Genomic DNA, 55,874 nt, shown 5'->3' on the forward strand with positions numbered 1-55,874 from the left:
TCGCGCCGCAGCTGGTGCGCGGCGCCCGGCGCAGCCCCGCCGCCGGGCGGGGCTCGCACGTGCTCGCCTGGGGGCGGCTGCCGGCCGACGGTAGGGCACCCTCGGTGGTGTTCACCGGCGGACGGCGGCTGTTCCGCACCGTCCGGGCGGCGGCCGTCGCCGAGGTGGTCACGGTCGCCGGGTCGTTCTGGCTCGCCCTCGCCCAGGGGCCGTACGACACCGTGCTGGTCGAGCACCCGGCGGGCGGGCCGGCCGAGCGGCTGACCCTGCAGCGGGTGCGGGAGGGGGTCGGCGCATGAGCATCGCCGTCGTCGCGGGCGCTCCCGGGTACGCCCTGCCGGAGCGGTTCCGGAAGCTGCCCCGGCTGGCCGCCCTCGGGCTGCTGCCCTGGCTGATGGTGCTGGCCGTCAACCACGAGACCCCGTGGGTGGTGCTGGACCTCGTGGAGTTCGCCACCCTGCTCTCGCTGGACACCCTGCTGCGCCGGCACAGTGCCGCCGCCCCCTGGCTGGGCGGGGCGGCGGCCCTGCTGCTGGCCGGCGACGCGCTGGCCGACATCGCCTGCGCCGGACCGGGGCACGCGGTGACGGCGGCGCTGATGATGGCGTGCTGCGTCGAACTGCCGCTGGCGGGCGTGTGCCTGCTGCTCGGGCGGGAGTCGATACGCGGCTGAGGCCGAGCGGGTCACTGCCGAGCCGCCACTGCCGGGCAGTCACCGCTGGGCGGTCACTGCCGGGCCGGCACTGAGTGGTCACTGCCGAGCCGTCACTGCCGGGCGGGTCACTGCCGGGCGGGCAGTTTGCCCATCAGGACGCGGGTCTCCTCGTCCAGCGGGGTGTAGCTGATCATCCGCGTCCCGAGCCTGGGGCTCAGCCAGAAGTTGGTGTACTCGCAGCGCAGCAGGCCCACGCCCGGCACCTGGAAGCGCTTGATCCCGTTGCCCGGCCGCATCACCTCGTGCCGCTGCCACTCCTCCTCGAAGTCCGGCGAGGCCTTGAGCAGCCGCGCCAGCAGCGCCTTCCAGGCCGGCTCGGCGGAGTGCTCGGCCATCGCGGCGCGGAACCGGGCCACCATGCCGAGGCGTTCCGTCCGGTAGTCGATCAGCACCTCGCGGAAGCGCGAGGGGGTGAACGCCAGCCACATCAGGTTCCGCTCCTCCAGCGGCAGTTCACCCAGGTCGCCGACGATGGCGGTGTACGGCACGTTGTGCGCCAGGATGTCGTAGCGGGAGTTGACCAGCGCAGCCGGGTACGGCGCCATCTGCTCCAGCACCAGGCGCACGCTCGGGGTCACCGAGGGGCACTCCGTCACCGGCGCCGGATCGTCCGCGCCGGCCAGGGTGAACAGGTGCGCCCGCTCGCTCGGGTCCAGCAGCAGCGCCCGGGCCACCGCGTCCAGCACCTGCACGGACACCTGGATGTCCCGCCCCTGCTCCAGCCACGTGTACCAGGTCACCCCGACGGCGGCCAGCTGCGCCACCTCCTCCCGGCGCAGCCCCGGGGTGCGGCGGCGCCCGGTCATCGGCAGGCCCATCTGCTCGGGCGCGATGCGCTCGCGACGGCTGCGCAGGAACGCCGCCAGGTCGTGCCGGCGGGCCTCGTCAGGAGTGCCGCGGTGCGGCCCGGCGGAACCGGGACGGGCTTGCGCGGCCGGGGTCATCAGGCTCATGCTCCCCAGCATGCGGCACGCCGGAGCCTGTTGCCAGGTACTTCTTATACCTGGATAACCACACTCTGGTACCAGGGTACGAGGCGGCGGATCGTATGACCCGTGACTCAACGACTCGCCGTCGCCCCGGCCCCGGTACGGACCGCCCCCGCTCCGCACTCCCCCTCCGCCTCCCCGCCCTCCTCCCCCTCGCTCGGCACCGCCGGGCTGGTCACCGTCCTGCTCGGGGCCTTCCTGCCGATGCTGGACTTCTTCATCGTCAACGTCGCCCTGCCCAGCATCGACGAGGACCTGGCCGCCGGACCGGCCGTCCTGGAACTCGTCGCGGCCGGCTACGGCATCGCCTTCGCCGTCCTGCTCGTCCTCGGCGGACGGCTCGGCGACATCTTCGGCCGCCGCCGGCTCTTCGTCGCCGGCGCCGCCGCCTTCGCCCTCACCTCGCTGGCCTGCGGACTCGCGCCCGACGCGTGGTCCCTGGTCGCCGCCCGGGCCGCCCAGGGCGCCTCATCCGCCCTGCTCATCCCCCAGGTGCTCGGCACCATCACCGCCGCCACCGACGGCGCCCGGCGCGGCCGCGCCCTCAGCGTCTACGGCGCGGTCGGCGGCATCTCCGTGGTGATCGGTCAGGTACTCGGCGGAATGCTGGTCGCCGCCGACCTGTTCGGCACCGGCTGGCGCTCGGTCTTCCTGCTGAACGTCCCGTTCGCGCTGCTCGCCGTGGTCCTCGCCGTCCGGTACGTGCCGGAGAGCCGGGCCACCCGGGCCGCCGCGGTCGACGTGCCCGGCACCGCCCTGCTCACCGCCACCCTGCTCTCGCTGCTCATCCCGCTGATGGAGGGCCGCGCGGCCGGCTGGCCGCTCTGGTCCTGGGTGCTGCTCGCCCTCTTCCCGGTGTTCGCCGTCACCTTCGCCCTGGTCGAGCGGCGCGCCGAGCAGCGCGGAGCCACCCCACTGGTGCCGCCGTCCCTGCTGCGGATCCCCGAGATGCGGCGCGGCCTCGGCATCGCACTGCCCTACTTCGCCGGCTTCGGCGGGTTCATGTTCGTCATCGCCGTCGCCCTCCAGCAGGGCCTGCGGCTCGGCGTGGTCGCGGCCGGCTGGGCACTCGTCCCGATGGCCGTCGGCTTCTTCACCGCCTCGCTCTCCGGCCCGCGACTGATCGGCCGCTGGGGCAGCCGGGTGCTCAGCGCCGGCGCCGTCATCCAGGCCCTCGGCCTCGCCACCATCGCGCTCACCGTCCTCGCCGACGCCGACCACTTCTCCCCGCTGCGGATGGCCCCCGGCGTCGCCCTCGCGGGCATCGGACAGGGCCTGATCGGCACCCCGCTGTTCCGGGTCGTCCTCGCCAAGGTGCCCGCCGACCGGGCCGGCGTCGGCAGCGGCGTCCTCGCCACCGGCCAGCAGTCCAGCCTCGCCCTCGGCGTCGCCACCCTCGGCACCCTCTACCTGTCCCTCTCCCCCAGCCTCGGCATGGGCCGCGCGCTCGCCATCTGCCTCGGCATCCAGCTGCTGGGCTCCTTCACCGTGCTGTACCTGACCACCCGCCTGCCCCGCTCCATCGGCTGAGCCACCCGGGCCTGTGGGCCCAGGGCGACGACGCGACGGCCCCGCGACCGGTCCCTCCGGTCGCGGGGCCGTCGTCGTCCCCTCTTTTCGACTCTTCTCGACCCGACCGGCGAGTCAGGTCTTCTCGGCCCGACCGGTGCGTCAGGTCTTTCGGCCCGACCGCCGCGTCAGGCGAGCTGCTTGACCACGGCCAGGTACTCGACGATGGCGTCCCGGTTGCGGGTCAGGCACTGGATCCGGCGGGTCATCCGCTCCGTCTCGCCCTCCAGGGTGTCGAGCATCTCCGGGGTGGCGTCGGCGAAGTGGATCGTCCGCGGGGCGTCCAGGCAGGGCAGGATCTGCTTGATGATCCGGGTCGGCAGCCCCGCGTCCAGCAGCCCGCGGATCTGGAGCACCCGGTCCACCAGACGGTCGTCGTAGTCGCGGTAGCCGTTCGCCTCGCGGCGCGGGAAGATCAGGCCCTGCTGCTCGTAGTAGCGCAGCAGTCGCGGAGCCGTCTCCGTCCGCCGGGCCAGTTCGCCGATCCGCATGTGACCACCCTCACGTCCGGACCGGGCCGCCCCGGCTGGACCTTGACATGGATGTCAACGATAGACGATCGGCCCATGCCGACGAATCAACTCCCGTCCCCCGCGTCCCCGATGACGGCCCCGACCGCCGCCCGGGGCGCGCCCCCGGCCCGGCTGCCCTGGTCCGCGCTGCTGGCCCTGAGCACCGGCGGGTTCGTCACCCTGATGACCGAGGCCCTGCCCGCCGGCGTCCTGCCCGCCATGAGCGCCGACCTCGGCGTCAGCCAGTCCGGCGCCGGGCAGTCCGTCACCCTCTACGCGGTCGGCTCCATCGTGGCCGCCATCCCGCTGACCGCCGCCACCGCCCGCCGGCCGCGCAAACAGCTGCTGCTCCTCGCCGTCGGCGGCTTCACCCTCGCCAACGCGGTGACCGCCGTCTCCGGGAACTACCCGCTCACCATGGCCGCGCGGTTCGCGGCCGGACTGGTCGCCGGAATGCTCTGGGCGCTGCTGGCCGGGTACGCCCGCGGCATCGTCGCACCCGAACAGCGCGGACGGGCCATGGCGGTGGCGATGAGCGGCGCCACGGTCGCCCTGTCGGTGGGGGTGCCGGCCGGCACCCTGCTCGCCGGGGCCGCCGGGTGGCGGGTCGCCTTCGGGCTGATGAGCGTCATCGCGCTCGCCCTGGTCGGATGGATCGCTGCGGCCGTCCCGCCGGCCCCCGGCCAGGCCGGACAGGACCGGCTACCGCTCCGGCAGGTGCTGCGGATCCCGGGCGTCGGCGCCGTCCTGGCCGTCACCGCGGCCGTCGTCCTCGCCCACAACATCCTCTACACCTACGTCGCGGCGCTGCTCGAACCACTGCACCTGGGCGGACGGGCCGACACCGTCCTGCTCGTCCTCGGCCTGGCCTCACTGGTGAGCATCGCCGCCACCGGGGCCCTGATCGACCGGCACCTGCGCACCCTCACGCTCACCGCCTGCGTCCTCGTCGCCGCCGCGGCGCTGACCCTCGCCGCCGCCCTGCTCGGCACGGCGTCCTGGCCGGTCTACGCCGCGGCCACGATCTGGGGCCTCGGCTTCGGCGGCGTCGCCACCCTGCTGCAGACCGCCGTCGCCGACGCCGCCGACACCGCGGCCGACCTCGCCCAGTCCCTGCTGGTCACCTGCTGGAACCTCGGCATCGCCGCCGCCGCATCCGCCGGCGGGCTCCTCCTCGCCCACGCCGGGCCGCAGTCCCTGCCCTGGTCGGCACTGGCTCTGCTGGGCATCGCCCTGGCGGTCACGGTGGCGGCCCGCCGGCACGGCTTCCCGGGGCGGCGGTGACGCTCGTCAGAGTGAAGTCGACGCACGCTGCTCACCACCGCCGCACGACCGGCCCTACCGTGAGTCGTATGACAGCCGGAGTTCCCATCCGGCAGCTCCAGCAGCACGCCAGCGAACTGATCGACCGGGTCGCGGCCGGCGAGCGCGTCGAGATCACCCGCAATGGGCGCCTGATCGCCGTACTGCCGCCACCCGACCCCGAGCAGCGGGTACTGGAGGACCTCGTACGCGACGGCACCATCGCCCCGGAGAACGCCGCCACCGCGCGCGGGCTGGCCGACTGGGTCCCGCCCGTGGTCGATGTCCAGCTCCCGTCGGCCAGCGAGGCCCTGCACAGGATGCGCGAGGAAGAAGACCGTTGATCTACCTCGACTCCTGCGCGATCCTCAAGCTCCTGCTCCCGGAGACCGAATCCGCCGCGCTCCGCACGTATCTCTCCTCGCACGGCTCCGAGGGCCATGCGACAAGCGCGCTGGTGACATGCCGATCACCTCGCCGGGCTCGGCCCTGGAGGCCGAGCCCGGCACCACCTCCGGGTAGCCACCGGTGGTGGCCGGGCCGGCGGCGTTCGACGCTCAGTCGTCCAGCGCGCCGAGGAAGGTGTCCAGGCGGGCGATGACCGCCCGCAGGAGGTCGACCGATCCGAGGGTGTCGTCCGGCAGTTCGAGGCTGTGGTCGGCGGCGGGCAGCTCCAGGACGTGGTGGCCGGTGGAGTCGGCGACGGCGCGGTCCCAGAGCTTGTCGGCGCCGCCGCCGACCAGGAGGGTCGGCGCCGAGGCCCGGTGGAGGGCGTGGGCCACGTGGTCGAGGGTCAGTACGGGGGTGAGCCAGGCGGCCGCGAGTCCGCGGTCGGCGGCGAGGCCCGCGGCGAAGGAGGCCAGTGACTTGCCGACCAGCAGTCGGCAGGCGCCGCCCTCGGCGTCGACGGCTTCGCCGACCTGCCGCTCCACCCAGGCGACCTGCCGCTCCTTTGTGAACTCAAGGAAGCAGTCCGGGAGTTGCCACCACAGCTCACGAACCGTCCAGCCGTGCCGCAGCAGCACCGAGCAGGCGAAGTGCAGCAGCGGCCGGGCGGGCGAGTAGCCGCCGCCGGGGACGATCAGTGCGACCCGGTCCGGGTCGCCGTCGAAGCGGGTGGGGAGGGTCAGCGCGGAGGGAGTGGGCACGACCCGCAGGCTACCTCCCGAACCGCTCTACCCGGCGGGGCTGCTGTCGCGTCACGCCGGGCTCTCCCCGGACAGCGCCGGTCGGGGCCGGGCGGTGACCACGGCCAGGGTGCCCGCCAGGGCGATCGCAGCGAACACGGCCAGCGCCCCGGTGGTGCCGATCGCGCCGGCCAGCGTGCCGCCCAACAACGCGCCGACCGGCATGACGAGTTGGCCGATCGAGCGGGACAGGCCGAGCACCCGGCCCAACTGCTCGGGCGGGGAGAGCTGTTGCTGCAAAGTCACCCAACTGACGCTCCAGACCGTCGCACAGAAGCCGAACACCGCCTGGTAGGCGATCAGCACCGGGAGCGCGGCCCCCAGTGAGGCCAGCGGGATCAGGAACAGCGCGGTGGCGGCGAGCGGGCCGAAGACCGGGATCACCCTGGTCAGGCCGATCCGCCGGATCACCCGCCGGGCGGTGAGCACGGCGGTCACCGCGGCGATGCTGTAGACGGCCTGGGTCAGACCGAGTTCGCCGGGGCCCAAGTCCACGACCTGGTAGGCGAAGTAGGCGAACAGGCCGGCCAGCCCGGCCCCGCCCAGGTTGAGCGCGGCCGCGGCGACGGCGAGCCGGGCCAGCAGCGGCTGGTCGCGCAGCACGCCGATGCCCTCCCGCAGCGACTCGGCGATGCCGGGGCGTGCGGCGGGCCGCTCCGGCCCCTCGCCGCGCCGGAGCCGGAGCCGGCCCCGGGGCCGGAGCAGGCTCATGGCCAGTGCGGACAGTCCGTAGCTGATCGCGTCCGCGACCATCGCGGTCGCCGCCCCCACCGCCTGCACCAGGGCGGACGCCAGCCCGGGGCCGGCGATCTGGCCGACCGAACGGGCCCCGGCCAGCTTCGCGTTGACCCCCACCAGGCCGTCCTTGGACACGAAGTCCGCCACCACGGTCGGCACCGCGATGGCGGACACCCCGCCCAACGCCCCGGAGACCGCCGCGACCGCGTAGAGGTGGACCAGGGTCAGCGCGTCGGCGGCGTGCGCCAGCGGGACGGTGGCGATGAGCAGCAGTTGCAGGACGTCCACCGCGACCAGCAGCCGCCGGCGAGAGGCGACCCGGTCCACCAGCACCCCCGCGAACGGCCCGGTCAGCCCCTGCGCCCCGTACTCCAGCGCGAAGAGCAGCGAGGCCGCCAACGGTCCGGCGCCCAGGAGCAGGATCGCCAGCGCGGGCAGGGCCAGCGCCGTGACCTGGGTGCCCGCCACGCTGACGCCCTGCGCGAACATCAGCGCGGGGACCGCGCTCCGCGCGGGTGGCGTAGCGGCCACCGCGGTGCGCCCTGCACCATCATCTGCCATGCGCTCCAAGCTACTTCACGTCACCGCCGGAGCGACCGGGCGGCCCGCCCCTGGGAGCCGTCACGGCTGCGCCGGGAGTTCCAGGAGCAGTGGACCGCGATCCGCGAACAGGCGCCGGACCTCTCCCTCATCCGCACCTTCGACTCCCCCGAAGCACTCCCGGCCTGAGCCCCGGACGGCCTGGGGAGAAAACCGGTTGGCCCCGCGCCCTCGCCGCTCGACAATCGCCGGATGACCAATGACCAGCTCGACTGGGGACGTCTGCGCGCGGCCCGCCGGGCCTGCACCCGCTTCCTCTCCGGCAGCCGCCCCCTCACCATGCACGCGCGACTGACCGCCCTCGCCGAGGCGGTCGAGCCGGATGCCTACCCCGATCTCTACGGCAACGGCGGCCCGGTCGGGGAGCTGGAGGAGCGCACGGCCGCACTCCTCGGCACCGAGGACGCGGTCTTCTTCCCCAGCGGGACGATGGCCCAGCAGGTCGCCCTGCGCCACCACGCCGAGCGAACCGGCAACCGGGCCGTCGCCCTCCACCCGCAGAGCCATCTGGAACGGCACGAGCGCCACGCCTACACCCAGCTCACCGGCCTGCGCGGCCTCTGGCCCACCACCGAACTGCGCCACCCCACCGCCGACGAACTCCGCTCCCTCGGCGAGCCCTTCGGCACACTGGCGGTCGAACTCCCCCTGCGGGACCCGGGGTTCCTGCTCCCCAGCTGGGACGAACTCACCGAGCTCACCGCCGCCGCCCGCGAGGCCGGCGCCCGGGTGCACTTCGACGGCGCCCGGCTCTGGAACACCACGACCCACTTCGGCAGGCCGCTCGACGAGATCGCCGCCCTCGCCGACAGCGTCTACGTCTCCTTCTACAAGGACCTCGGCGGCATCAGCGGCGCCGCCCTCGCCGGCGACAAGGCGCTCACCGCCTACGCCCGCACCTGGCGCCACCGCTACGGCGGGCAGCTGTACCAGCAGTGGCCGGCCGCCCTCGCCGCGCTCACCGGCCTGGACACCGCGCTCCCCCGGATCCCCGACTACACCCGCCACGCCGCGACCCTGGCCCCCGCGCTGGCCGCCCTGCCCGGCGCCCGGCTCTTCCCGGCCGTCCCGCCGACCCACGAGTTCCAGCTCTGGCTCCCCCACTCGGCGAGCGCCCTGAACGCCGCCGTGCTCGCCCTCGCCGAGCGGGAGAAGATCTGGTTCGTCCCGGAGTGGACCGACGCGGCCCCCGGCCTCGCCATGGCCGAGGTGGGCCTCGACGGCCCGGCGCAGCACTGGACGGCCCAGGAGGTGACCGAACTCGGGCTGCACTTCCTGGAGCTGGTCGCGGACGCCGAGCAGCGAACCGGCGCGGGCGACCGCAGCTGACCAGGCGGCGCCCGGCTCTTCGACCGGAGGTCGGGAACCGGGCGCCGCCGCACCCGTCAGGCGAGCGCCTCGGCCGGCCGAAGTGCCGGGCGAAGAAGCGCACCGCGCTGTCCGCCTCGAACCTCGGCAGTTCCTTGTGCCGGCCCGCGTTGGCGTGCAGCGTCTTCTCCGTCGAGGCGAAGACGTCGGACAGCGCGAGGCCGTCCTGGCGGGAGATGTGCTCGTCGTCCCACTGCAGGTCGTACTCGATCGGGACGGTGATCCGCTTCGCCGGCTCGGCCAGGACGTGGGGCCAGTGCCGGCCGAAGACCGCGGCCTTGATCCTGGGTTCGACCGCGACCAGCGGGATGCCGATCGCGGTGCCCATAGCCGGTCTCCAGGCGCTGGGCCCATGAGCACGCCGTCGGCAAACAGTTGGCCGGCACCGAACCCTTCGTGTCAGAATGACGATTATGAGCGAGCAGCACGTACGGACCTTCGCCGACGTCCGCGACCGCGAGGAGCTGGCGGCCCTGATGGCCGCCGGGGGGCGGCCGAAGTGGGTGATGTTCTGGGGGCACACCGCGCGCAAGGGCGGTGGGACGCGACAGGAGTGCCTGAGCCAGTGGTGGCCCGGGCGGTTCACCGTCGACGGGGTGGCGTACGCCTCCGCCGAGCACTGGATGATGGCCGGGAAGGCCCGGATGTTCGGGGACGAGGCGATCGAGCGGCGGGTGCTGGAGGCCCGGACGCCCGCCGAGGCGAAGAAGCTGGGCCGGCTGGTCGAGGGCTTCGACCAGGAGGTCTGGGCGGCGGGCCGGTTCGAGCTGGTGGTCGAGGGGAACGTCGCCAAGTTCGGCCAGGACGAGGCGCTGCGGGAGTACCTGCTGGGCACCGGCGGCCGCGTCCTGGTGGAGGCCAGCCCGGTGGACCGGATCTGGGGCATCGGGCTCGCCGCCGACGACATCCGGGCCGAACGCCCGCTGGAGTGGCGGGGGTTGAACCTGCTCGGGTTCGCACTGATGGAGGCGCGGGCCCGGCTGAGCGGATGAGGCCGGCCGCTCCACCTCCGGCGCCCCCGCGGCGGCGCGCGACCGGCGCACTCCTCGCAACGGCCGCCCTCTGTGCGCTCCTTGACACCACTCGGGCACGACTGGTCGCGCTCTCGTAACTCCATCGCCACATTCCGACGCCAGGATGTCCCGCAGTCAGGGTGCAGATGGACAGGTTGGGGCGATCATGCGCATGCGGTCGACGGAAGAATCCGCAGGCCAGCAGCCGGAGGGCGAGCAACGGGCCGCCGAACTCCGGGCAGAACTGGACGAGTTGCTCCGCGCGAGCCGCTACGCGGGCCAACGCGAACGACGACTGAACGAGGCGATACGGGCGAGCCCGGGCCGTCAGCGCCCGGACGGCGACCTGCTGCGGCAGCTCGCCCAGGCCCGCACCCTGCGCGCGGGCCTGGGCGCACGCTGCCTCCAACTGAGCGATCAGTTACAGGAGTTGGAGCTCAACCTCAGACAGCGGCCGCACCCCCAGCCGCACCCCCCGGAGCCACCACACCCCGAGCCGCCACACCTGCGGCCACACTCCCAGCCACACCCCGAGCCACACCCCCACGGGCCACACCCCCACCAGGCTCCACCGCCACCACCGCCGCCGCCCACCCGGCCCGACCTCGGCGCCCTCACCGAGCGGATCACCGGACTCCACCGAAGCGGCGCCCTCCCCGAGTCCCAGGAGCTGCTGGACCAGGCCGCCGCCCGCCTCGCCCCCGCCGACGCCGCCCTGCTGGTCGGGATGCTCTCCCAGCGCGGCCCGACCGGCGCCTCGCTGCACCTCGCCCGGACCGCCGCCCGGGGCACCCCGGACCACGCCGTCTCCGTACTGGCGGAGCTGCGCGAACTGGGCCTGGCCGAGGAGGCCGCCGAACTGTTCCACGCCTTCTGGGCCTACCCGGCGCCCGCCGTCCCCGCCCTGCTCGGCGCCCTGGAGCGGGCCGGGCAGCACGCCGACGGCGCCACCCTGCTCTGGGAGTGGGGCTCGGCCCCGACGACCGAGCTGACCTCCCTGGCCGCCTGCCTCCAGCAGCACGGCCGCCCCGCCGACGTACGGACCCTGCTGCGCCAGGCGGCCGGCCGCCCGACCGCCGACCTCGCCGACCTCGCGACCGAACTGCCGCCCGCACTCGCCACCCTGCTGCTGCACGAGCTGGTCGCACTGCGCCCGCCCGTCGAACTGGTGCGCCTGGCCGCCGTGCTGGACGGCCACCCCGGCCTCTACGCGCAGTTGCTGGGCGCACTGCTCGCCGACGCCACCCGCCACCGCACCACCCTCGCCGCCCTCCGCACGGCGGGCCTGCCGACCACCCCGCCGGCCGCCCCGCGCCCCCGCTGGGGCAGGCGGTAGCGGGCCGGCGAAAACGGGAAGCCCCCGCCCGCCCCCACCAAGGAGGACGGCCGGGGGCTTCCCGAAGGACCGGACTCAGCAGCCGATCAGACGCGCCGCCAGGTAGCCCTTCACCTGGTCCAGCGAGACGCGCTCCTGCGACATGGTGTCGCGGTCGCGCACGGTCACGGCGTTGTCCTCGAGGGTGTCGAAGTCGACCGTCACGCAGAACGGCGTGCCGATCTCGTCCTGACGGCGGTAGCGCTTGCCGATCGCGCCGGCGTCGTCGAACTCGACGTTCCACGCGGTGCGCAGGTCGGCGGCCAGGCCGCGGGCCTTCGGCGAGAGGTCGGCGTTGCGCGACAGCGGCAGCACGGCGACCTTGACCGGGGCCAGGCGCGGGTCGAGCCGCATGCCGACGCGCTTCTCCATGACGCCCTTGGCGTTGGGCGCCTCGTCCTCGAAGTAGGCGTCGATCAGGAAGGCCAGCATGGCGCGGTTGAGGCCGGCCGCCGGCTCGATGACGTACGGGAAGTACCGCTCGCCGCTCTCCTGGTCGAAGTACCGCAGGTCCTTGCCGGAGGCCTCGCTGTGCACCCGCAGGTCGTAGTCGGTGCGGTTGGCCACGCCCTCCAGCTCGGAGAACTCGGAGCCGCCGAAGTTGAAGCGGTACTCGATGTCCACGGTGCGCTTGGCGTAGTGGGAGAGCTTCTCCTTCGGGTGCTCGAAGAAGCGCATGTTCTCGGTGCGCATGCCGAGGTCGACGTACCAGTCCCAGCGCTGCTGGAGCCAGTACTCGTGCCACTGCTCGTCCTCGCCCGGCTTGACGAAGAACTCCATCTCCATCTGCTCGAACTCGCGGGTGCGGAAGATGAAGTTGCCGGGGGTGATCTCGTTGCGGAAGCTCTTGCCGGTCTGGGCGATGCCGAACGGCGGCTTCTTGCGCGAAGTGGTCTGGACGGCGCTGAAGTTGGTGAAGATGCCCTGGGCGGTCTCGGGGCGCAGGAAGGCCAGGCCACTGGCCTCCTCGGTGACGCCGAGGTGGGTCTTCAGCATGCCCGAGAAGTCCTTGGGCTCGGTGAACTGGCCCTTGGTGCCGCAGTCGGGGCAGTTGACGTCCTTGAGGCCGTTCGGCGGCGGGAAGCCGTGCTTGGCCTCGTACTTCTCCTCCAGGTGGTCGGCCCGGTGGCGCTTGTGGCAGGAGAGGCACTCGGTCAGCGGGTCGTTGAAGGTGGCGACGTGGCCGGAGGCCTCCCAGACCTCACGGGCCAGGATGACCGACGAGTCGAGGCCGACGACGTCCTCGCGGGCCTGGACCATCGTGCGCCACCACTGGCGCTTGATGTTCTCCTTGAGTTCGACGCCCAGCGGCCCGTAGTCCCAGGCGGCACGCGTGCCGCCGTAGATCTCGCTGCAGGGGTAGACGAAGCCACGGCGCTTGCTCAGGCTGACGATCGTGTCGATCTTGTCGGCGGCCACAGTGCTCTCTTCAGTACGTACGGCACGGTCAGGGCACGGCTGGTTGCTCGTACCCGAATACCCAAGGTTACCGGCCAGACGGGTACGGGGTTCAAATCGATATGGTCCGGCTCCCCCCACCCATCGCCACCTGTCGTTCACCCGTCCGAGTGAGTTGACAATCATTTCCAGTTCAGATGAGAATGATTGTCATGATGATCGGACTGTTCAGCCGCCGGACCCGCAAGACCGCCGCCCTGGCCGTCACCGCCCTCGCCGCCTCCCTGGCCCTCACGGCCTGCGGCGGCAGCAGCAGCGCCAAGGGCTCGGACGGCAGGCTGAACGTCGTCGCCTCCTTCTACCCGATGGAGTTCCTGGCCCAGCAGATCGGCAAGGACCACGTCTCGGTCACCGACCTCACCGCGCCCGGCGTCGAACCGCACGACCTGGAGCTCACCGCCAAGCAGGTCGCCGGCGTCCAGAAGGCCGACGCGATCCTCTACCTCAAGGGCCTGCAGCCCACCGTCGACCAGGCCGTCGACCAGTCGTCCAGCAAGCACAAGATCGACGCCACCGCCGCCAGCCCGCTGGTCGACCACCACCTCGACGAGGGCACCTCCGAGACCGGCGGCCACCAGCACGAGGGCCCGGCCGGCGACCCGCACATCTGGCTCGACCCGGCCCGCTACGCGGCGATCGCCAAGAGCGTCGGCGCCGAGTTCGCCAAGGCCGACCCGACGCACGCCGACGACTACCGGAAGAACACCGACGAACTGGTCACCAGGCTCACCGCCCTGGACCAGGAGTTCCAGGCCGGGCTGAAGGACGTCAAGACCAAGACCTTCGTCACCAGCCACGCCGCCTTCGGCTACCTCGCCGACCACTACGGCCTCACCCAGGTCGCCATCAACGGCGTCGACCCGGAGTCCGAGCCCACCCCGGCCCGCCTCGCCGAGGTGCAGAAGGCCGCCAAGGACAACGGCGTCACCACGATCTTCTTCGAGACCCTGGTCAGCCCCAAGCTCGCCGACACCGTCGCCAAGGACCTCGGCCTCAAGACCGCCGTCCTGGACCCGCTGGAGGGCGTCAAGGACCCGTCGAAGGACGACTACCTGAGCGTCATGAAGCAGAACCTGGCCAACCTCCAGGCCGCCCTCGGCGCCCCCACGGCGTCGGCCACCCCCGCGAGCTGACGGGACGCACCGCCATGACCCACCCGATACCCCCGGCCGTCCGCCTCCGTGACGCCGTCGCCGCGCGCGGCGGCCGGCCGGTGCTGCGCGGCGTCGACCTCACCGTCCGGCCGGGCGAGGTCGTCGCCCTGCTCGGCGCCAACGGCTCCGGCAAGTCGACCACCGTCAAGGCCGTGATCGGCTCCGTGCCGCTGGAGCGGGGCGACCTGGAGCTGTTCGGCACCCCGTACGGCTCCTTCCGCGCCTGGCACCGGATCGGGTACGTCCCGCAGCGCACCACCGCCGCCTCCGGCGTCCCGGCCACCGTGCGCGAGGTGGTCTCCACCGGACGGCTGGCGCAGCACCGGCTGCTGCCCTTCCGCCGCAAGGACCGCGCCGCGGTGGACCGCGCGCTGGCCGCCGTCGGCATGCTGGACCGGGCCGGGGACGGCGTCGCCGACCTGTCCGGCGGCCAGCAGCAGCGGGTGCTGATCGCCCGCGCCCTGGTCGGCACCCCCGACCTGCTGATCATGGACGAGCCGATGGCCGGCGTGGACGCCGCCAGCCAGCAGGTGCTCGCCGACACCCTGCGCGCCGAGGTCGGCCGCGGCGCCTCCGTCCTCCTCGTGCTGCACGAACTCGGTCCGCTGGAGCCGCTGATCGACCGCGCCGTGGTGCTGCGGGACGGCTGCGTCGCGCACGACGGCCCGCCCGTGCCCAACACCGGCCTGCACGCGCTGCCCGGCCACGACCACGTCCACCCGCACGCCGACCTCACCCCGCCGAGGCTGCTCGCATGACCGAGATGCTCTCCTACGACTTCATGCAGCGCGCCCTGCTGGCCGCCGTGCTGGTCGGGATCACCGCCCCCGCCGTCGGCATCTACCTGGTGCAGCGCCGCCAGGCCCTGATGGGCGACGGCATGGGCCACGTCGCGATGACCGGCGTCGGCCTCGGCTTCATCTTCCAGACCAGCCCGGTCTGGATGGCCGTGCTGGTCTGCGTGCTCGGCGCGGTCACCATGGAGCTGGTCCGCTCGCGCGGCAACCAGCGCGGTGACATCGCCCTCGCGATGCTCTTCTACGGCGGCATGGCCTGCGGCAAGCTGCTGGTCTCGATGTCCGCCCAGGCCGGGGCCGGCTCGCTGGAGAGCTACCTGTGGGGCTCGATCCTCACCGTCGCCCCCGCCGACCTGGCCACCATCGCGGTGCTCGGCGCGGTGGTCATCGCGGTCACCGTCGGCCTGCGCCGCCAGCTGTTCGCGATCTGCCAGGACGAGGACTTCGCCCGGGTCACCGGGGTGCCGGTGCGCACCCTCAACCTGCTGCTCGCGGTGATGGCCGCGGTCACCGTCACGGTCGCCATGCGGGTGGTCGGGCTGCTGCTGGTGAGCGCCCTGATGGTGGTCCCGGTGGTCGCCGCCCAGCAGCTCACCCGCTCCTTCGCCGCCACCCAGGCCGCCTCGATCGCGCTCGGCGTGGTGGTCGCGCTGGCCGGTGTCACCGGCTCCTACGAGCTGAACGTGCCCTCCGGCCCGGCCATCGTGCTGCTCGCCATCGCGGTCTTCGCGGTGTTCAGCGTGATCGCCGCGCCGCTCGCCCGCCGCCGGCACCGGCGCCGCGGGGACGCCGAGCGGGGGCCGCAGGTCTGCGACGTCCGGATCCCGGGTCGGATCCCCGGCCAAAACCCCGGCCAAGACCCGGGAAAGACTTCCTCCGCCGCGACCACTCCGGAGGAGCGGGCCGGGCTGGCACAATGAGGTGCGTGACGCCCACGACCCCAGGAGGACCCACGGTGACCACCGCAGGCCCGTCGCCGCGCGCCCGCTCGACCCGACAGCGTGCCGCCGTCTCGTCGGCCCTGGACGAGATCGCGGACTTCCGCAGTGCGCAGGAGCTCCACGACCTGCTCAAGCACCGCGGGGACTCCGTCGGTCTGACCACGGTCTACCGCACCCTGCAGTCGCTCGCCGACGCCGGTGAGGTGGACGTGCTGCGCACCGCCGACGGCGAGGCCGTCTACCGCCGGTGCAGCAGCGGGCACCACCACCACCTGGTCTGCCGGCACTGCGGCGCCACCGTCGAGGTCGAGGGCCCCGCGGTCGAACGCTGGGCCAACTCGGTCGCCGCCGAGCACGGGTTCAGCGACATCGCGCACACCCTGGAGATCTTCGGCACCTGCGCGGACTGCGCGAAGAAGGGCTGACGCCCGTACCGGGGCAGCCCGTACGGACGACCACGAAGGGCCCGCGGGAATCCTCCCCGCGGGCCCTCGTCGTGCGCGTCAGCGCTGGGCCGGCAGCTCCAGCGGCGCGGGCAACTCGTTCGGGATCGCCCCGCCGAAGCGGCGGTCGCGCATCGCGAACTGCTCGCAGGCGCGCCACAGGTCGCGGCGGTCGAAGTCCGGCCAGAGCACGTCCTGGAACACGAACTCGGCGTAAGCGGACTGCCAGAGCAGGAAGTTGGAGGTGCGCTGCTCGCCGCTGGGGCGCAGGAAGAGGTCCACGTCCGGCATGTCCGGGTGGTACATGTACTTGGCGAGGGTCTTCTCGTTGACCTTCTTCGGGTCCAGCCGGCCGGCCGCCACGTCGAGGGCGAGCGCCTGTGCCGCGTCGGCGAGTTCGGCCCGGCCGCCGTAGTTGACGCACATGTAGAGCGTCACCGCGTCGTTGCCCTTGGTCTGCTCCTCGGCGACCTGCAGCTCCTGGACGACGCTCTTCCACAGCTTGGGCATCCGGCCGGCCCAGCGGATCCGCACGCCCATCGCGTCCATCTCGTCGCGGCGGCGGCGGATGACGTCCCGGTTGAAGTTCATCAGGAACTTCACCTCGTCGGGGGAGCGCTTCCAGTTCTCGGTGGAGAACGCGTACAGCGAGATGTTCTTGACGCCGAGCTCGATCGCGCCCTTGAGGACGTCCAGTACGACGGACTCGCCGACCTTGTGGCCCTCGGTGCGGGGCAGCCCGCGCTCCTTGGCCCAGCGGCCGTTGCCGTCCATCACGATGGCGACGTGGTCGGGGACCAGCTCGCCGGGGATCTTCGGGGGCTTGACGCCGCTGGGGTGCGGGGTCGGAGGGACGTAGTCCCGCTGCTTGCCGCCGCCGAAGAGCCGTCGCGCTGCCATGTGCTCACTTCTCCACGTATCTCATCGAGCGGATGCCCCGCTCCAGGTGCCACTGCAGATAGGCCGCGACCAGGCCGCTGCCCTCCCGCCAGTACCGCGGCTCGCAGGCGTCGGCCGTCCGCCAGTCCCCTGACAGCAGCGCCCCGAGCAGTACCAGTGTCTCAGGGGAGGGTACGGCACATCCGGGCACGCGGCAGTCCGCGCAGAGCACCCCTCCCGCCTGCAACGAGAAGAAACGGTTCGGCCCGTCCAGGCCACACTTGGCGCAGTCGGTGAAGCTCGCGCCGTACCCGTTCACCGCGAGCGAGCGCAGCAGGAAGGCGTCCAGCACCAGGTGCGACTCGTGCGTCCCGGCCGCCAGCGTGCGCAGCCCGCCCACCAGCAGCAGGTACTGCTGGACGGCCGGCTCGCCCTCGTTCTCGGCGAAGCGCTCGGCCGTCTCCAGCATCGCCGTGCCGGCGGTGTAGCGGCCGTAGTCGGTGACGATCGAACCGCCGAACGGGGCGATGGTCTCCACCTGGGTGCACAGCGGCAGCCCGCGCCCGATCAGCTCGCTCCCCCGGCTGAAGAACTGGACGTCCACGTGCGAGAACGGCTCCAGACGGGCGCCGAACTTGGACTTGGTCTTGCGCACCCCGCGCGCCACCGCCCGCACCTTGCCGTGCTGGCGGGTCAGCAGGGTGATGATCCGATCGGCCTCGCCGAGCTTCTGCGCCCGCAACACGACGCCGTCGTCCCGGAAAAGACTCATGCCGACCATTGTCCCCCACCGCCGGGCCCGGCCGCGGACAGCCGTGTTGCCCGCACCGGGGGCCGTGGGGGAGGACCACTGCGGTGCGGGTCACGGCGGGCCCGGAGGGGGGCGGGCCCGTTTTTGTGGGGGATACAGGAAGTCCGTCGCGGACGGTCCGTCGCGGCGAGCAGGCCCGGAGGCCTACAGGTTCTCGTACGGCGCCCGGGTCGCCGCCTCCAGCAGCGCCGGCACCTGGCCCTGCGGCAGGTCCAGGCAACTCCCCACCGCGGCCAGCGCCTCGCGCTCCTGCGGCAGGTAGCGCCCGTCGGCCAGGGCGATCGCGGCGCCCTGCAGCAGCAGCCGCTCCCGGCCCTGCTGGGCCAGGTGCGGGGCGAGCGGTTCGAGCACCGCGTGCAGTTCCACGGCCAGGCCGCCGGCCATCCCGTGGGCGTCGTGGAGTTCGCCGCCGAGCCCGGAGAGCGCGGCGAGCGCGGCCAGCACCTGGGCCTCGCCGCAGTCCTCGAACCCGGCCTCGCGCACCGCCGTGCAGGCCGCCTCGCGGGCCGCCCGGTGGGCGGTGCCGCCGGCCGCGAGCAGGGCCAGCGCGATCGTGTACTGGGCGTCCCGCAGCATCGCGCCGAGGCGCACGCTGGTGGGCTGCTCCAGGGCCTCGACGCCGTAGCGCCCGTGGCAGCTGGTGCACTGGACGCTGCCGATCACCGGCCCGAGCGGGACGACCGGGGTGCCCAGCAGCCGCAGCCACCGCCGGCCGTGCTGCCGACGGTAGTTGCGGTCCCCGCCGCAGCCCGGGCAGAAGAAGTCGCCGAGAACATCGGTCCGCCACCTCGGGCGAACACCCCACAACCTGGTCACGGCGCCACTCCCCAGACATGGCAGGCGGCCTGCACAACTATGGGCAGGTCACGCGACCGGACACCGAGGCCGTCCCACCGGCCCGGCTTTCCGGTGGATCGATGTTGCCACGGTTACCGGCACGTGTCAGTACCTCGAACGGCTTCCGATCCGAAAAGATGTGGCGCAGACCACAACGCCCCACCCGCACGGCGAAGGGCCGTCCCGCGGGACGGCCCTTCGCGTACCACCCGTACGAATTAGCCGCGCTGCGAGCGGTTGACGGCACTGATCATCGCCTTCAGCGAGGCCAGCACGGTGTTGCCGTCGATGCCCACGCCCCACAGCACCTTGCCGTCCACCGCGCACTCCACGTACGCGGCGGCCTGGGCGTCGCCGCCCTCGCTCAGCGCGTGCTCGGCGTAGTCCAGCACCCGTACGTCCACACCGATCCGGGCCAGCGCGTCCGCGAAGGCCGAGACCGGGCCGTTGCCGGTGCCGGACAGGGTCATCGGGACACCGTCCACCACGGCCTCCGCGGTCAGCGCGTCCCGGCCGTCCTCGGTGGTCAGGGTGCGCGAACCGGCCAGCGACAGCCGGCCCCACGGGTTGCCGGTGGTCGGCAGGTACTCGTCCTCGAAGACCCGCCAGATCTCCGCCGGGCTGACCTCGCCGCCCTCGGCGTCGGTCTTGGCCTGGATGATCCGGGAGAACTCGATCTGCATCCGGCGCGGCAGGTCCAGCTTGTGGTCGTTCTTCAGGACGTACGCCACCCCGCCCTTGCCGGACTGGCTGTTGACCCGGATGACCGCCTCGTAGGTGCGGCCGACGTCCTTCGGGTCGATCGGCAGGTACGGCACGCCCCAGGTGTGCCGCTCCACCGGGATCCCGGCCGCCTCGGCGTCCGCCTCCAGGACCTCGAAGCCCTTCTTGATGGCGTCCTGGTGCGAGCCGGAGAAGGAGGTGTACACCAGGTCGCCGGCGTACGGGTGGCGCGGGTGCACCTCCATCTGGTTGCAGTACTCGGCGGTGCGGCGCACCTCGTCGATGTCGGAGAAGTCGATCTGCGGGTCGATGCCCTGGGAGAACAGGTTCATCCCCAGCGTCACCAGGTCGACGTTGCCGGTCCGCTCGCCCTGCCCGAACAGGCAGCCCTCGATGCGGTCCGCGCCCGCCATGTAGGCCAGTTCGGCGGAGGCCACCGCGGTGCCGCGGTCGTTGTGGGGGTGCACCGACAGGCAGACGAACTCCCGGCGGGACAGGTGGCGCGACATCCACTCGAACTGGTCGGCCTGGACGTTGGGGGTGGCCCGCTCGACGGTGGCCGGCAGGTTCAGGATGATCTCGCGGCCCTCGCCCGGCTGCCAGACGTCCATCACCGCCTCGCAGACCTCCAGCGCGAAGTCCAGCTCGGTGTCCACGAAGATCTCCGGCGAGTACTGGTAGCCGAAGGCGGTGTCGTCGCCCAGCAGCTTCTCCGCGTACTCCATCACCAGCCGGGTGCCGTCGACGGCGATCGCCTTGGTGGCGGCCCTGTCGTTGCGGAACACCACCCGGCGGAACAGCGGCGCGGTCGCGTTGTACAGGTGGACGGTCGCCCGCGGGGCGCCGACCAGCGACTCCACGGTCTTCTCGATCAGCTCCTCGCGGGCCTGGGTCAGCACCGAGATGGTGACGTCCTCCGGGATCGCCCCCTCCTCGATCAGCGACCGCACGAAGGCGTGGTCGGTGGCGCCGGAGGACGGGAAGCCGACCTCGATCTCCTTGTAGCCCATGGCCACCAGCAGGTCGAACATCTTCCGCTTGCGGGCCGGGGACATCGGGTCGATCAGCGCCTGGTTGCCGTCCCGCAGGTCGGTGGAGAGCCAGCGCGGCGCCTTGGTGATCACCTGGTCCGGCCAGGTGCGGTCCGGCAGGTCGACGGTGCCGAACGGCAGGTAGCGCCCGTAGCGCATGCCCGAGGGCCGCTGGCGCACGGAGGCGGCGGTGATCGGGGTCGGCCGGTCGACGAAGGCGCGAGCGGCGGGGATGGACGCGGCGGAGGTCTGCTCGGTCATGGAGGTGACTCTCGGCTTCCTGTGGATGCGTGGTGCGGGCGGGTCGGGAGGGATCAACACCGACTGGCCGGCCTCTGCTGCGCCTCGCGATACGCCGTTGGATCGCCGGTTCCGCGCGCAGCTCGTTCCCCGCGGCGAGGGAGCCGGCCCCAGTGGACTACAGGCCCTCGACGCGGCAGCTAAGAAGAAGCAGCCCGTTGCGCATGATGTGGCCCAGCGTAACCCAGGCCCGCGCGCCCCCGAAGTGATCCGGGCTCCCGTTCCACTCCTTGAGACGTCGACCGGTACCGCCGAAGGTGGTGACAACCGGTCACCAAGGCCTCACTCTGGGCCACATGACTGCAGCAGTACCGATCTGCGCGATCGTCCCGCCGTACGTCCTGGACCGCCTCGCCGAGGCCGGTCACGAGCCCGCCGTCCACTCCCTCGCCCTCGACGCCGCCCACCGCGCGGCCCGCCTCACCGCTCCCCCGCCGGCCGCCGCCGACCCCGGCCTCAGCCGGGTGATCGCCGACGCCGGGCACGGCCGACACCTGCCCGGGCGCACCGTCCGCACCGAGGGCCGGGCCCCGGTCGCCGACCCCTCCGTCAACCACGCCTACGACGGCCTCGGCGCCACCTTCGCGCTCTACTCCGAGATCTTCGGACGCGACTCGATCGACGGCCGGGGGCTGCGGCTGGACGCCAGCGTCCACTACGGCCGCAACTACGACAACGCCTTCTGGAACGGCTCGCAGATGGTCTTCGGGGACGGCGACGGCCGGATCTTCGGCGACTTCACCACCTGCATCGACGTCATCGGCCACGAACTCACCCACGGCGTCACCCAGTTCACCGCCGGCCTGGACTACCAGGACCAGCCCGGCGCACTCAACGAGTCGGTCTCGGACGTCTTCGGCTCGCTGGTCAAGCAGTACGCGCTGCACCAGGACGCCGCCGGCGCCGACTGGCTGATCGGCGCCGGGCTGCTCGCCCCCGGCGTCCAGGGCGTGGCGCTGCGCTCGATGAAGGCCCCCGGCACCGCCTACGACGACCCCCAGCTCGGCAAGGACCCGCAGCCCGCGCACATGCGGGACTACGTGGACACCACCGAGGACAACGGCGGGGTGCACATCAACTCCGGCATCCCCAACCACGCGTTCTACCTGCTGGCCACCGCCCTCGGCGGCCGGTCCTGGGAGCGCGCCGGGCGGATCTGGTACGACACCCTGACCGGCGGCGGGCTGCCCGCCGACGCCGACTTCACCGCCTTCGCCCGCGCCACCGTGGCCGCCGCCAAGGCCCGCTACCCCGGCCAGTCCTCGGTCGCGGACACCGTGACGGCCTCCTGGGCGCAGGTCGGCGTCAGCCCCGGCTGACGGGGCGGACGGGCCGGCGGGCCGACCGGAGACGACCGGTTCGCCGCCGGTTGAGAGCGGGTTGAGACCGACTTAAGGTCACGGTCGGGGAAAAGCGCCGCAAAAGCCCTCCCTGGGTAGCACCATGGACACCATGCGTATCCAGGTGACCCGGACCGGCGGCCTCGCCGGAATCGTCCGCCACGCGGAACTCGACACCGTCGACCGCACGGACGCCCCGCACGTCCACGCGCTCGCCCGCGAAGCCGTCGCGGGCGGGCTGCGCGCCCCCTCGTACGGGGTGCCGGACGGCTTCCACTACGAGATCACCGTCGACGGGCGGACGGTGTACTGCGCCGACCCCAAGCTCACCGACTCCCAGCGGGAGCTGCTGTCCCTGGTGCTGCGCGAAGGCGCGTAGCCCACCCGAAACCGGCCGGCACGGAACCGGCCCACCCGCAACCGGCCCGCACGACGAGGGCCCGCCCGGACGCGAACGTCCGGACGGGCCCGGGGCTTTCCGTACTCCCCGTCAGAAGCCGAGCTTGCGCAGCTGCTTGGGGTCGCGCTGCCAGTCCTTGGCCACCTTGACGTGCAGGTCCAGGTAGACCGGCGTGCCGAGCAGCGCCTCGATGTGCTTGCGGGCGGTGGTGCCGACGTGCTTGAGCCGCGAGCCCTTGGCGCCGATCACGATCGCCTTCTGGCTCTGCCGCTCGATGTAGACGTTGGCGTGGATGTCCAGCAGCGGGCGGTCGGCCGGTCGGCCCTCGCGCGGCAGCATCTCCTCGACCACGACGGCCAGCGAGTGCGGCAGTTCGTCCCGCACGCCCTCCAGGGCGGCCTCGCGGATCAGCTCGGCGACCATGATCTGCTCGGGCTCGTCGGTGAGGTCGCCCTCCGGGTAGAGCTGGTCGCCCTCCGGCAGCAGCTTGGTGAGCAGGTCGGCGACCAGCTCGACCTGCTGGTCGCCGACCGCGGAGACCGGGATGATCTCGGCCCACTCGAAGCCCAGCTCGAGGCCGAGCTGGTGGACGGCGATGAGCTGTTCGGCCAGCCGCTTGGAGTCGACCAGGTCGGTCTTGGTGACGATGGCGACCTTGGGGGTCTTCTTGATCGCGGCGATCTCCTTGGCGATGAACTTGTCGCCAGGGCCGAGCTTCTGGTCGGCGGGCAGGCAGAAGCCGATCACGTCGACCTCGGCCCAGGTGGTGCGGACCAGGTCGTTGAGGCGCTCGCCGAGCAGGGTGCGGGGCTTGTGCAGGCCGGGGGTGTCGACCAGCACGAGCTGGGCGTCCGGGCGGTGCACGATGCCGCGCACGGTGTGCCGGGTGGTCTGCGGGCGATCGGAGGTGATCGCGACCTTCGTCCCCACCAGGGCGTTGGTCAGGGTCGACTTGCCCGCGTTGGGACGGCCGACGAAGCACGCGAACCCGGAGCGGTACGAGGAGGAAGGGGCATTCATGGGCTCCATTCTCCCTGATCACCGGAGCCCCGCCGTCCGGGGTGGCCGGCCCGGCGCGATCAGCCCTTGTTACCGCCCCGGCCGACCAGGGAGAACACCACCAACAGCAGCAGAAAGGCGAGCGAACCCCAGAGCCAGTAGACCGTGCCGGTCTCCTGCCACTTGCCCATCCCCATCACGAACAGCACCAGCCCGGCGACGAACGCCAACGCCCCCATGCCCCAGCCCCTCACCGAGTCCACTCCCCGGTGAGATTATCTGCTGAATGCAGGGGGGCGAGGCCCGCCGGGGGCTTGCTTGTCAGCGGGCCTGGGCGGTCACCCGCAGCGTCCCGTCCGGGCCGGCCAGCAGCACGGGCGTCCCGGCCCCGCCCAGGTCCCGTACGGCCGCCAGATCGGCCTCGGCCGGCTGCTCCGCCTCGCTCACCACGGCCGCCGCCTCCAGCGACTTCGCACCGCTGGCCACCGCCATCGCCACCGCCGTCCGCAGCGCGCTCAGCCGCAGCGACTCCAGCGCGACCGTCCCGGCCACGTAGGTGCGGCCGGTCTCGTCACGCACCGCGGCCCCCTCGGCCACGCCGTTGCGGGCGCGGGCCGAGCGGGCCAGGGTGATGATCTTCTTGTCTTCGGGGTCGAGCTCGACGATGTCACTCATGCCGCCGAGCATAGGCCGCCGCCTGAGCGGGCGAGTAGCAGCGGATCAGTGGCCGACCGGGCGGGTCGGGCCCGGGTTCGGGCGGAGGACCTTGACGAAGGTCTTCGGCCCGGACGGCATCGGCTCCTCGTGCTCGGCGCGATGGCGCCAGTACGGGTTGTCGTGCGGCAGGTGGCTGCTCACCCGGCCGTACATCCCGAATGTCGTCAGGACGACCCCGAAGAGGAACGCGAACAGCACGTTCGACATCCGGAAGTTGAGGATGTTGGCCTCCGGCCGTCCGAGCACCGTCAGGCCGTAGAAACCGGACAGGACGAACAGCACGCCCACCGCCATGTTCAGGTTGGCGGCGAAGTTCCCGCCGATCACCGCCCCGATCACCAGGATCGCGCCCGCCACGATGGACAGGACGGCCAGCGCGCCGTTGGTCGACAGCCCCACGACCTGATCGCCCTGGGTGTCGAGGAAGCCCGGGTGGTCGGCCAGCCCGAGGGCCCCGAACACGATCAGGAAGACTCCTCCGAGCCCCGCTCCGATCCGCCAGACCATGAGGAGCTTGTGGTCGACGGGCAGTTCGTCTTGCAGCTTCATGGCGACCTCCAGAGCACAGCCATGGCCTAGCTGTAGGGGTGGCTCCCCTGCAGGTGGGGCGTCTCGTGCAGGTAGAGCGAGCCGCACTGCTGGCAGCAACGCAGCCCGGTGCCCCAGTCCTGTTCGGGCCGCGTCTCGGCGTCGTCGGGCATGGTCCGGCCGCAGAGTGCGGTCGACGGGTCCTTGTCCCGCACCACGTGCCAGGACTTGACTCCGCCGACCGCCCCCTGCGGGCCGTACTCCGCGCGAAGTTTGTGCGTCATGCCCTCCATGGTCGCGCGGAGACCGCCCACCCGCTACTCGCCCACGGCCTGCGCCGTCCGCTCCGCCCCGCGCACCGGCGCGGCGACCATCGAGCCGATCCGGTTGCGGCGCCCCGCCGAGGACTCGGCGGTCAGCAGGATGCCGGTCAGACCGTCGGCGGCCGCGTCGGGCAGCGGGATCTCGCAGGCCGAACCGGGGATCGGCACCCGGCCGAGGTGCTTGGCCAGCAGCCCGCCGACGGTCTCCACGTCCTCGTCCTCCAGCTCGATGCCGAACAGGTCGCCCAGGTCCTCCACCAGGAGGCGGGCGGTGATCCGGTACGAGCCGTCGCCGAGGTCCTCGACCGGAGCGATCTCCCGGTCGTACTCGTCGGTGATCTCGCCGACGATCTCCTCCAGCACGTCCTCGATGGTGACCAGGCCGGCCGTGCCGCCGTACTCGTCGATCACGATCGCGACGTGCGAGCGGCGCTGCTGCATCTCGCGCAGCAGGTCGCCGGCCGGCTTGGAGTCCGGGACGAACACGGCCGGGCGCATCACCGCGCCGACCTCCTCGGCCTCCGCCTCGCGGTTGATGTGGGTGCGGCGCACCAGGTCCTTGAGGTAGACGATGCCGACCACGTCGTCCTCGTTGTCGCCGACCACCGGGATCCGCGAGAAGCCCGAGCGCAGCGCCAGGGTGAGCGCCTGCCGGACGGTCTTGTGCCGCTCGATCATCACCAGGTCGGTGCGCGGCACCATCACCTCGCGCACGATGGTGTCGCCCAGTTCGAAGACCGAGTGCACCATCCGGCGCTCCTCGTCCTCGATCAGGTCGTCCTTCTCGGCCAGGTCGACCAGCGCGCGCAGCTCCGCCTCGGAGGCGAACGGCCCCTCCCGGTAGCCCTTGCCCGGGGTCAGCGCGTTGCCGAGCAGGATCAGCAGCCGCGGGATCGGGCCGAGCACCGCGGCCAGCGGCAGCAGCACGAAGGAGGCCGCGGTCGCGGTGGAGATCGGGTGCTGGCGCCCGATCGTGCGCGGCGAGACGCCCACCGCCACGAAGGACACCAGCACCATCACGCCGAAGGCCAGCAGCACGGCCTGCCAGGTCGGGTGGATGTTGCGCACGCACACCGCGGTGACCAGCACCGCGGCCGCCATCTCACTGGCCACCCGGATCAGGGTGGCCAGGTTGAGGTAGCGGAACGGGTCGGAGGCGACGGCCAGCAGCCGCGCGGAGCCGCGCCGCCCGTTGCGCACGGCCTCCTCCGCCCGGAACCGGGAGACCCGGGAGACGCCCGCCTCGGCGCACGCGGCCAGCCAGCCGAGCACGACCAGGGCCACGGCGCCGAGGATGAAGCTCGTACTCTCACCACTCACAGGGGTTCGGGCTCCGCGCTCAGTGGGTGGTGGGGGCCGGGGAGATGCCGCCGAGGCCGCGGCCCGCCCGCCAGTCGTCCAGGATGCGCTTCTGGAGGGCGAACATCTCCTCCTCTTCCTCCGGCTCCTCGTGGTCGTAGCCGAGGACGTGCAGCACCCCGTGGACGGTGAGCAGCTGCAGCTCCTCGTCCATCGAGTGCTTGGAGGGGGCCGCCTTGCCCTGCTGCTCGGCGACCTCGGGGCAGAGCACGATGTCGCCGAGCAGGCCCTGCGGCAGCTCCTCGCCCTCCTTGCCGGGACGCAGCTCGTCCATCGGGAACGACATCACGTCGGTCGGTCCGGGCAGGTCCATCCACTGGATGTGCAGCTCCTCCATCGCCGCTCCGTCCACCAGGATCACGGACAGTTCGGACTGCGGGTGGATCCGCATCTTGTCCAGGGCGAAGCGGGCGACGTCGAGGATGGCTTCCTCATCGGCGTCCCAACCGGACTCGTTGGCGATGTCGATCGACATGACGGGCTGTGTGCTCAGCTTTCGGTGCGATGGGACTGTCGGGGTGCGCGCGCCGCGGCGGTCTTGCCGGGGCGCCGCTGGGCGGGCTTGCGGGGGGCCGGGGTGTTCTCCTCGGCCTCCTGCCGCGCGTCCCAGCGCTCGTAGGCGTCCACGATCCGGCCGACCAGCTTGTGGCGGACCACGTCGGTGCTGGTGAGGACGGAGAAGTGGATGTCCGGCACGCCGGCCAGGATCTCCTGGACGACCTTGAGGCCGCTGCGGGTACCGCCCGGGAGGTCGATCTGGCTGGTGTCGCCGGTGACCACCACCCGGGAGTTGAACCCGAGGCGGGTGAGGAACATCTTCATCTGCTCGGGCGAGGTGTTCTGGGCCTCGTCCAGGATGATGAAGGCGTCGTTGAGGGTGCGGCCGCGCATGTACGCGAGCGGGGCGACCTCGATGGTGCCGGCCGCCATCAGGCGCGGGATGGAGTCCGGGTCCATCATGTCGTGCAGCGCGTCGTACAGCGGGCGCAGGTACGGGTCGATCTTCTCGTAGAGGGTGCCGGGCAGGAAGCCCAGCCGCTCCCCCGCCTCGACCGCCGGGCGGGTCAGGATGATCCGGTTGACCTCCTTGGCCTGGAGGGCCTGGACGGCCTTGGCCATCGCCAGGTAGGTCTTGCCGGTGCCGGCCGGGCCGAGGCCGAAGACGATCGTGTGCTTGTCGATCGCGTCGACGTAGCGCTGCTGGTTGAGCGTCTTGGGGCGGATCGTGCGGCCCCGGTTGGACAGGATGTTCGCGGTGAACACCTGGGACGGCGCCGGGCTGTCCGGGCCCTCCTCGCGGAGCATGGCGATGGAGCGCTCCACGGAGTCCTCCGTCAGGGGCTGGCCGGTGCGCAGCACCAGCATCATCTCGTTGAAGAGCCGCTGCACGAGGGCGACCTCGGCGCGCTCCCCGGTGGCGGTCACCTCGTTGCCGCGGACGTGGATGTCGGCGGCGGGGAAGCCCTGCTCGATCACGCGCAGCAGCGAGTCCGCCGTGCCGAGCAGGGTGACCATCGGGTGCTTCTCGGGGATGACGATCCGGGCGCTCACACGGGCGTCGTCCGCCGGCTCGGGGCGCGACTGTCCGTCGGTACGGGTCTGCGATGTGTCACTCATGGGTCGGCGCTGGGGCCTGCCTCATCCCATCCGTGGTGTCGTGTGCCGCTCGGTCTCTCCGGGGCACCAGGGTACGCCGCGAGCGTGATCGCCGCGGCGGGCGGCGGGGCCGCACCCGACGATGCTGCGGCAGATCGCGGGACGGCGCGAGCCCTTTTCGGGGAGCGCCACCCGGCCTCCCCGCAGCGCTCCCCGTCCGCTCACGGGTGGCGGCGGGTGGGGACGGGCACCCTGACGAGGTCCTCGGCGAGCACCAGCTCCCCGTCGAAGTGCTTGCGGGCGTCGGCCAGGTGCTGGCCGAGGTCCGGGTAGCGCTGGGAGAAGTGGGTCAGCACCAGGGTGCGCGCCCCGGCCTCGGCGGCGACCTTGGCGGCCTGTCCGGCGGTGAGGTGGCCGTGGTCCTCGGCGAGCTGGGCGTCGGCGTCGGTGAAGGTCGCCTCGACCACCAACAGGTCGGCGCCCTCGGCGAGTTGGTGCACGCCCTCGCAGAGCCGGGTGTCCATCACGAAGGCGAACCGCTGGCCCGGCCGCGGCTCGCTGACCTCGTCCAGGGTGACGGTGCGGCCGTCCACCTCGACCGCGCCCTCGTGCTGGAGCCGGCCCACGGCCGGTCCGTGCACGCCGGCCGCGGCGAGCCGCTCGGGCACCAGGCGGCGGCCGTCCGGCTCGGACAGCCGGTAGCCGAAGGACTCCACCGGGTGGTCCAGCCGGACGGCGTCCAGTGCGAACCGGGCGCCGGGCGCGGGCAGCGGGCCGGGCTCGTCGATCGGCCTGGGCCGCAGCACCGCGGTCTCGTGGTAGGCGGTGGCGTAGCGCAGCCGCTCGAAGTAGACCTCGCCGGACGCCGGGAAGTAGACGTCCACCGGGTGCGGGACCCGGTCAAGGTTGATCCGCTGGATCACCCCGGCGAGGCCCAGGCTGTGGTCGCCGTGGAAGTGGGTCACGGCGATCCGGTTGATCTGGGTGGCCGAGACCCCGGCCCGCAGCATCTGCCGCTGAGTGCCTTCGCCGGGGTCGAACAGCAGGCCCTCGCCGTCCCAGCGGAGCAGGTAGCCATTGTGGTTGCGGTGCCGGGTGGGCACCTGGCTGGCGGTGCCGAGGACGACGAGTTCGCGCTGGGACACCTGGGATCAGACCATGCTCTCGGTCATCCGCGTCCCGCCGAGCACGTGCACGTGGGCGTGGAAGACGGTCTGCCCGGCGCCCGCACCGGTGTTGAAGATCAGCCGGTAGTCCTCGATGCCCTCGTCCTTCGCCACCGCGCCCGCCTCGACGAGCAGTTCGGCGGCGATCTCCGGCTCGGCGGCGGCCAGCGCCGCGGCGTTCGGGTAGTGGACGTGCGGGATGACCAGGACGTGCACGGGGGCCTTGGGCGCGATGTCACGGAAGGCGAGGACGCGGTCGGTCTTGCGCACCACGGTCGCCGGGATCTCGCCCGCGACGATCTTGCAGAACACACAGTCGGGCTGCGGCTCGCCGGCCATCGGATTCTCCTCGGGTCACTGGGTCTTCGTTGACGTGGGGCCGTACGGGCGCAGCCTAGCCGAGCCGCGCGACCGCCTGCCGGTACTCCCGCAGGTGCTTCCAGCGGACCGAGCGCATGCCGACGACGTCCCCCTCGGAGATGTCGAAGTCATCGGAGATGACCACCACCGCCAGGAAGACGAAGCCCAGCAGCCAGCGCCGGGTCAGCCGCCACATGTTGGGGCGCATCACCCGCTTGCGGCGCACCACGCGCAGGGCCAGGATCCCCTTGCCCACGCTGAAACCGGTCAGCCGGGCGAGCACCACCTGGTTGAGGAACGAGGCGAGCAGGCCGACGCCCAGGAACGCCACCCAGAACGGCACCACCGGACCGCTGGCGTGCTGGACGGCGTGGCCGGCCGCGGCCGCGACGGGCTTGGTGCGGCCCGCGGCGGCGTCGGAGGCGAGGGCGGCGGCGAAACCGGCGACGAAGGCGAAGCCGAAGTCCAGCACGATCGCCAGGAACCGCCGCCCGCCGCCCGCCTCCCTGGGACACGGCGGCAGCCCGGGCCCCGCGTACGGCTGCTGCTGGTACGGCTGCTGCTGATAGGGCTGTTGCTGGTACGGCTGCTGCTGGGGCGGGTACGGCTGCGGCTGCCCCTGCGGCGGGTACGGGCTCTGGCCGTACGGCTGCGGCGGCTGCGCGTAGGGCTGGGGCTGAGGCTGGGCGTACGGCCCCTGGCCGTACGGGTTCGGCCCGTAGCCCTGCTGCGGGTACTGCGGTGGCGGATAGCCCTGTGCCATGTGATCCCCCGTGAGCTGTCGATCAAGAACAGCCCCGCATCCTACCCACGCCCGCGGAGCGGGAGGTCGGTCGGCACCGGCCGACCTCCCGCTCCGGACACCCCCGGCTACGCCCAGGGCAGCGGCGGCCCGGTGCGGGCCGGGGTGGCGGCCAGGGTCGCGAGGGCGATCCGCACGCCCTCGGCCAGCTGGGGGTCCTCGCCGGCCGCCCAGTGGTGCGGGGCGAACGGCACCTCGACGTCCGGGTCGACGCCGTGGTTCTCCAGGCCCCAGCCGTAGTTCTCCAGCCACATCGCGTACTTGGGCTGGGTGACCAGGGTGCCGTCGACCAGCTGGTACCTGCTGTCGATGCCGATCACCCCGCCCCAGGTGCGGGTACCGACCACCGGGCCGATCCCGAGCGCCTGGATGGCGGCGTTGACCACGTCGCCGTCCGAACCGGACAGCTCGTTGGCGAGCGCGACCACCGGCCCGCGCGGGGCGTCCATCGGGTAGGGCACCCGGTTGTCGGTGTCCCGGATGGCGTACCAGCCGATGATCCGCCGGGCCAGCTTCTCTATCACCAGCTGCGAGGTGTGGCCGCCGCGGTTCTCCCGGACGTCCACGATCAGGCCCTCCTTGGCCATCTCGGTGGTCAGGTCGCGGTGCAGCTGGGCCCAGCCGGCCGTCTGCATGTCGGGGATGTGCAGGTAGCCGAGCCGGCCGCCGGACAGCTCCCGCACCTCGGCCCGCCGGCCGGCCACCCAGTCGTGGTAGCGCAGCGCCGCCTCGTCGGCGAGCGGGACGACCACGGGGTGGCGCCGGTCGCCGTCCTTGCCGGCCACGGTCAGCTCGACCGGCTGCCCGGCGGTGCCGGCCAGCAGCGGGGCCGGGCCGGTGACCGGGTCCACCGGGCGGCCGTTGACGGCGAGCACGGCGTCGCCCGGGCGGATCGCGGCGCCGGGCGCGGCCAGCGGCGAGCGGGCCCTGGGGTCGGAGGACTCGCCGGGCAGGATCCGGCCGATCCGCCACTGCCCGCCGTCCCGGACCAGGTCGGCGCCGAGCAGGCCCTGGCGCCGGGCGGGCTCGGTGTAGCGGCCGTACGGGACGACGTAGGCGTGCGAGGTGCCGAGTTCGCCGTGCACCTCCCAGAGCAGGTCGACCAGTTCGTCGTGCGAGCCGACCCGCTCGACCAGCGGCCGGTAGCGGTCCAGGATCCCCGCCCAGTCGAGGCCGCCGAGGTCGGGGCGCCAGAAGTTGTCCCGCATCAGGCGGCCGTTCTCGGCGTACATCTGCCGCCACTCGGCAGCCGGGTCGACGGTCACCCGCAGCCGGGCGAGGTCGACGGCGATCTCGTCGTCCTCGCCGACGGCCTTGTGGCCGGCCGGGACGATCCGCAGCTCGCCCTCGTCCAGCACCGCCACCCGGGCGCCGTCCCCGCTGACCGCGAACCCGTCGAGCCCGTGCACCAGTTGCTCCACCCGGCGCTTCCTGAGGTCGAAGCGCTCCAGCACCGGCCGGGGCCGCTCGTCGTCCAGGGAGGCCGCCTCGTCGCCGAGTTCGCCGAGCAGCGGCGCCCTGGTCCACAGCACCCCGTCCTTGGCGGCGCGCAGCGCGTGGAACCGGCCGCCCTCGACCGGGAAGGGGATGATCCGGTCGGCGATGCCGTCCAGGTCCACCCTGGTGGCCGGCGCGGCCCCGTCCGCTGCCTCCTCGACGTCCGCCTTCCGGGCCCTGGGCTCGTCCTCCTCCCCGCCGAGCGGGCGCCCGGCCCGCTGCGGGCCGAACGGGGACGGCGTGTCGGCGGCGAGCGTGACCAGGTACGGGCGGCAGCCGTTCGGGAAGGACAGGTCGAAGGCGTGCGCGTCGTAGACCGGGTCGAAGTTGCGCACCGACAGGAAGGCCAGGTAGCGGCCGTCCGCGGTGAAGGCCGGCGAGGTGTCCAGGAAGCGCTGCGGGGTGAGCGCGCCGACGGTGCGGGTCGCCGTGTTCGCCAGCACGATCTGGCGCAGCGAGTACGGGCCCATCCGGTGCACCGGACGGGACCACGCCAGCCAGGCCGAGTCCGGGCTGAACGCCAGCCCGCTGACCTCGCCGTCGGTGCTGCGGTCCAGCTCGTGCACGGCGCCGTCGGCCAGCCCGACCAGCAGCACCCGGCCGTCGTGCACGCCCAGCGCGGCCTGCTTGCCGTCCGGGGAGACCACCAGCGAGTTGACCCGGCCCAGCCGCCCGGCGGCCAGCCGGCGCCGCTCCGGGTCGTGGACGGCGGGGGCGTACTCCAGGGCGTCCTCGCCCTCGGCGTCGGACACCCAGAGCACGCCCTGGGCGCCGTCCTCGCCCGGCACCACCCGGACCAGCCGGGCCCGCACGCCCGGGGTCTCGTCCAGCACCCGGGCCGGGCCCTCCCGGTGGGTCAGCCAGTGCACGCCGCCGCGCACCACCACGGCGCTGGCCCGGCCGGTGCGGTCCGGGGCGACGGACTCCAGCCAGTACGCGGCGGGCACCGGGTGGGGGCGCCGGCCGGTGCGCGGCCCGGCCAGCCGGACGTCCAGCCGGCGCGGGGCGGCGGTGTCCAGGTCGTCCAGCAGCCAGAGGTCGCCGGCCCGGTGGAAGACCACCCGGCTGCCGTCGGTGGTGGCGTTGCGGGCGTAGAAGCCGTCCGGGTCGGTGCTGTGGCGGCGCAGGTCCGAGCCGTCCGGGCGGCTGGACCACAGCTCGCCGACGCCCTCGTGGTCGGACAGGAAGGCGATCCGCCCGCCGACCCACAGCGGGGAGTCGAGCTGCCCGTCCAGCTCCTCGTGGATCCGGGTGAAGCGGTCCCGCCCGATCCACAACTTGCCCGCCCGGCCGCCCCGGTAGCGCTTCCACCAGGCCGGTTCACGGTTGTTGACGTTCACCAGCAGCACCTGGTCGCCGTCCGGCTCGAAGGCCAGCCCGCCGACCGGCCCGTACGGCAGCCGCACCGGCTCGCCGCCGTCCAGCGGCACCGCGTGCGCCCAGCAGCGCCGCACACCGGCCTCGCCCGCGCCGGTGGTGGCGATCGGCCGCCCGTCGGCGGTCCAGCCCTGCACCCGGGTCTCGGCGTTGCCCCAGTACGTCAGCCGCCGGGACGGCCCGCCGTCCACCGGCACCACGTGCACCTCGGGGGCGCCGTCCCGGGTCGAGGTGAAGGCGAGGTGCCGCCCGTCCGGCGAGAACCGGGGGTGGTGCACCGGCAGGTGATCGGCCGTCAGCCGCCAGGCCCGCCCGCCGTCCAGCGGGGCGAGCCACAGGTCGTCCTCGGCGACGAAGGCGGCCAGCTCACCGTGCAGATGGGGGTGGCGCAGATAGGCGCCCGCAGAGGTGCTCAGGGAGTCCGTCACGCGGTCAGCCTAGGCAGGTGCGGGTACGAGCCGCTCCGTTTTCCCCAGACTCCCGGCGGGCGCACGGGAGTTGCGGGTGGGGTTACGCCCAGCGGCCGGTGCGCCCCAGCAGCAGCGCCCCGGCGGCCACCCCGGCGGTCGAGGTGCGCAGCACCGACGGTCCCAGCCGGTACGGCTTCGCGCCCGCCTCGGCGAAGGCGGCCAGCTCCTCCGGGGAGACCCCGCCCTCCGGGCCGACCACCAGCACGATGTCCCCGCCGGCCGGCAGCGCGGTCTGCGCCAGCGGCTCGGCGCCCTCCTCGTGCAGCACGGCGGCCAGGGCGGCGCCGGCCAGCAGCGGCGCCAGCTGCCGGGTGGTCATCGGCTCGCGCACCTCGGGGAAGCGCAGCCGGCGGGACTGCTTGCCCGCCTCCCGGGCGGTGGCCCGCCACTTGGCGAGCGCCTTGGCGCCGCGCTCGCCCTTCCACTGGGTGATGCAGCGCGAGGCGGCCCAGGGGACCACCACGTCCACGCCGACCTCGGTCATGGTCTCCACGGCGAGTTCGCCGCGGTCGCCCTTGGGCAGCGCCTGGACGACGACGATCCGCGGCGCCGGCTCCGGCTCCCGCCGCACCGCGGCCACCGTGACCTCGATCGCGTCCTTGCCGAGCACCTGGGCGACCGTGCCGTCCACGCCGAGCCCCAGCCCGTCCGCCAGGGTCACCGCCTCGCCGGGCGCCAGCCGCTTCACCGCCGCCGCGTGCCGCCCCTCCGCGCCGTCGAGCCGCACCACGGCCCCGGGCGCTGCGGCGGCGATCCGCTCGGTCTCGACGACGAAGACGGGCGCGGTCATGACGGGGAACCTCCGGAGGGGTGGGGCTTGGGGGAACGCGAAGGGGGTGCCGGGCGAGCCCCGGCACCCCCTCCCGGACGGCTACCGGCCGTTGAAGGCGTCCTTCAGACGCGAGAACAGGCCCTGCTGGCCCGGCGCGAACTGGCCGGACGGCCGCTCCTCGCCGCGCAGCACCGCGAGCCGGCGCAGCAGCTCCTCCTGCTCGGGGTCGAGCTTGGTGGGCGTCTGCACCTCGACGTGCACTATCAGGTCGCCCCGGCCGCCGCCGCGCAGGTGGGTGATGCCCCGGCCGTGCAGCGGGATCGACTGGCCGGACTGGGTGCCGGGCCGGATGTCGACCTCCTCCAGCCCGTCCAGGGTCTGCAGCGGCACCTGGGTGCCGAGCGAGGCGGCCGTCATCGGGATGGTGACGGTGCAGTGCAGGTCGTCCCCGCGCCGCTGGAAGACCGTGTGGGTGGTCTCGGCGATCTCGACGTACAGGTCGCCGGCCGGGCCGCCGCCGGGGCCGACCTCGCCCTCGCCGGCCAGCTGGATCCGGGTGCCGTTGTCCACACCGGCCGGGATCTTGACCGTCAGGGTGCGGCGGGCCCGCACCCGGCCGTCGCCGGCGCACTCGGGGCACGGGGTCGGCACGACGGTGCCGAAGCCCTGGCACTGCGGGCACGGGCGGGAGGTCATGACCTGGCCCAGGAAGGACCGGGTCACCTGGGAGACCTCGCCCTTGCCGCGGCACATGTCGCAGGTCTGCGCGGAGGTGCCGGGGGCCGCGCCCTCGCCGCTGCAGGTGGTGCAGGTGACGGCGGTGTCGACCTGGAGTTCCTTGGTGGTGCCGAAGGCGGCCTCCTCCAGGGTGATCTCCAGCCGGATCATGGCGTCCTGGCCGCGGCGGGTGCGCGAGCGCGGGCCGCGCTGACCGGCCGCGGCGCCGAAGAAGGCGTCCATGATGTCGGAGAAGCCGAAGCCCGCCGCGCCGGCGCCGAAGCCGCCCGCGCCACCGCCGCCGGGCGACAGCGGGTCGCCGCCGAGGTCGTAGACCTGGCGCTTCTGCGGATCGGAGAGCACCTCGTAGGCGGCGTTGATCTCCTTGAACCGCTCCTGCGTCTTCGGGTCCGGGTTGACGTCCGGGTGCAGTTCGCGTGCGAGGCGCCGGAACGCCTTCTTGATCTCGTCCTGCCCCGCATCCCGTCGGACGCCGAGTACCGCGTAGTAGTCCGTGGCCACCAAATGCTCCGCTTGTTCCGCCTGTTAGTAGTGCGACTGGACACCGCCGCCGGGTTTGTCCGACGACGGTTGTGAGCTACGACTCGGCCAGGATCTGGCCCACGTACCGTGCCACCGCTCGCACCGCCCCCATTGTGCCCGGGTAGTCCATCCGGGTCGGACCGATCACACCCAGTTTGGCCACGCTCTCGTCGCCCGAACCGTAGCCGACCGAAACGACCGAGGTGGAATTCAGCCCTTCGTACGCGTTCTCCCGCCCGATCCGGACGGTCATCGCGGCGTCCGCGGTCTCACCCAGGAGGCGGAGCAGGACGACCTGCTCCTCCAGGGCCTCCAGCACCGGCTGGATGCTGAGTGGGAAGTCGTGCCCGAAGCGGGTCAGGTTGGCCGTGCCGGCCAGCATGATCCGCTCCTCGTTCTGTTCGGCGAGCGCCTCGAACAGCGTCGCCAGGACCGTACTGACGGTCGGCCGGTCGGCCTGTTCGAAGGCCCCCGGGAGTTCCTCCAGCAGCCCGGGCACGTCCGGCAGCCGCTGCCCGGCCGCCCGCGCGTTGATCCGCGAGCGCAGGTCCGCCAGGACCGTCTCGCCGACCGTGCCCGGGCAGTCGACCATCCGCTGCTCGACCCGGCCGGTGTTGGTGATCAGCACCAGCATCACCTTGGCCGGGGCCAGCGCCACCAGCTCGATGTGCCGGACGGTGGAGCGGGTGAGCGAGGGGTACTGCACCACCGCGACCTGCCGGGTCAGCTGGGCGAGCAGCCGCACCGTGCGCATGACCACGTCGTCCAGGTCGACGGCGCCGTCCAGGAAGTGCCGGATCGCCCGGCGCTCCGGGGAGCTCATCGGCTTGATCTCGGCGAGCTTGTCGACGAACAGCCGGTAGCCCTTGTCGGTGGGGATCCGCCCGGCGCTGGTGTGCGGCTGGTGGATGTAGCCCTCCTCCTCCAGCGCCGCCATGTCGTTGCGCACCGTCGCCGGGGACACCCCGAGGTTGTGCCGCTCCACCAGGGCCTTGGAGCCGACCGGCTCCTCCGTCCCCACGTAGTCCTGGACGATCGCGCGCAGCACGGCGAGCTTGCGGTCGTCCAGTTGGCGGACCTCACCGGCCATGGGGCACGCACCTCCGTCTTCGCACGTTGTCCGTCTGTGATGCTGCGAGCCGCTCCGACGAGGGCCCCGACCTTGGCACTCTGCGCACACGAGTGCCAAAACCGTACCTGCCAGTGTACGGCCCGGGTCCTATCGCAGGAACGGCCCGGCCGGGGTGATCCTGCCCGCAGTTCCGGACGGCCGCCACGACACTCCGCACGCGCGGGTGGTGCCCCGGGGCCGTCCGGGTGGCAGCATCGAAAGCGACGGCGAACGGAGGAGCAAGCAATGTCGAGCTCGGGCCAGCACACCCGTTTCGCGCCCGACCGCGGCCTGACCGGCCGCATGGTCGCGACGATGTTCGTGATCGGGCTGCTGTACGTCGGTTTCACGGGCCTGCTGATCGCGCTGCTGCGCGGGGCCTGGCCGCTGATCGTGCTGATCTCCGGCGGGCTGTTCGTGGCCCAGTTCTGGTTCAGCGACAAGATCACCGAGCGGGCCATGGGCGCCCACCAGGTGACCGAGGAGCAGTACCCCCAGCTGCACGGCACCATCGACCGGCTCTGCGCGCTGGCCGACATGCCCAAGCCCCGCGTGGCGGTCGCCGACAACGACATGCCGAACGCCTTCGCCACCGGCCGCAACCCGCAGAACGCCGTGGTGTGCGTCACCACCGGCCTGCTGCGCCGGCTCGAACCCGAGGAGCTGGAGGGCGTCCTCGCCCACGAGCTCTCGCACGTCGCCCACCGGGACGTCGCGGTGATGACCATCGCCGGCTTCCTCGGCGTGCTCGCCGGCGCGATGACCCGGATCGCCATGTACGGCGGGTTCATGGGCGGCGGACGCAACAACAACGACCAGAACGCCGCCATCGCGGCGCTGATCATCCCGCTGGTGTCGATCGTCGTCTACGCGATCAGCTTCCTGCTCACCCGGCTGCTGTCCCGCTACCGCGAACTGGCCGCCGACCGGGCCGCCGCCCAGCTCACCGGCCGCCCCAGCGCCCTCGCCTCGGCCCTCACCAAGGTCACCGGGCAGATCGCCGCCATCCCCACCGAGGACCTGCGCAAGTCGCAGCCCTACAACGCCTTCTACTTCGCCCCCGCGCTGAGCGCCAGGGAGACCGCCTCCCAGCTGTTCTCCACCCACCCGACGCTGGAGAAGCGGCTGGCCCAGCTGGCGAAGATCTCCGAGCAGCTCGGCCGCTGACCCTCCTTCCCGTTCGCGAAAGGACCGCCGTGGGATTCCTGGACGCCCTGTTCGGCCGCACCAAGCCCGTCAAGCCCGACCTCGACCAGCTGTTCGGCGTGCCGTCCGCCGCGCTCACCCTGGAGGCCGCGGCCGGGTTCCTCCCCACCGGGCTCGGCTCGGTCTGCTTCGCGGCCGTCGAGGGCGCGGCCTTCGTCCAGGTCGAACAGCAGGTCCGGGCCCTGCTGGACGCCGACACCGAACGCGGCGGCGTCCCGGTGGAGGCCTCCAAGGACGGCTACGGCTACTCCTGGCTGCTCACCCGGCACACCCCCGAGGAACTCCCGGAACTGGTCAACGACCTGCACGCGGTCAACAGCGAGCTGGAGGCGAACGGCTTCGGCCCGCAGCTGCTCTGCTCCCTGGTCGGCTTCCGCAACGCGCAGGGCCAGTCGCTGGCCCTGGTCTACCTCTACAAGCGCGGCACCTTCTATCCCTTCGCCCCGATGCCCGGCGGCGGCGAACGGCGCAACAGCCCGCTGGAGCTCCAGGTCAACGCGACGCTGGGCAACGACCTGCGGTTGGAGAAGGACCTCAGCCGCTGGTTCCCGGTCTGGGGCGCGCCGGGCCTCTGACGCCCCGTCCGTAAAATCGCCCCCATGCGCAGCCACCAGTACGGACCCGACCTCACCCCGCCGTGGAAGAAGCAGGAGCCGGCACCCGAGGTGCCGGCCGAGCGGGACCTGGTGGTCGAGGAGGCCGCCACCGGCTACTGCGGGGCGGTGGTGCGGTGCGAGAAGACCGCGGAGGGGTTCACCGTCACCCTGGAGGACCGGTTCGGCAAGCAGCGGGTCTTCCCGCTGGTGCCGCGCGGCTTCCTGCTGGAGGGCAAGGCCGTCACCCTGGTGCGCCCGAGCGCCCCCGCCGCGCCCCGCACCCCCGCCCGCACCGCCTCGGGCTCCCTCGCCGTCCCCGGCGCCCGCGCCCGGGTCGCCCGCGAGTCCCGCATCTACGTCGAGGGCCGGCACGACGCCGAGCTGGTCGAGCGGGTCTGGGGCGACGACCTGCGCATCGAGGGCGTCGTCGTCGAGTACCTCCAGGGCATCGACGACCTCCCCGCGATCGTCGCCGACTTCGCCCCCGGCCCAGGCCGCCGCCTCGGCGTCCTGGTCGACCACCTGCTCCCGGGGACGAAGGAGCACCGCATCGCCGCGCAGGTCACCGGCGAGTCCGTGCTGGTCGTCGGCCACCCCTACATCGACATCTGGCAGGCCGTGAAGCCCTCCTCCGTCGGCATCCCCGGCTGGCCCGCCGTCCCCCGGGGCGAGGACTGGAAGGAGGGCACCTGCCGCCGCCTCGGCTGGCCGGTGGACACCCCGGCGGCTTGGAAGCGGATCCTGTCGAAGGTGAACAGCTACCGGGACCTGGAGCCCGAACTCCTGGCGAAGGTAGAGGAGTTGATCGACTTCACGGCCCTTCCGGGTCAGGAGTAGGTCTGGAACTCCGAGGTGTCGAGCGTGACGCCCAGCAGGATGTTGTGGACCATGTCCGGCCCGGCCGTCATCACGAGTTCCCCCCTGATGAGCTCAGCCTTGAAGCCTTCAGGAACCTCCAGGCTCTCGAAGATCCCAGTCATCCGGTCATCGATGGCGGTCATCGCGCGCTCCCTCCGACGGCTGACACCACGTCAACGACAATCAGTCCACCAGGTCACGAACGACGGCGTCGGCCAGCAGGCGGCCCTGGAGGGTCAGGGTGGCGCGACCCTGCCGGTAGGGCTCCTCGGCGAGCAGGCCGTCCGCGAGGGCCTTGGCGGCGGCCCTGCGGCCCGCCTCGGCGAGGAGGTCGAGGGAGATGCCGTCGGCCAGGCGCAGTTCCAGCAGGATGCGCTCGACCCGGCGGTCCTCGTCGGTGAGGACCTCGCGGCCCAGGGCCGGGGTGCGGCCCTCGGCGAGGGCCTGGGCGTAGGCGGCGGGGTGCTTGGCGTTCCACCAGCGGACGCCGCCGACGTGGCTGTGGGCGCCGGGGCCGGCGCCCCACCAGTCGGCGCCGGTCCAGTAGAGCTCGTTGTGGCGGCAGCGGCCCTCGGGGGTGGTGGCCCAGTTGGAGACCTCGTACCAGGCGTAGCCGGCCGCGCTGAGCGCCTGCTCGGCGATGAGGTAGCGGTCGGCGTGCACGTCGTCGTCGATCATCGGCAGTTCGCCGCGCTTGACCCGGGCGGCCAGCTTGGTGCCGTCCTCGACGATCAGCGAGTACGCGGAGACGTGGTCGGGCCCGGCGCCGATCGCGGCGTCCAGCGAGGCCCGCCAGTCGTCGTCGGACTCGCCGGGGGTGCCGTAGATCAGGTCGAGGTTGACGTGCTCGAAGCCGGCCTCGCGGGCCTCGGCCACGCAGGCCTCGGGGCGGCCGGGGGTGTGGTGGCGGTCGAGCAGCCGCAGGACGTGCGGGCGGGCGCTCTGCATGCCGAAGGAGATCCGGTTGTAGCCGCCCTCGCGCAGTTCGGCGAGGTACGCGGGGTCGACGGACTCCGGGTTGGCCTCGGTGGTGACCTCGGCGTCCGGGGCGAGCCCGAACTCCTCGCGCAGGGCGGCGAGCATCTTCACCAGGTCGCGGGCGGGCAGCAGGGTGGGGGTGCCGCCGCCGAGGAAGACGGTCCGCACGGGCAGGTCGGCCTCCCCGAGCACCTTCCGGGCGTGCCGGATCTCGGCGACCACGTTGTCCGCGTAGGTCTCCTGCGAGGCCACGGCCCCGGAGGAGCGCAGTTCGGTGGCGGTGTAGGTGTTGAAGTCGCAGTAGCCGCAGCGGCTGGCGCAGTAGGGCACGTGCAGGTAGAAGCCGAACGGGCGCCGGCCCAGCCCGGCGAGGGCGTGCGCGGGCAGGGAACCGTCGGACGGCACCGGTTCGCCGTCGGGGAGTGCGGAGGGCATGCCCCCATTGTCCCGTACGGCCCGCGCGACCGGGCGCGGGCCGTACGGGAGCCGGGCTCAGGCCTCGTTGGCGCCCGTGTACATGGCGGCCACCGCGTCCGCGTAGGTCCGCTCGACCACCGGGCGCTTGATCTTCAGGCTCGGGGTGAGCTCGCCGTGCTCGATGTCGAGGTCGCGCGGCAGCAGGTGGAACTTCTTGATCGTCTGCCAGCGCTGGAGGTCGGCGTTGACCCGCTTGACGAAGCCCTCGATCAGCTGGTGCACGGCCGGGTCGGCGGCCAGCTCGGCGTAGCTCCTGCCGGCCAGGCCGCGCTCGGCGGCCCACGGCATCAGCACCGCCTCGTCCAGGCCGATCAGCGCGGTGCAGTAGTTGCGGCCGTTGCCGATCACCAGGATGTTGCTGACGAACGGGCAGACCGCCTTGAACTTGCCCTCGACCTCGCTGGGCGCCACGTACTTTCCGCCGGAGGTCTTGAACAGGTCCTTCTTGCGGTCGGTGATCCGCAGGAAGCCGTCGGGGCTGAGCTCGCCGATGTCCTCGGTGTGGAACCAGCCGTCCGGCTCCAGCACCTCGGCGGTCTTCTCCGGCAGGTTGTGGTAGCCGCGCATGACGCCGGGGCCGCGCAGCAGGATCTCGCCGTCCTCGGCGATCCGCACCTCGGTGCCGGGCAGCGGGCGGCCGACCGTGCCGATCCGCACGTCCTCCTTGCGGTTGACGCAGGAACCGGCGCTGGTCTCGCTCAGCCCGTAGCCCTCCAGGATCGGTACCCCGGCGCCGAGGAAGAAGTAGCCGATCTCGGGGGCGAGCGCGGCACTGCCGGAGACCGCGCCGCGCAGCCGGCCGCCGAAGGCCTCCCGGATCTTCGCGTACACCAGCTTGTCGGCCACCGCGTGCTGCAGCCGCAGGCCCAGCGGGGCGCTGTCGACGCCGGTGGCGATCCGGCTCTCCTGGACGGCCCGGGCGTACTCGCGGGCGACCTTGGCGGCCCACATGAAGATCTTGTACTTGGCGCCGCCCTCGGCCCGGGCCCGGCCGGCGATGCCGTTGTAGACCTTCTCGAAGATGCGCGGCGCCGAGGCCATGGTGGTCGGCCGGATGGCCGGCAGGTTGTGGATGATCCGGTCGACCCGGCCGTCCACCGCCATCACGTGGCCGGTGGCGATCTGGCCGGAGATCAGCGTCTTGCCGAAGACGTGCGACAGCGGCAGCCACATGAACTGGACGTCGTCGGGGCCGAGCAGGCCGCTGGCCTCCTGGGCCCGGCCCTCGTACGCCCAGCAGTCGTGCACCAGGCGCACGCCCTTGGGGCGGCCGGTGGTGCCGGAGGTGTAGATGAGGGTGGCCAGCTGCTCCTTGTCGAGCGCGGCCACGGCCTTCTCGACGGCGTCCGGGTGCTGCTCCAGGTACTCGGTGCCGCGTCGTTCCAGCTCGGCGAGGGTGATCAGGTCCAGCCCGGCCGTCTGGAGTGTCTCGGGCCGGGCGGCCTCGGCGGGGGCGTCGAAGAGGATCACGGTGCGCAGCTCGGGCAGCTGGTCGATGTGCTCGACGGCCTTGGCCAACTGGGCGGCGTTCTCGGCGAACAGGGCCCGGGAACCGGAGTCGGAGAGGATGAAGGCCGTCTCGTCCCCGTTGGTGCTCGGGTAGACGGTGGTGATCGCGGCTCCGGCGCACATCGCGCCGAGGTCGGTGAGGATCCACTCGACCCGGGTGGAGGAGGCCAGCGCGACCCGGTCCTCCGGCTGGATGCCGAGCGCCATCAGGCCGGCGGCCACCGCCTTGACCCGGACGGCGGTCTGCGCCCAGGTCAGCGAGCGCCACTGCTCGGCGCCCGGGGCACCGTCCGCGGCGTGCTCGTCGACCGAGGCCGGGTAGCGGTAGGCCTCGACGTTCGGGGTCGCGGCGACGCGCTCCAGGAACAGGTGGGCGACGGAGGCGGGACGCCCGGCGACGATGTCGGCACTGCCGGAGTCGATCAGGGACTGCGCGGAACTCAACGAGGACCTCCGGGGGCGGGTGGCCGTCTGAGGGATGGTCGCGGCGTCCGTGGGGGCGGCCGCCGGGCCCCGGCCGCCTGAGCGGTGGGTGGTACCGGTCAGTAACAAGGGCGCTGTCAGCAGCCTAGGGGGAAACCGGTCATTCCGTAAGGGGGCGGATCCAGCTGGCACGCCCCCGCAGCCACGGACCCGGCCCAGGGCCCGGCCATGGCAAAGGCCCGGCAAACCTCCGCCGGACGGCCCCCGAATCGTCTGTACGACGCCGCGGAACGACGAGAATTGGGGTGCGAACCCGACCGGCGACGACAAGAGTGTGCCAGTGCTGATCAGACTGCTCCGGGCGTACCTGCGCCCATATTCCCGACCGATCACCCTGCTGGTGCTCCTCCAGCTGGTGTCCACCCTCGCGGCGCTGTACCTGCCCACGCTCAACGCCGACATCATCGACAAGGGCGTGGTCACGGGCGACACCGGCTACATCCTGCGCCTGGGCGCCGTGATGATCGGCGTCACCCTCGTGCAGGCGCTGTGCTCGATCGGCGCCGTCTACTACGGCGCCCGCACCGCGATGGCCTTCGGCCGCGACGTCCGCGCCGCCGTCTTCGACCGGGTGCAGGGCTTCTCCTCCCGGGAGGTCGGCCAGTTCGGCGCGCCCTCCCTGATCACCCGCACCACCAACGACGTCCAGCAGGTCCAGATGCTGGCCCTGATGAGCTTCACCCTGATGGTCGCCGCACCGATCATGTGCGTCGGCGGCATCATCATGGCGCTCAACCAGGACGTCCCGCTGTCCGGACTGCTGCTCGCCGTCATCCCCGCCCTCGGCGTGGTCGTCGTCCTGCTGGTCCGCGCCCTGCGGCCGAAGTTCCGCAGCATGCAGGTGAAGATCGACACCGTGAACCGGGTGCTGCGCGAGCAGATCACCGGCATCCGGGTCATCCGCGCCTTCGTCAAGGACGGCCACGAGCAGCACCGCTTCGCCGAGGCCAACGAGGACCTCACCCAGGTCGCCCGGCAGGTCGGCCGGCTGATGTCCGTGATGTTCCCCGCCGTGATGCTGGTCGTGAACATCTCCAGCGTCGCGGTGCTCTGGTTCGGCGCCCACCGCATCGACAGCGGCGACATGGAGATCGGCGGACTCACCGCCTTCCTCTCCTACCTGATGCAGATCCTGATGAGCGTCATGATGGCCACCTTCATGTTCATGATGGTGCCGCGCGCCGAGGTCTGCGCCGAGCGCGTCCAGGAGGTCCTCGGCACCTCCTCCAGCGTCGTCCCGCCCGCCGCCCCGGTCACCGAACTGCTGCGCCGCGGCCACCTGGAACTGCGCGACGTCGACTTCCGCTACCCCGGCGCCGAAGCCTCCGTGCTGCACGGCATCGACCTCACCGCCCGCCCCGGCGAGACCACCGCCATCATCGGCTCCACCGGCAGCGGCAAGTCCACCCTGCTCGGCCTCGTCCCCCGGCTCTTCGACGCCACCTCCGGCCAGGTCCTGCTCGACGGCGTGGACGTGCGCGAGCTCGCCGCCGACGCGATCGCCGACAGCGTCGGCATCGTCCCGCAGAAGCCCTACCTGTTCTCCGGCACCGTCGCCAGCAACCTCCGCTACGGCCGCCCCGACGCCACCGACGAGGAACTCTGGCACGCCCTGGAGATCGCCCAGGCCAAGGAGTTCGTCGAGAAGCTGGCCGAAGGCCTGGACGCCCCCATCGCCCAGGGCGGCGGCAACGTCTCCGGCGGCCAGCGCCAGCGCCTGGCCATCGCCCGCGCCCTCGTCCGCCGCCCCGACGTCTACCTCTTCGACGACTCCTTCTCCGCGCTCGACTACGCCACCGACGCCAAACTGCGCAAGGCCCTCGCCCGCGAGACCTCCGACGCCACCGTGCTGATCGTCGCCCAGCGGGTGTCCACCATCCGCGACGCCGACCGGATCATCGTCCTCGACGAGGGCGCCGTCGTCGGCAGCGGGACCCACCACGAACTGATGGCCGACAACCCGACGTACCGGGAGATCGTGCTCTCCCAGCTCACCGAGCAGGAGGCGGCGTGACCACCCCAGGAAAGCGTGCCGGAACACCGGCCGGAAGGCCCGCCGGGCCGGACGGCGGAAAGCCGGAGGACACGCTCCCCAGCGACTCCCAGGCCGCCGCCGCCCGCCGCGGCCCGGCCGGACCGGGCCGCTTCATGGGCGGCCAGGGCACCGAGAAGTCCATGGACTTCAAGGGCTCCGGCAAGCGCGTCCTCGGCCTGCTGCGCCCCGAACGCAAGCTGCTGCTCGGCGTGCTGGCGCTCGGCGTGCTCGGCATCGGCTGCGCCGTCACCGGCCCCAAGATCCTCGGCGACGCCACCGACCTGATCTTCGCCGGCGTCATCGGCGCCCGCTTCCAGCCCGGCACCTCCAAGGCCGAGGTCATCGCCGGCCTGCGCGCCCACGGCGAGGGCGGCATCGCCGACCTGCTCGGCGCCGTCGACTTCACCCCCGGCCACGGCATGGACTTCGGCGCCATCGGCTCCATCCTGCTCTGGGTGCTCGGCATCTACGTCGCCTCCGCCGTCTTCGGCATCTTCCAGGGCCGCCTGGCCACCAAGGCGATCCAGTCGGCCAGCTACCGGCTGCGCCAGGACGTCGAGGCCAAACTCGCCCGGCTGCCGCTCAGTTACTTCGACAAGCAGCCGCGCGGCGAGGTGCTCAGCAGGGTCACCAACGACATCGACAACATCGGCCAGTCCATGCAGCAGACCATGGGCCAGGTCGTCAACTCGCTGCTCACCGTGGTCGGCGTGCTGGCGATGATGTTCTGGATCTCCCCGATCCTCGCCGTGATCGCCCTGGTCTCGGTGCCGCTGTCGGTGGTCGTCGCCGCCAGGGTCGGCAAGAAGGCCCAGCCGCAGTTCGTCCAGCAGTGGAAGTCCACCGGCCAACTCAACGCCCACATCGAGGAGATGTACACCGGCCACACCCTGGTCAAGGTGTTCGGCCGGCAGCGCGAGTCCGCCGAGACCTTCCGCGAGCACAACGACGCGCTGTACCACGCCAGCTTCCGCGCCCAGTTCATCTCCGGGATCATCCAGCCCGCGATGATGCTGATCGGCAACCTGCAGTACGTGCTGGTCGCGGTGGTCGGCGGACTGCGGGTGGCCAGCGGCTCGCTGTCCATCGGCGACGTCCAGGCCTTCATCCAGTACTCCCGGCAGTTCAGCCAGCCGCTCACCCAGGTCGCCAGCATGGCCAACCTGGTGCAGTCCGGGGTCGCCTCCGCCGAGCGCGTCTTCGAACTCCTCGACGCCGCCGAGCAGAGCCCCGAGCCGGCCATGCCCGAGAAGCCCGACACCGTCCACGGCCGGGTCGCCTTCCAGGACGTGTCGTTCCGCTACGACCCCGACAAGCCGCTCATCGAGGACCTCTCGCTCAAGGTCGAACCCGGCCAGACCGTCGCCATCGTCGGCCCCACCGGCGCCGGCAAGACCACCCTGGTCAACCTGCTGATGCGGTTCTACGAGGTCAGCTCCGGACGCATCACCCTCGACGGCACCGACATCTCCGCGATGTCCCGCGAGGACCTGCGCTCCGGCATCGGCATGGTCCTCCAGGACACCTGGCTCTTCGGCGGCACCATCGCCGACAACATCGCCTACGGAGCCGGCTCCGCCACCCGCGAGCAGGTCATCGAAGCCGCCAGGGCCGCCCACGTCGACCGCTTCGTGCGCACCCTCCCCGACGGCTACGACACCGTCATCGACGACGAGGGCACCGGCGTCAGCACCGGCGAGAAGCAGCTGATCACCATCGCCCGGGCCTTCCTCGCCCAGCCGTCGATCCTCGTCCTGGACGAGGCCACCAGCTCCGTCGACACCCGCACCGAGGTGCTCATCCAGCGGGCCATGGCCCGGCTGCGCACCGGCCGCACCAGCTTCGTCATCGCCCACCGCCTCTCCACCATCCGGGACGCCGACGTCATCCTGGTGATGGAGAACGGCTCCATCGTGGAGCAGGGCACCCACGACGAGCTGATCGCCGCCGACGGCGCCTACGCCCGGCTCTACCAGGCGCAGTTCGCGGAGGCCGTGGCCGAGGTGGACTGATCCGTCGTCACACGAAGAGCCGGGACGGGACCCTCCGTCCCGGCTCTTCGCGCGCCGGGGCCTCGCCGGAGCCGACGGGCTTCGCTACCGTGGCCCCCGCGGGCTGCGCACCACCGCCGGCCCGATCGACGCCGAACTCACCGTGTGGGCCGCCTCGGTGGAACCGCACCCGCCGGCCGCCCAGGCCGGACTGGCCGTCGACGAACGCGGCCGGGCCCTGGTGGACGACCACCTGCGCTCGCTCTCGCACCCGGACGTCCACGTGGTCGGCGACGCCGCCGCCGTCACCGTGCCCGGCATCGGCACCCTGCGGATGGGCTGCGCCACCGCGCTGCCGCAGGGCCGGTACGTCGGGCGGCTGCTCGACGGGCGCACCTCGGAGCCGTTCTCGTTCCGGTACACCGTGCAGTGCCGCAGCCTCGGCCGGCGGGACGGGCTGCTCCAGCTGGTCCACCCGGACGACGCCATGAAGCCCACCGTGTCCACCGGCGCCGCGGGGCGGCTGGCCAAGGCCGGGATTGTCACCGCCGTGCTGGCCGCGCTGAAGTAGCCCCCGTCCACGCGGAAGGGCCCGGGCGGATGCCCGGGCCCTTCCTGGTGCCGCTCGCGGCTACGCGCGTGCCGCGCCCGCGGTCACTTCTTGTCCTTCGGCGTCTCCGCGTCGGTGGACAGCGCGGCGATGAAGGCCTCCTGCGGGACCTCCACGCTGCCGACCATCTTCATCCGCTTCTTGCCTTCCTTCTGCTTCTCCAGCAGCTTCCGCTTACGGGAGATGTCACCGCCGTAGCACTTGGCGAGGACGTCCTTGCGGATCGCGCGGACCGTCTCACGGGCGATCACCCGGGAGCCGATGGCGGCCTGGATCGGCACCTCGAACTGCTGGCGCGGGATCAGCTTCTGCAGCTTGCCGGCCATCATCACGCCGTAGCCGTAGGCCTTGTCCTTGTGCACGATCGCGGAGAACGCGTCCACCGGGTCACCGTGCAGCAGGATGTCGACCTTGACCAGCTGGGCGGTCTGCTCGCCGATGGGCTCGTAGTCGAGCGAGGCGTAGCCGCGGGTCTTGGACTTCAGCTGGTCGAAGAAGTCGAAGACGATCTCGGCGAGCGGCAGGGTGTAGCGCAGCTCGACCCGGTCCTCGGACAGGTAGTCCATGCCCTGGAGGTTGCCGCGACGCGACTGGCAGAGCTCCATGATCGCGCCGACGAACTCGTTCGGCGCCAGGATGGTGCCGCGCACGACCGGCTCGTAGACCTCGGAGATCTTGCCGGTCGGGAACTCGCTCGGGTTGGTGACGGTGTGCTCGCTGCCATCCTCCATCACCACCCGGTAGACCACGTTCGGGGCGGTGGAGATCAGGTCGAGGTTGAACTCGCGCTCCAGGCGCTCCCGGATGATCTCCAGGTGCAGCAGGCCGAGGAAGCCGCAGCGGTAGCCGAAGCCGAGCGCGACCGAGGTCTCCGGCTCGTACACCAGGGCGGCGTCGTTGAGGCGCAGCTTGTCCAGGGCGTCGCGCAGCAGCGGGTAGTCCGAGCCGTCCAGCGGGTACAGGCCGGAGAACACCATCGGACGCGGTTCCTTGTAGCCGCCCAGCGGCTCGGTGGCGCCCTTGTGCATCGAGGTGATCGTGTCACCGACCTTGGACTGCCGGACGTCCTTCACACCGGTGATGATGTAGCCCACCTCGCCGACGCCGAGGCCGTCGGCGACCTTCGGTTCGGGCGAGATGACGCCGATCTCCAGCAGCTCGTGGGTGGCGCCGGTGGACATCATCTGGATGCGCTCGCGCTTGGTGAGCTGGCCGTCCACGACACGGACGTAGGTGACCACGCCGCGGTAGGAGTCGTACACCGAGTCGAAGATCATCGCGCGGGCCGGGGCGTCCTTGACGCCGACCGGGGCCGGGATGGTGTTGACGATGTGGTCCAGCAGGTCCTCGACGCCCAGACCGGTCTTGGCGCTGACCTGGAGCACGTCGGAGGGGTCGCAGCCGATGATGTGGGCGATCTCGGCCGCGTACTTCTCCGGCTGGGCGGCCGGCAGGTCGATCTTGTTGAGGACCGGGACGATCGTGAGGTCGTTCTCCAGCGCCAGGTACAGGTTGGCGAGGGTCTGCGCCTCGATGCCCTGGGCCGCGTCGACCACCAGGATGGTGCCCTCGCAGGCCGCGAGGGAGCGGGACACCTCGTACGTGAAGTCCACGTGGCCGGGGGTGTCGATCATGTTGAGGATGTGCGTCGTCCCGGCGTCCGGCCCGGTCTTCGGGGCCCACGGGAGGCGGACCGCCTGCGACTTGATGGTGATGCCGCGCTCACGCTCGATGTCCATGCGGTCGAGGTACTGGGCGCGCATCTGCCGGGGGTCGACCACGCCGGTGATCTGCAGCATCCGGTCTGCGAGCGTCGACTTGCCGTGGTCGATGTGGGCGATGATGCAGAAGTTGCGGATCAGCGCCGGGTCGGTACGGCTGGGCTCTGGCACATTGCTGGGGGTCGCGGGCACCTTGGTCCGATTCTCCGTTGGTCCGGGGCCGGGGGTGTCCGGATCATCGCTGACCGGCTATCCCGGGGACCGGACAGTCTCGTCCGATCGAAATAGTTCCTCCCATCCTCCCACGACCACGACCCGGGGCGCCGTTCGGGCACCTCACAGCCTTCCGTCACCCCGCCGCACGGCTTCCGCTCCCCCACTGCACAGCCTTCCGCCACCCCACCGCTCGGCGGCAGGATGGCCCGCCATGATCCTCGAAAGCGCCCTGCTCGACGTCCTGCCCGACCGGGAGGACGAGTTCCTCGCCGCCTTCGCCGAGGCCCGCCCGCTGATCGCCGTCCAGCACGGCTTCCGCTCCCTGGAACTGCGCCGCTGCCTGGACGAGGGGCGCGGCTCCCGGTTCCTGCTGCAGGTGGAGTGGGAGACCCTCGCCGACCACACCGAGGGCTTCCGCGGCTCCGCCGAGTACCTCCGGTGGCGCGAGCTGCTGCACCGGTTCTACCGGCCGTTCCCGGACGTCGAGCACTACGGGGAGCCGGTACTGAGCGCTTAGCCCCGCGGGCGGGCCCGGCGGTCGGTTTGGGGCGGGCGGCGGGCCCCTGGTAGCGTGGGCTGCTGCACCTGGCCCCGGCATGCCCTCTCAGCTGACCCGATGGCCTGCGCGTGCAACGCTCCCCAGCCTCCGGCCGGGGGGACCCCAGAACCCGTTCAGACAAGACTGAGGCTCCTTCGTGGCGAACATCAAGTCCCAGATCAAGCGCAACAAGACCAACGAGAAGGCGCGCCTGCGCAACAAGGCCGTCAAGTCCTCGCTGAAGACCGCCCTGCGCAAGGCCCGCGAGGCCGCTGCCGCCGGTGAGACCGAGAAGGCCGCTGTGCTGGCCCGCGCCGCCTCCAAGGCGCTGGACAAGGCCGTGAGCAAGGGCGTCATCCACGCCAACCAGGCCGCCAACAAGAAGTCGGCCATCACCAAGCGCGTCAACACCGCCGTCCAGGCCTGACGCCCTCGGGGGCGCCTCGCCCCCACCGCCGCGGAGTGACCCGGCCCTCTACCCGGAACTCCGAGGCGCGCGAGACTCGCACCGTACGCGGCCTGCGTTCGCCACGCGGGTGCGGTGCACAGCAGTTGTACGACAGGCGCCGTGGTCGGCCTCCTCAGGGAGGCGGACCACGGCGCCTGTCGCGTTCCGCGCCCCGGCCGCTATGGTCGATCACGCGCGACCGGGGGTGCGGGGAGCACCCGCGGCGCCAGCCCAGAGGGGGAACTTCCATGACGACGCCACCACCGCCACTGCCGTCCTCGGCACCGAACGGGCCGGGGTACGGGTTCCCGCAGCAGTCGGGCACGCCAGGGGTACCGGGGGCTGGGGTACCGGGGGCTGGGGCGCCGGGGGTGGCGGCACCGGGGGTGGGGGTGCCCGCGCCGGGGATGGCGGCGCCGGCCGCCGGCGGGTTCGGGCCGCCGCCCGGGCTGCCGACCTCGCCGGGAGCGCCTGGCACACCCGGCGGCGGCACGACGCCGCGCAAGGGCGGGAACCTGCGCCGCAACGCCGTCTGGGCCTTCGTCGGGGCACTCCTCGCCTCGGCCGGCTGGACCACCGCCGTGCTGGTCGTCCCGGACCTGGTCAGCAGCGACTCCTCGCCGCGCAGCCTCGGCAGCTACCACCTCTCGGACGACTTCTGCGCCACCGCGAAGCCCTCCCGGCTGCTGGCGACGTACTCCGTCACCACCGATGCCAACTCGCCGTCCCACAACACCGACCGGACCGCCGCCCTGGACAGCATGAACTGCTCCATGTCGCTCAAGCGGACCGGCGGCGGCAGCGACAGCGAGTACGCCAGCGTGTACATCCGCGCCGACCTGCACAAGGCCGTCAACCCGGCGCCCGAGCAGGACGCCGGCAAGGAGTTCTACCGGACCCGGGGCTACCAGATCACCGACATCCCGGGGCTCGGCGAGGCGGCGTTCTTCATCTACAAGGACGACAGCGGATCAGGCTCGTACCACAGCCTGTTCGCCGAAGTGCAGATCCGCGACGGCGCAATGACCTACTCCATCAGCTACAACGCCAGTTACACCCAGGGGAAGTCCACCCCGCCGTCCATGACCGAGCTCCGCAACGACCTGCAGACCGACGCGGACAACGCCGTACGGGCCATGCGCAAGTAGCGGCCCGGGGCCGCGCGCGGGAGCGGGCCAGCAGGACGGGCGGGGGCGGGGTCAGGAGAACAGGGCGGGAGCGGGTCAGTAGGACGGGCGGGAGCCGGCCCGGGCGGCCTTGGCGACGGCGACCACCGCGCGCTCCAGGGCGAAGGCCGGGTCGGCCGAACCGCCCTTGACGTCGGCGTCGGCCCGGGCGATGGCGGTCAGCGCGGTGGCCACCGCGTCGCCCGTCCAGCCGCGCATCTGCTGGCGGACCCGGTCCACCTTCCACGGCGGCATGCCCAACTCGCGGGCCAGATCGGCCGGACGCATGTTCCGCCCGGTCGTCGCCAGCCGTCCGATGCTGCGCACCCCGGAGGCCAGCGCGTAGGTGATGCCGGTCGGCGGCTGGCCGACGGCCAGCGCCCAGCGCAGCCGCTCCAGCGCCTCCGCCGCCCGGCCGGTGACGGCCAGGTCGGCCACCTCGAACCCGGTCGCCTCGGCCCGGCCGCTGTAGTAGCGGGCCACCACCGTGTCATCGATCGCGCCCTCGACGTCCGAGGTCAACTGACTGCAGGCGGCCGCCAGTTCACGCAGGTCGCTACCGAGCGCGTCCAGCAGCGCCTGGCAGGCCTCCGGGGTCGCGGAGCGGCCCAGGGTGCGGAACTCACCCTTGACGAAGGCCAGTCGCTCGCTCGCCTTGGCCAGCTTGGCGCAGGCCACCTCGCGCCCGCCCGCCTTGCGACCGGCGTCCAGCAGGCCCTTGCCCTTGGCCCCGCCGGCGTGCACCAGCACCATGATCACTTCTTCGGCCGGGTCCTCGAGGTACGCCTTGACCTCCTTCACCGAGTCGGCGGAGAGGTCCTGCGCGGCCCGGACCACGATCACCTTGCGCTCGGCGAACAGCGAGGGCGTGGTCAGCTCGGCCAGACTGCCGGGCTGCAGCCCGCCGGGCGGCACGTCCCGCACGTCGGTGTCCGGATCCGCCGCCTTCGCCGCGGCCACCACCTGGGCGACCGCACGGTCCAGCAGCAGCTCCTCCTGGCCGACCGCGAGGGTCAGCGGGGCGAGCAGGTCGTCGGGTGCACTCTTCCTGGCCATCGCCTACCAGCATCCCACGCGCCGCGGACACTCCCGCCCGACGGCCGGAGCCGGACCGTCCGGACCCCGACCGCCCGAACCCCGAACCCGAACCCCGAACCCCGAACCCCGGCTACCCGGGCCACCGCACCCGACCTGGAGAATGGCCCGGTGACCGAGAACCACACCACCGACCTCCCGGACGTCGTCGACCCCTTCGTCCGCCAGCTGCTCGTCCTGCCCGACCGCGACACCGCCGACGAGGCCGCCGAGGAACTCTCCGCCGCCCACCCCGACCTCGGCGAACTGGAGATCGTCCGCGACGCCCTGGCCGGCGAGGACGACGCCGAGGACGCCCAGTGGCTGGTCGTCCTCGACCCGCCGTCCGACGGCTGGACCCCGGCCCTGCTGCACGCCCTCGACACCGTGGCCACCTCGTACGAGGGCTGGCGCGAGGAGGCCTGACCGACACCGCGACGCCGCGACGCCGCCCGCGCGCGGCGTCGCGGCGTTGGGTGTCCGTTGCGGCGTCCGTTGCGGCGTTCAGCGCGGGAGCACCCAGTCCGGCCGCCACGTCCCGGCGGCGTCGTGGGCGGGCGCGGCCGCGGCCAGGTAGGCGCGGAGGGTGGCCAGGGCCGGGTGGGGGTTGTCCCGGTGCCACAGCAGCGAGTGCGGGTAGACCAGCGTCGGGTCCGTCACCGGGATGCGGCGCAGGCCGTGGCCGGCCGGCCAGACCAGGCGGGTTCGCTCGCTCATGAATGTCGCCAGGGCCGGGGTGTCGGCGACGGTGTCCAGGAGCGCGTCGGAGCCGAAGTTGGGACCGGTCGCCTCGATGGTGAGCCCGAACTCGGCGACGAGGTCGTCGTAGTAGGCGGCCCACTCGGTGCCCGGGGCGATGCCGGGCATCCAGATCCGGTGGCCGACGAGCTGGGCGACGGTCACCGAGCGGGCACCCGCCAGCACGTGGGCGGGCCCGGTGAGGAGTTGCAGCGGCTCGTCGAGCACCCGGACGGACTCGACGTCCTCCGGGAAGGACCGGCCGGGCGCGGCCACCGCGCGGAAGGACGCGTCGATCGTCCCCGAGCGGATCGCGGTGACGGCCGCCCCGACGTCGAACAGCATCACCACGTCGAGCTCGACCTCGGGGTGCGCGCGGTGGAAGTCCCGCATCAGCCCCGAGCCCGCGCCGCGCGAGGCGATGATGTCGACCCGCAGCGGCCGACGGCCGGTGCGCACCGAGGCGACCGCCCGCTCGGCGGCGCGCAGCAGTTCACGGGCGTGCGGCAGGAACGCCTGCCCGTCGATGGTGAGTTCGGCGCCGCGCGGGGTGCGGGTGAACAGCCGCACCCCGAGATCGCGCTCCAGCGCGGCGATGCGCTTGGAGACGGCCTGCTGGGTGATCGACAGGTCGGCGGCGGCCTTCTGGAACTGGCCGGCTTCCGCGGCGGCGGCGAAGGTGCGTACGGCTTCGAGGTCCACGTCGGCCCACCTTAGTGAACAACGGACGGTTGTACCCAGGCCGTAGGACGGTTGTTTGACCTGCGGACACGCCGCTCGGTTAGCTCTCACCGGTCAACGTCGGATTGTGCGGACGAGATACCGAGGGAGCACGCCGGACATGCTGGGTTGGGTGGGCAGGAGACGGCTCGGGCCGGGGTTCGGCCGGCTGTGGGCGGCGTACGCCGTCAGCGCGTACGGTTCCGGGCTGGGCTTCGGGGCACTTCCGCTGCTGGCCGTCCTGGTGCTGCACGCCGGACCGGCCGAGGTGTCCGCGCTCTCCGCGGTGGGGCCCGCGGTGGGCGCGCTGATCGCGGTACCGCTCGCGCCCTGGGTGGAGTTCCGGCGCAAACGCCCGGTGATGATCGCCATGGACCTGGCCCGGTTCGCGGCCATGGCCACGATCCCCCTCGCCTACGCCCTCGGACGGCTCGGCTTCGTCCAACTGCTCGCCGTCTCGGCCGTGGTCGCCGCGGCCAAGATCGCCTTCAACGCCGCCAGCGGCGCCCACCTCAAGGCCCTCGTCCGGCCCGAGGACCTCCTGGTCGCCAACGCCCGCTTCGAATCCACCAACTGGAGCTCCATCGCGATCGGCCCCCCGCTGGGCGGCGCCGCGATCGGCCTCTTCGGGCCCGTCACCACCGTGATCGCCGACGCGCTCAGCTACCTGCTCTCCGCCGCTGGCATCACCGCCATCCGCGGCCGGGAGGAACCGCCCCAGCCCGCCGCCGGAAGCCCGGCAGGGGCGGGCAGCGGAAGCTCCGTACGGGCCGGCGGCCTGCGGGCGGGCGCACTGCTCGACGGCTGGCGGCACATCCTCGGCGACCCCGCACTGCGGGCGCTCTACCTCAACAACCTGCTCGTCGGCGGGCTGATCATGGCCACCGAACCGCTGCTGGCCGTCCTCATGCTGCGCCAACTCCACTTCCCGCCCTGGCAGTACGGCCTCGCCTTCGCCGCCCCCTGCCTCGGCGGACTGATCGGCTCCCGGCTGGCCCGGCGCGTGGTGGCCCGCCACGGCCGGCACCGGGTCTTCCGGACCGTCGGCACCCTGCGCGCCGTCTGGCTGATCGGCCTGGTCCTCGTCCGCCCCGGCGTCGTCGGCCTACTCATCGTGATGGCCGTCGAGCTGGCGATCATCGTCAACATGAGCCTGTACAACCCGGTGCTCGCCACCTACCGGCTCGAACGCACCCCCAAGCACCTCCTCGCCCGCACCCTGTCCGCCTGGTCCATCGGCCAGCAGGCGTCCATCGCCATCTGCACCGCCCTCGGCGGTCTCCTCGCCGACACCACCGGCCCGCGCACCGCCCTCGCGGTCGCCGGACTGCTCATCCTGGCCACCCCGCTCCTCCTCCCCCGCCACGACCGGACGGCGGCGCCGCACCAGCCGGAACCGTCCCTCAGCCGCTCCTGACCCACCGGCGGCCGCCACCCGGCGACCGGCCGCCACCTCCTGTCCGACGGCGTCGCCGACCCGGCCCCCGGCCGCCACGACGTCCTGCTCCGCCAGGCCCTCCCCGGCCGGGCCCGCATCGTCGGCACCACCGAACGGAACGCCCTCCTCCAGGCCTGTGCCCCAGCACCGGGGCACAGGCCACCGCCCCAGTACCGGGACGCCGGACCGGCGGCTCCCGCACGGCCTCACCAATTCGGGTGAAGGTTCGCCCACCGACCGATGGGCCGGCGAC

At 72.6% G+C, this 55,874-nt stretch carries 55 protein-coding genes and 1 pseudogene; 25 read left to right on the forward strand and 31 right to left on the reverse strand.

The genetic code is table 11. From position 1 onward, the window contains the following. Nucleotides 1-299 (forward strand): hypothetical protein (locus BG452_RS12980; protein WP_188304420.1); only part of this gene is annotated, 299 nt, incomplete at its 5' end. Further along, entirely contained in the window at nt 296-673 is a 378-nt protein-coding gene (locus BG452_RS12985; RefSeq protein ID WP_188304421.1) for a hypothetical protein, read from the forward strand. The genes BG452_RS12980 and BG452_RS12985, both read left to right, overlap by 4 nt. Nucleotides 674-780: 107 nt before the next feature. Here BG452_RS12985 and BG452_RS12990 read toward each other — a convergent pair whose 3' ends face one another. After that, nucleotides 781-1,659 (reverse strand): helix-turn-helix transcriptional regulator, encoded by an 879-nt coding sequence (locus tag BG452_RS12990; protein WP_188304472.1) that lies wholly within the window; start codon nt 1,657-1,659, stop codon nt 781-783. Nucleotides 1,660-1,770: 111 nt separating this feature from the next. On the opposite strand from BG452_RS12990, the gene BG452_RS12995 reads away from it, so the two are divergent. Then, nucleotides 1,771-3,234 (forward strand): MFS transporter, encoded by a 1,464-nt coding sequence (locus BG452_RS12995; RefSeq protein WP_188304422.1) that lies wholly within the window; start codon nt 1,771-1,773, stop codon nt 3,232-3,234. 167 nt (nt 3,235-3,401) lie between these two features. Here the strand turns inward: BG452_RS12995 and BG452_RS13000 are convergent, their stop codons facing one another. Further along, nucleotides 3,402-3,764, reverse strand: a complete 363-nt coding sequence (locus tag BG452_RS13000) for a MerR family transcriptional regulator (protein ID WP_188304423.1) — start codon at nt 3,762-3,764, stop codon at nt 3,402-3,404. A 75-nt stretch (nt 3,765-3,839) separates the two neighbouring features. Between BG452_RS13000 and BG452_RS13005 the strand changes: the two genes are divergently transcribed. Together BG452_RS13005 and BG452_RS13010 are read left to right on the forward strand one after the other, a co-directional pair. Further along, nucleotides 3,840-5,069, forward strand: a complete 1,230-nt coding sequence (locus tag BG452_RS13005; RefSeq protein WP_223242150.1) for an MFS transporter — start codon at nt 3,840-3,842, stop codon at nt 5,067-5,069. 68 nt (nt 5,070-5,137) lie between these two features. Then, nucleotides 5,138-5,431: a type II toxin-antitoxin system Phd/YefM family antitoxin gene (locus tag BG452_RS13010; RefSeq protein ID WP_188304424.1), complete on the forward strand. Its 294-nt coding sequence runs from the start codon at nt 5,138-5,140 to the stop codon at nt 5,429-5,431. A gap of 213 nt (nt 5,432-5,644) precedes the next feature. Here the strand turns inward: BG452_RS13010 and BG452_RS13015 are convergent, their stop codons facing one another. Further along, nucleotides 5,645-6,235, reverse strand: a complete 591-nt coding sequence (locus tag BG452_RS13015) for an alpha/beta hydrolase (RefSeq protein ID WP_188304425.1) — start codon at nt 6,233-6,235, stop codon at nt 5,645-5,647. A gap of 51 nt (nt 6,236-6,286) precedes the next feature. Continuing rightward, nucleotides 6,287-7,573, reverse strand: coding sequence for an MFS transporter (locus BG452_RS13020; protein ID WP_188304426.1), 1,287 nt, complete (start codon nt 7,571-7,573; stop codon nt 6,287-6,289). A 231-nt stretch (nt 7,574-7,804) separates the two neighbouring features. Between BG452_RS13020 and BG452_RS13025 the strand changes: the two genes are divergently transcribed. Beyond that, a complete protein-coding gene (locus BG452_RS13025; protein WP_188304427.1) occupies nt 7,805-8,941 on the forward strand; it encodes a threonine aldolase family protein in 1,137 nt (378 codons plus the stop codon). A gap of 76 nt (nt 8,942-9,017) precedes the next feature. Here the strand turns inward: BG452_RS13025 and BG452_RS45565 are convergent. After that, nucleotides 9,018-9,320 (reverse strand): annotated as a pseudogene (locus tag BG452_RS45565) (alpha/beta hydrolase); the annotation flags it as partial. A 73-nt stretch (nt 9,321-9,393) separates the two neighbouring features. On the opposite strand from BG452_RS45565, the gene BG452_RS13030 reads away from it, so the two are divergent. Next, complete coding sequence (locus tag BG452_RS13030) at nt 9,394-9,972, forward strand: NADAR family protein (RefSeq protein WP_188304428.1); 579 nt, start codon at nt 9,394-9,396, stop codon at nt 9,970-9,972. A 193-nt stretch (nt 9,973-10,165) separates the two neighbouring features. Then, nucleotides 10,166-11,329 (forward strand): hypothetical protein, encoded by a 1,164-nt coding sequence (locus BG452_RS13035; RefSeq protein WP_188304429.1) that lies wholly within the window; start codon nt 10,166-10,168, stop codon nt 11,327-11,329. A 75-nt stretch (nt 11,330-11,404) separates the two neighbouring features. Here BG452_RS13035 and BG452_RS13040 read toward each other — a convergent pair whose 3' ends face one another. After that, nucleotides 11,405-12,787 (reverse strand): glycine--tRNA ligase, encoded by a 1,383-nt coding sequence (locus tag BG452_RS13040; protein WP_188304430.1) that lies wholly within the window; start codon nt 12,785-12,787, stop codon nt 11,405-11,407. A gap of 191 nt (nt 12,788-12,978) precedes the next feature. Here BG452_RS13040 and BG452_RS13045 point away from each other — a divergent pair, with 191 nt between their 5' ends. The 4 genes from BG452_RS13045 to BG452_RS13060 are packed head-to-tail and all read left to right on the forward strand — an operon-like array spanning nt 12,979 to nt 16,143. Next, nucleotides 12,979-13,959, forward strand: coding sequence for a metal ABC transporter substrate-binding protein (locus BG452_RS13045; RefSeq protein WP_223242151.1), 981 nt, complete (start codon nt 12,979-12,981; stop codon nt 13,957-13,959). Nucleotides 13,960-13,973: 14 nt separating this feature from the next. Further along, nucleotides 13,974-14,738: a metal ABC transporter ATP-binding protein gene (locus BG452_RS13050; protein WP_188304432.1), complete on the forward strand. Its 765-nt coding sequence runs from the start codon at nt 13,974-13,976 to the stop codon at nt 14,736-14,738. Continuing rightward, on the forward strand, nt 14,735-15,697 hold the full coding sequence (locus tag BG452_RS13055) for a metal ABC transporter permease (RefSeq protein ID WP_223242152.1): 963 nt from the start codon (nt 14,735-14,737) through the stop codon (nt 15,695-15,697). Before BG452_RS13050 ends, BG452_RS13055 begins: the two co-directional genes overlap by 4 nt. Nucleotides 15,698-15,732: 35 nt before the next feature. Further along, nucleotides 15,733-16,143, forward strand: coding sequence for a Fur family transcriptional regulator (locus BG452_RS13060; RefSeq protein WP_188304433.1), 411 nt, complete (start codon nt 15,733-15,735; stop codon nt 16,141-16,143). Nucleotides 16,144-16,221: 78 nt separating this feature from the next. Here BG452_RS13060 and BG452_RS13065 read toward each other — a convergent pair whose 3' ends face one another. The 4 genes from BG452_RS13065 to leuA form a co-directional block, all read right to left on the reverse strand. After that, a complete protein-coding gene (locus BG452_RS13065) occupies nt 16,222-17,061 on the reverse strand; it encodes an isoprenyl transferase (protein WP_188304434.1) in 840 nt (279 codons plus the stop codon). Between the two features lie 4 nt (nt 17,062-17,065). After that, nucleotides 17,066-17,812, reverse strand: coding sequence for a DNA repair protein RecO (gene recO, locus BG452_RS13070; RefSeq protein WP_188304435.1), 747 nt, complete (start codon nt 17,810-17,812; stop codon nt 17,066-17,068). Nucleotides 17,813-17,995: 183 nt separating this feature from the next. Next, nucleotides 17,996-18,667, reverse strand: coding sequence for a TerB family tellurite resistance protein (locus BG452_RS13075; RefSeq protein WP_188304436.1), 672 nt, complete (start codon nt 18,665-18,667; stop codon nt 17,996-17,998). Nucleotides 18,668-18,906: 239 nt separating this feature from the next. Then, nucleotides 18,907-20,703: a 2-isopropylmalate synthase gene (gene leuA / locus BG452_RS13080; RefSeq protein ID WP_188304437.1), complete on the reverse strand. Its 1,797-nt coding sequence runs from the start codon at nt 20,701-20,703 to the stop codon at nt 18,907-18,909. A 335-nt stretch (nt 20,704-21,038) separates the two neighbouring features. On the opposite strand from leuA, the gene BG452_RS13085 reads away from it, so the two are divergent. Further along, on the forward strand, nt 21,039-22,061 hold the full coding sequence (locus BG452_RS13085; RefSeq protein WP_188304438.1) for a M4 family metallopeptidase: 1,023 nt from the start codon (nt 21,039-21,041) through the stop codon (nt 22,059-22,061). Between the two features lie 133 nt (nt 22,062-22,194). Further along, nucleotides 22,195-22,461, forward strand: a complete 267-nt coding sequence (locus tag BG452_RS13090) for a protealysin inhibitor emfourin (protein ID WP_188304439.1) — start codon at nt 22,195-22,197, stop codon at nt 22,459-22,461. 111 nt (nt 22,462-22,572) lie between these two features. On the opposite strand, the gene era is transcribed toward BG452_RS13090, so the two are convergent. The 15 genes from era to hrcA form a co-directional block, all read right to left on the reverse strand. Continuing rightward, nucleotides 22,573-23,502, reverse strand: coding sequence for a GTPase Era (gene era / locus BG452_RS13095; protein ID WP_188304440.1), 930 nt, complete (start codon nt 23,500-23,502; stop codon nt 22,573-22,575). A 59-nt stretch (nt 23,503-23,561) separates the two neighbouring features. Next, nucleotides 23,562-23,744, reverse strand: a complete 183-nt coding sequence (locus tag BG452_RS13100) for a hypothetical protein (RefSeq protein WP_188304441.1) — start codon at nt 23,742-23,744, stop codon at nt 23,562-23,564. Between the two features lie 58 nt (nt 23,745-23,802). Continuing rightward, nucleotides 23,803-24,168, reverse strand: coding sequence for a cytidine deaminase (locus BG452_RS13105; RefSeq protein WP_188304442.1), 366 nt, complete (start codon nt 24,166-24,168; stop codon nt 23,803-23,805). 33 nt (nt 24,169-24,201) lie between these two features. Next, nucleotides 24,202-24,747: a DUF4383 domain-containing protein gene (locus tag BG452_RS13110; protein WP_188304443.1), complete on the reverse strand. Its 546-nt coding sequence runs from the start codon at nt 24,745-24,747 to the stop codon at nt 24,202-24,204. Nucleotides 24,748-24,773: 26 nt separating this feature from the next. Further along, nucleotides 24,774-25,010, reverse strand: a complete 237-nt coding sequence (locus tag BG452_RS13115; RefSeq protein ID WP_188304444.1) for a hypothetical protein — start codon at nt 25,008-25,010, stop codon at nt 24,774-24,776. Nucleotides 25,011-25,043: 33 nt separating this feature from the next. After that, nucleotides 25,044-26,369 carry a hemolysin family protein gene (locus BG452_RS13120; protein ID WP_188304445.1) on the reverse strand — a complete coding sequence of 442 codons (1,326 nt, stop codon included), beginning with the start codon at nt 26,367-26,369 and terminating at the stop codon, nt 25,044-25,046. A gap of 19 nt (nt 26,370-26,388) precedes the next feature. Next, nucleotides 26,389-26,883, reverse strand: coding sequence for an rRNA maturation RNase YbeY (ybeY, locus tag BG452_RS13125; protein WP_030061268.1), 495 nt, complete (start codon nt 26,881-26,883; stop codon nt 26,389-26,391). A gap of 14 nt (nt 26,884-26,897) precedes the next feature. After that, nucleotides 26,898-27,923: a PhoH family protein gene (locus tag BG452_RS13130; protein ID WP_223242160.1), complete on the reverse strand. Its 1,026-nt coding sequence runs from the start codon at nt 27,921-27,923 to the stop codon at nt 26,898-26,900. A gap of 302 nt (nt 27,924-28,225) precedes the next feature. Continuing rightward, nucleotides 28,226-29,149, reverse strand: coding sequence for a ribonuclease Z (locus BG452_RS13135; protein ID WP_188304447.1), 924 nt, complete (start codon nt 29,147-29,149; stop codon nt 28,226-28,228). A 6-nt stretch (nt 29,150-29,155) separates the two neighbouring features. Continuing rightward, a complete protein-coding gene (locus tag BG452_RS13140) occupies nt 29,156-29,509 on the reverse strand; it encodes a histidine triad nucleotide-binding protein (RefSeq protein WP_188304448.1) in 354 nt (117 codons plus the stop codon). 55 nt (nt 29,510-29,564) lie between these two features. Beyond that, the gene (locus tag BG452_RS13145) at nt 29,565-30,293 is read right to left on the reverse strand and encodes an RDD family protein (RefSeq protein WP_188304449.1); all 729 of its coding nucleotides are present in this window, start codon (nt 30,291-30,293) and stop codon (nt 29,565-29,567) included. Between the two features lie 107 nt (nt 30,294-30,400). Then, complete coding sequence (locus BG452_RS13150; protein WP_317621017.1) at nt 30,401-33,634, reverse strand: S41 family peptidase; 3,234 nt, start codon at nt 33,632-33,634, stop codon at nt 30,401-30,403. Between the two features lie 82 nt (nt 33,635-33,716). Further along, nucleotides 33,717-34,466 carry a 16S rRNA (uracil(1498)-N(3))-methyltransferase gene (locus BG452_RS13155; protein WP_188304450.1) on the reverse strand — a complete coding sequence of 250 codons (750 nt, stop codon included), beginning with the start codon at nt 34,464-34,466 and terminating at the stop codon, nt 33,717-33,719. Nucleotides 34,467-34,547: 81 nt separating this feature from the next. Next, entirely contained in the window at nt 34,548-35,687 is a 1,140-nt protein-coding gene (gene dnaJ, locus BG452_RS13160; RefSeq protein WP_188304451.1) for a molecular chaperone DnaJ, read from the reverse strand. 76 nt (nt 35,688-35,763) lie between these two features. Further along, on the reverse strand, nt 35,764-36,798 hold the full coding sequence (gene hrcA, locus BG452_RS13165) for a heat-inducible transcriptional repressor HrcA (protein ID WP_188304452.1): 1,035 nt from the start codon (nt 36,796-36,798) through the stop codon (nt 35,764-35,766). 267 nt (nt 36,799-37,065) lie between these two features. Between hrcA and htpX the strand changes: the two genes are divergently transcribed. From htpX to BG452_RS13180, 3 genes are read left to right on the forward strand one after another with little or no spacing between them, the layout of a single operon-like run. Further along, complete coding sequence (htpX, locus tag BG452_RS13170; RefSeq protein ID WP_188304453.1) at nt 37,066-37,986, forward strand: zinc metalloprotease HtpX; 921 nt, start codon at nt 37,066-37,068, stop codon at nt 37,984-37,986. Nucleotides 37,987-38,015: 29 nt separating this feature from the next. After that, complete coding sequence (gene pspAB / locus BG452_RS13175) at nt 38,016-38,600, forward strand: PspA-associated protein PspAB (RefSeq protein ID WP_188304454.1); 585 nt, start codon at nt 38,016-38,018, stop codon at nt 38,598-38,600. Between the two features lie 24 nt (nt 38,601-38,624). Continuing rightward, nucleotides 38,625-39,458, forward strand: a complete 834-nt coding sequence (locus BG452_RS13180; RefSeq protein ID WP_188304455.1) for a DUF3097 domain-containing protein — start codon at nt 38,625-38,627, stop codon at nt 39,456-39,458. Here the strand turns inward: BG452_RS13180 and BG452_RS13185 are convergent. Genes BG452_RS13185 through BG452_RS13195 form a run of 3 tightly spaced genes read right to left on the reverse strand, consistent with a single transcriptional unit; the run spans nt 39,449 to nt 42,887 of the window. Continuing rightward, on the reverse strand, nt 39,449-39,622 hold the full coding sequence (locus BG452_RS13185; RefSeq protein WP_317621018.1) for a hypothetical protein: 174 nt from the start codon (nt 39,620-39,622) through the stop codon (nt 39,449-39,451). The genes BG452_RS13180 and BG452_RS13185 overlap by 10 nt on opposite strands. Nucleotides 39,623-39,662: 40 nt before the next feature. Next, on the reverse strand, nt 39,663-40,892 hold the full coding sequence (gene hemW, locus BG452_RS13190; RefSeq protein ID WP_188304456.1) for a radical SAM family heme chaperone HemW: 1,230 nt from the start codon (nt 40,890-40,892) through the stop codon (nt 39,663-39,665). Nucleotides 40,893-40,949: 57 nt separating this feature from the next. Then, nucleotides 40,950-42,887: an AMP-dependent synthetase/ligase gene (locus BG452_RS13195; protein ID WP_188304457.1), complete on the reverse strand. Its 1,938-nt coding sequence runs from the start codon at nt 42,885-42,887 to the stop codon at nt 40,950-40,952. 319 nt (nt 42,888-43,206) lie between these two features. On the opposite strand from BG452_RS13195, the gene BG452_RS13200 reads away from it, so the two are divergent. The 3 genes from BG452_RS13200 to BG452_RS13210 all read left to right on the forward strand — a co-directional run bounded on the left by BG452_RS13200 (nt 43,207) and on the right by BG452_RS13210 (nt 47,523). After that, nucleotides 43,207-44,940, forward strand: coding sequence for an ABC transporter ATP-binding protein (locus BG452_RS13200; protein ID WP_188304458.1), 1,734 nt, complete (start codon nt 43,207-43,209; stop codon nt 44,938-44,940). 134 nt (nt 44,941-45,074) lie between these two features. Next, entirely contained in the window at nt 45,075-46,973 is a 1,899-nt protein-coding gene (locus BG452_RS13205) for an ABC transporter ATP-binding protein (protein ID WP_188304476.1), read from the forward strand. 124 nt (nt 46,974-47,097) lie between these two features. Further along, the gene (locus BG452_RS13210) at nt 47,098-47,523 is read left to right on the forward strand and encodes an FAD-dependent oxidoreductase (RefSeq protein WP_317621020.1); all 426 of its coding nucleotides are present in this window, start codon (nt 47,098-47,100) and stop codon (nt 47,521-47,523) included. Nucleotides 47,524-47,606: 83 nt separating this feature from the next. Here BG452_RS13210 and lepA read toward each other — a convergent pair whose 3' ends face one another. Continuing rightward, on the reverse strand, nt 47,607-49,475 hold the full coding sequence (lepA, locus tag BG452_RS13215; RefSeq protein ID WP_188304460.1) for a translation elongation factor 4: 1,869 nt from the start codon (nt 49,473-49,475) through the stop codon (nt 47,607-47,609). A gap of 235 nt (nt 49,476-49,710) precedes the next feature. Between lepA and BG452_RS13220 the strand changes: the two genes are divergently transcribed. From BG452_RS13220 to BG452_RS13230, 3 genes are all read left to right on the forward strand, one after another. Then, nucleotides 49,711-50,016: an antibiotic biosynthesis monooxygenase family protein gene (locus tag BG452_RS13220; protein ID WP_188304461.1), complete on the forward strand. Its 306-nt coding sequence runs from the start codon at nt 49,711-49,713 to the stop codon at nt 50,014-50,016. 178 nt (nt 50,017-50,194) lie between these two features. Next, a complete protein-coding gene (gene rpsT, locus BG452_RS13225; RefSeq protein ID WP_045938443.1) occupies nt 50,195-50,464 on the forward strand; it encodes a 30S ribosomal protein S20 in 270 nt (89 codons plus the stop codon). Nucleotides 50,465-50,892: 428 nt separating this feature from the next. Next, a complete protein-coding gene (locus tag BG452_RS13230; RefSeq protein WP_188304462.1) occupies nt 50,893-51,633 on the forward strand; it encodes a hypothetical protein in 741 nt (246 codons plus the stop codon). Nucleotides 51,634-51,708: 75 nt separating this feature from the next. Here BG452_RS13230 and holA read toward each other — a convergent pair whose 3' ends face one another. Next, nucleotides 51,709-52,707, reverse strand: a complete 999-nt coding sequence (holA, locus tag BG452_RS13235) for a DNA polymerase III subunit delta (RefSeq protein WP_188304463.1) — start codon at nt 52,705-52,707, stop codon at nt 51,709-51,711. A gap of 150 nt (nt 52,708-52,857) precedes the next feature. Between holA and BG452_RS13240 the strand changes: the two genes are divergently transcribed. Further along, nucleotides 52,858-53,151, forward strand: a complete 294-nt coding sequence (locus BG452_RS13240) for a hypothetical protein (RefSeq protein WP_317621019.1) — start codon at nt 52,858-52,860, stop codon at nt 53,149-53,151. Between the two features lie 78 nt (nt 53,152-53,229). Here BG452_RS13240 and BG452_RS13245 read toward each other — a convergent pair whose 3' ends face one another. Further along, complete coding sequence (locus tag BG452_RS13245; protein ID WP_188304464.1) at nt 53,230-54,165, reverse strand: LysR family transcriptional regulator; 936 nt, start codon at nt 54,163-54,165, stop codon at nt 53,230-53,232. A 139-nt stretch (nt 54,166-54,304) separates the two neighbouring features. Between BG452_RS13245 and BG452_RS13250 the strand changes: the two genes are divergently transcribed. Then, entirely contained in the window at nt 54,305-55,600 is a 1,296-nt protein-coding gene (locus BG452_RS13250; protein WP_188304465.1) for an MFS transporter, read from the forward strand. Nucleotides 55,601-55,874: the final 274 nt, after the last annotated feature.

It is taken from the genome of Streptomyces sp. CBMA123, assembly GCF_014596465.1.
GTDB lineage: Bacteria > Actinomycetota > Actinomycetes > Streptomycetales > Streptomycetaceae > Kitasatospora.

Bases quoted from the DNA above. Each gene is read 5' to 3' on its own strand.
- BG452_RS12985 (WP_188304421.1), top strand. From the start codon at position 296: ATGAGCATCGCCGTCGTCGCGGGCGCTCCCGGGTACGCCCTGCCGGAG.
- BG452_RS12990 (WP_188304472.1), bottom strand. From the start codon at position 1,659: ATGACCCCGGCCGCGCAAGCCCGTCCCGGTTCCGCCGGGCCGCACCGC.
- BG452_RS13000 (WP_188304423.1), bottom strand. From the start codon at position 3,764: ATGCGGATCGGCGAACTGGCCCGGCGGACGGAGACGGCTCCGCGACTG.
- BG452_RS13005 (WP_223242150.1), top strand. From the start codon at position 3,840: ATGCCGACGAATCAACTCCCGTCCCCCGCGTCCCCGATGACGGCCCCG.
- BG452_RS13010 (WP_188304424.1), top strand. From the start codon at position 5,138: ATGACAGCCGGAGTTCCCATCCGGCAGCTCCAGCAGCACGCCAGCGAA.
- BG452_RS13020 (WP_188304426.1), bottom strand. From the start codon at position 7,573: ATGGCAGATGATGGTGCAGGGCGCACCGCGGTGGCCGCTACGCCACCC.
- BG452_RS13025 (WP_188304427.1), top strand. From the start codon at position 7,805: ATGACCAATGACCAGCTCGACTGGGGACGTCTGCGCGCGGCCCGCCGG.
- BG452_RS13030 (WP_188304428.1), top strand. From the start codon at position 9,394: ATGAGCGAGCAGCACGTACGGACCTTCGCCGACGTCCGCGACCGCGAG.
- BG452_RS13035 (WP_188304429.1), top strand. From the start codon at position 10,166: ATGCGGTCGACGGAAGAATCCGCAGGCCAGCAGCCGGAGGGCGAGCAA.
- BG452_RS13045 (WP_223242151.1), top strand. From the start codon at position 12,979: ATGATGATCGGACTGTTCAGCCGCCGGACCCGCAAGACCGCCGCCCTG.
- BG452_RS13050 (WP_188304432.1), top strand. From the start codon at position 13,974: ATGACCCACCCGATACCCCCGGCCGTCCGCCTCCGTGACGCCGTCGCC.
- BG452_RS13055 (WP_223242152.1), top strand. From the start codon at position 14,735: ATGACCGAGATGCTCTCCTACGACTTCATGCAGCGCGCCCTGCTGGCC.
- BG452_RS13065 (WP_188304434.1), bottom strand. From the start codon at position 17,061: ATGGCAGCGCGACGGCTCTTCGGCGGCGGCAAGCAGCGGGACTACGTC.
- recO (WP_188304435.1), bottom strand. From the start codon at position 17,812: ATGAGTCTTTTCCGGGACGACGGCGTCGTGTTGCGGGCGCAGAAGCTC.
- leuA (WP_188304437.1), bottom strand. From the start codon at position 20,703: ATGACCGAGCAGACCTCCGCCGCGTCCATCCCCGCCGCTCGCGCCTTC.
- BG452_RS13085 (WP_188304438.1), top strand. From the start codon at position 21,039: ATGACTGCAGCAGTACCGATCTGCGCGATCGTCCCGCCGTACGTCCTG.
- BG452_RS13090 (WP_188304439.1), top strand. From the start codon at position 22,195: ATGCGTATCCAGGTGACCCGGACCGGCGGCCTCGCCGGAATCGTCCGC.
- era (WP_188304440.1), bottom strand. From the start codon at position 23,502: ATGAATGCCCCTTCCTCCTCGTACCGCTCCGGGTTCGCGTGCTTCGTC.
- BG452_RS13105 (WP_188304442.1), bottom strand. From the start codon at position 24,168: ATGCTCGGCGGCATGAGTGACATCGTCGAGCTCGACCCCGAAGACAAG.
- BG452_RS13110 (WP_188304443.1), bottom strand. From the start codon at position 24,747: ATGAAGCTGCAAGACGAACTGCCCGTCGACCACAAGCTCCTCATGGTC.
- BG452_RS13115 (WP_188304444.1), bottom strand. From the start codon at position 25,010: ATGACGCACAAACTTCGCGCGGAGTACGGCCCGCAGGGGGCGGTCGGC.
- ybeY (WP_030061268.1), bottom strand. From the start codon at position 26,883: ATGTCGATCGACATCGCCAACGAGTCCGGTTGGGACGCCGATGAGGAA.
- BG452_RS13130 (WP_223242160.1), bottom strand. From the start codon at position 27,923: ATGGTCACCCTGCTCGGCACGGCGGACTCGCTGCTGCGCGTGATCGAG.
- BG452_RS13140 (WP_188304448.1), bottom strand. From the start codon at position 29,509: ATGGCCGGCGAGCCGCAGCCCGACTGTGTGTTCTGCAAGATCGTCGCG.
- BG452_RS13145 (WP_188304449.1), bottom strand. From the start codon at position 30,293: ATGGCACAGGGCTATCCGCCACCGCAGTACCCGCAGCAGGGCTACGGG.
- BG452_RS13155 (WP_188304450.1), bottom strand. From the start codon at position 34,466: ATGACCGCGCCCGTCTTCGTCGTCGAGACCGAGCGGATCGCCGCCGCA.
- hrcA (WP_188304452.1), bottom strand. From the start codon at position 36,798: ATGGCCGGTGAGGTCCGCCAACTGGACGACCGCAAGCTCGCCGTGCTG.
- htpX (WP_188304453.1), top strand. From the start codon at position 37,066: ATGTCGAGCTCGGGCCAGCACACCCGTTTCGCGCCCGACCGCGGCCTG.
- BG452_RS13180 (WP_188304455.1), top strand. From the start codon at position 38,625: ATGCGCAGCCACCAGTACGGACCCGACCTCACCCCGCCGTGGAAGAAG.
- BG452_RS13185 (WP_317621018.1), bottom strand. From the start codon at position 39,622: ATGACCGCCATCGATGACCGGATGACTGGGATCTTCGAGAGCCTGGAG.
- hemW (WP_188304456.1), bottom strand. From the start codon at position 40,892: ATGCCCTCCGCACTCCCCGACGGCGAACCGGTGCCGTCCGACGGTTCC.
- BG452_RS13205 (WP_188304476.1), top strand. From the start codon at position 45,075: ATGGGCGGCCAGGGCACCGAGAAGTCCATGGACTTCAAGGGCTCCGGC.
- BG452_RS13220 (WP_188304461.1), top strand. From the start codon at position 49,711: ATGATCCTCGAAAGCGCCCTGCTCGACGTCCTGCCCGACCGGGAGGAC.
- BG452_RS13230 (WP_188304462.1), top strand. From the start codon at position 50,893: ATGGCGGCGCCGGCCGCCGGCGGGTTCGGGCCGCCGCCCGGGCTGCCG.
- holA (WP_188304463.1), bottom strand. From the start codon at position 52,707: ATGGCCAGGAAGAGTGCACCCGACGACCTGCTCGCCCCGCTGACCCTC.
- BG452_RS13250 (WP_188304465.1), top strand. From the start codon at position 54,305: ATGCTGGGTTGGGTGGGCAGGAGACGGCTCGGGCCGGGGTTCGGCCGG.